Annotated in this window: 52 protein-coding genes (2 of these 52 cut by a window edge); 30 read left to right on the forward strand and 22 right to left on the reverse strand. The window is 33.6% G+C overall.

Going from position 1 to position 57,671, the window contains the following annotated elements:
* The 8 genes from LNP27_RS04295 to LNP27_RS04330 all read left to right on the forward strand — a co-directional run.
* Positions 1–849 carry the 3' portion of an MFS transporter gene (locus tag LNP27_RS04295; RefSeq protein ID WP_229943285.1) on the forward strand. The gene continues 363 nt to the left of window position 1, outside the view, so the window shows 849 of its 1,212 coding nt (coding positions 364–1,212); the start codon falls outside the window, past its left edge; its stop codon occupies positions 847–849.
* A gap of 503 nt (positions 850–1,352) precedes the next feature.
* A complete protein-coding gene (locus LNP27_RS04300) occupies positions 1,353–4,190 on the forward strand; it encodes a carboxypeptidase-like regulatory domain-containing protein (protein ID WP_229943286.1) in 2,838 nt (945 codons plus the stop codon).
* Between the two features lie 10 nt (positions 4,191–4,200).
* On the forward strand, positions 4,201–5,556 hold the full coding sequence (locus LNP27_RS04305) for a DUF5689 domain-containing protein (RefSeq protein ID WP_229943287.1): 1,356 nt from the start codon (positions 4,201–4,203) through the stop codon (positions 5,554–5,556).
* Between the two features lie 39 nt (positions 5,557–5,595).
* Positions 5,596–6,060, forward strand: a complete 465-nt coding sequence (locus LNP27_RS04310; protein WP_229943288.1) for an FKBP-type peptidyl-prolyl cis-trans isomerase — start codon at positions 5,596–5,598, stop codon at positions 6,058–6,060.
* Between the two features lie 251 nt (positions 6,061–6,311).
* A complete protein-coding gene (gene hflX / locus LNP27_RS04315) occupies positions 6,312–7,565 on the forward strand; it encodes a GTPase HflX (protein ID WP_229943289.1) in 1,254 nt (417 codons plus the stop codon).
* A gap of 866 nt (positions 7,566–8,431) precedes the next feature.
* Positions 8,432–9,112 (forward strand): 2'-5' RNA ligase family protein, encoded by a 681-nt coding sequence (locus LNP27_RS04320; RefSeq protein ID WP_229943291.1) that lies wholly within the window; start codon positions 8,432–8,434, stop codon positions 9,110–9,112.
* 404 nt (positions 9,113–9,516) lie between these two features.
* Entirely contained in the window at positions 9,517–10,095 is a 579-nt protein-coding gene (locus LNP27_RS04325; RefSeq protein ID WP_229943292.1) for an MliC family protein, read from the forward strand.
* Positions 10,096–10,353: 258 nt separating this feature from the next.
* On the forward strand, positions 10,354–11,658 hold the full coding sequence (locus LNP27_RS04330) for a DUF819 family protein (RefSeq protein WP_229943294.1): 1,305 nt from the start codon (positions 10,354–10,356) through the stop codon (positions 11,656–11,658).
* A gap of 129 nt (positions 11,659–11,787) precedes the next feature.
* Here LNP27_RS04330 and LNP27_RS04335 read toward each other — a convergent pair whose 3' ends face one another.
* The 6 genes from LNP27_RS04335 to LNP27_RS04360 form a co-directional block, all read right to left on the reverse strand.
* Positions 11,788–12,636, reverse strand: coding sequence for a DUF3078 domain-containing protein (locus LNP27_RS04335; protein WP_229943296.1), 849 nt, complete (start codon positions 12,634–12,636; stop codon positions 11,788–11,790).
* Positions 12,637–12,726: 90 nt separating this feature from the next.
* Positions 12,727–13,239, reverse strand: a complete 513-nt coding sequence (locus tag LNP27_RS04340; RefSeq protein WP_229943297.1) for a DUF2480 family protein — start codon at positions 13,237–13,239, stop codon at positions 12,727–12,729.
* Positions 13,240–13,306: 67 nt separating this feature from the next.
* The gene (locus tag LNP27_RS04345; protein ID WP_121924790.1) at positions 13,307–13,630 is read right to left on the reverse strand and encodes an SUF system Fe-S cluster assembly protein; all 324 of its coding nucleotides are present in this window, start codon (positions 13,628–13,630) and stop codon (positions 13,307–13,309) included.
* Between the two features lie 52 nt (positions 13,631–13,682).
* A complete protein-coding gene (locus tag LNP27_RS04350; RefSeq protein WP_229943299.1) occupies positions 13,683–14,102 on the reverse strand; it encodes a SufE family protein in 420 nt (139 codons plus the stop codon).
* A gap of 18 nt (positions 14,103–14,120) precedes the next feature.
* Positions 14,121–14,561 carry a hypothetical protein gene (locus tag LNP27_RS04355; RefSeq protein WP_229943300.1) on the reverse strand — a complete coding sequence of 147 codons (441 nt, stop codon included), beginning with the start codon at positions 14,559–14,561 and terminating at the stop codon, positions 14,121–14,123.
* A gap of 10 nt (positions 14,562–14,571) precedes the next feature.
* Positions 14,572–15,786 (reverse strand): aminotransferase class V-fold PLP-dependent enzyme, encoded by a 1,215-nt coding sequence (locus LNP27_RS04360; protein WP_229943302.1) that lies wholly within the window; start codon positions 15,784–15,786, stop codon positions 14,572–14,574.
* A gap of 164 nt (positions 15,787–15,950) precedes the next feature.
* On the opposite strand from LNP27_RS04360, the gene LNP27_RS04365 reads away from it, so the two are divergent.
* Entirely contained in the window at positions 15,951–17,297 is a 1,347-nt protein-coding gene (locus LNP27_RS04365; RefSeq protein ID WP_229943303.1) for a serine hydrolase domain-containing protein, read from the forward strand.
* A gap of 203 nt (positions 17,298–17,500) precedes the next feature.
* Here LNP27_RS04365 and sufD read toward each other — a convergent pair whose 3' ends face one another.
* The 4 genes from sufD to LNP27_RS04385 are packed head-to-tail and all read right to left on the reverse strand — an operon-like array spanning position 17,501 to position 21,400.
* Positions 17,501–18,817, reverse strand: a complete 1,317-nt coding sequence (gene sufD, locus LNP27_RS04370) for a Fe-S cluster assembly protein SufD (RefSeq protein WP_229943305.1) — start codon at positions 18,815–18,817, stop codon at positions 17,501–17,503.
* Between the two features lie 2 nt (positions 18,818–18,819).
* Positions 18,820–19,572 carry a Fe-S cluster assembly ATPase SufC gene (sufC, locus tag LNP27_RS04375; RefSeq protein WP_229943307.1) on the reverse strand — a complete coding sequence of 251 codons (753 nt, stop codon included), beginning with the start codon at positions 19,570–19,572 and terminating at the stop codon, positions 18,820–18,822.
* Positions 19,573–19,603: 31 nt separating this feature from the next.
* Positions 19,604–21,052 (reverse strand): Fe-S cluster assembly protein SufB, encoded by a 1,449-nt coding sequence (sufB, locus tag LNP27_RS04380; protein ID WP_229943309.1) that lies wholly within the window; start codon positions 21,050–21,052, stop codon positions 19,604–19,606.
* A gap of 18 nt (positions 21,053–21,070) precedes the next feature.
* Positions 21,071–21,400, reverse strand: coding sequence for a HesB/IscA family protein (locus LNP27_RS04385; protein ID WP_229943311.1), 330 nt, complete (start codon positions 21,398–21,400; stop codon positions 21,071–21,073).
* Positions 21,401–21,649: 249 nt separating this feature from the next.
* On the opposite strand from LNP27_RS04385, the gene LNP27_RS04390 reads away from it, so the two are divergent.
* The 4 genes from LNP27_RS04390 to LNP27_RS04405 all read left to right on the forward strand — a co-directional run bounded on the left by LNP27_RS04390 (position 21,650) and on the right by LNP27_RS04405 (position 26,561).
* The gene (locus LNP27_RS04390; RefSeq protein WP_229943313.1) at positions 21,650–22,510 is read left to right on the forward strand and encodes an MBL fold metallo-hydrolase; all 861 of its coding nucleotides are present in this window, start codon (positions 21,650–21,652) and stop codon (positions 22,508–22,510) included.
* Between the two features lie 73 nt (positions 22,511–22,583).
* Complete coding sequence (locus tag LNP27_RS04395; protein ID WP_229943316.1) at positions 22,584–24,209, forward strand: S8 family peptidase; 1,626 nt, start codon at positions 22,584–22,586, stop codon at positions 24,207–24,209.
* A gap of 61 nt (positions 24,210–24,270) precedes the next feature.
* Positions 24,271–26,142, forward strand: coding sequence for a M1 family metallopeptidase (locus LNP27_RS04400; protein ID WP_229943318.1), 1,872 nt, complete (start codon positions 24,271–24,273; stop codon positions 26,140–26,142).
* A gap of 17 nt (positions 26,143–26,159) precedes the next feature.
* The gene (locus LNP27_RS04405) at positions 26,160–26,561 is read left to right on the forward strand and encodes a hypothetical protein (protein WP_229943319.1); all 402 of its coding nucleotides are present in this window, start codon (positions 26,160–26,162) and stop codon (positions 26,559–26,561) included.
* A gap of 59 nt (positions 26,562–26,620) precedes the next feature.
* Here LNP27_RS04405 and LNP27_RS04410 read toward each other — a convergent pair whose 3' ends face one another.
* Together LNP27_RS04410 and LNP27_RS04415 are read right to left on the reverse strand one after the other, a co-directional pair.
* A complete protein-coding gene (locus tag LNP27_RS04410) occupies positions 26,621–27,826 on the reverse strand; it encodes an NAD(P)/FAD-dependent oxidoreductase (RefSeq protein WP_229943320.1) in 1,206 nt (401 codons plus the stop codon).
* Positions 27,827–27,979: 153 nt separating this feature from the next.
* Positions 27,980–28,930 carry an L-threonine 3-dehydrogenase gene (locus LNP27_RS04415; RefSeq protein WP_229943323.1) on the reverse strand — a complete coding sequence of 317 codons (951 nt, stop codon included), beginning with the start codon at positions 28,928–28,930 and terminating at the stop codon, positions 27,980–27,982.
* A 222-nt stretch (positions 28,931–29,152) separates the two neighbouring features.
* Here LNP27_RS04415 and LNP27_RS04420 point away from each other — a divergent pair, with 222 nt between their 5' ends.
* Together LNP27_RS04420 and mfd are read left to right on the forward strand one after the other, a co-directional pair.
* Positions 29,153–29,755 carry a hypothetical protein gene (locus LNP27_RS04420; protein WP_229943324.1) on the forward strand — a complete coding sequence of 201 codons (603 nt, stop codon included), beginning with the start codon at positions 29,153–29,155 and terminating at the stop codon, positions 29,753–29,755.
* Positions 29,748–33,116: a transcription-repair coupling factor gene (mfd, locus tag LNP27_RS04425; protein ID WP_229944032.1), complete on the forward strand. Its 3,369-nt coding sequence runs from the start codon at positions 29,748–29,750 to the stop codon at positions 33,114–33,116. The genes LNP27_RS04420 and mfd overlap by 8 nt, the downstream gene beginning before the upstream one ends.
* 58 nt (positions 33,117–33,174) lie before the next feature.
* Here the strand turns inward: mfd and LNP27_RS04430 are convergent, their stop codons facing one another.
* The 3 genes from LNP27_RS04430 to LNP27_RS04440 all read right to left on the reverse strand — a co-directional run bounded on the left by LNP27_RS04430 (position 33,175) and on the right by LNP27_RS04440 (position 35,270).
* Entirely contained in the window at positions 33,175–33,831 is a 657-nt protein-coding gene (locus LNP27_RS04430; RefSeq protein ID WP_229943325.1) for an aspartate kinase, read from the reverse strand.
* Between the two features lie 106 nt (positions 33,832–33,937).
* A complete protein-coding gene (locus tag LNP27_RS04435) occupies positions 33,938–34,297 on the reverse strand; it encodes a YraN family protein (protein WP_229943327.1) in 360 nt (119 codons plus the stop codon).
* Positions 34,298–34,373: 76 nt separating this feature from the next.
* Positions 34,374–35,270 (reverse strand): S66 peptidase family protein, encoded by an 897-nt coding sequence (locus LNP27_RS04440; protein ID WP_229944033.1) that lies wholly within the window; start codon positions 35,268–35,270, stop codon positions 34,374–34,376.
* Between the two features lie 268 nt (positions 35,271–35,538).
* On the opposite strand from LNP27_RS04440, the gene LNP27_RS04445 reads away from it, so the two are divergent.
* The 3 genes from LNP27_RS04445 (at position 35,539) to amaB (ending at position 39,072) form a co-directional block, all read left to right on the forward strand.
* A complete protein-coding gene (locus LNP27_RS04445; RefSeq protein ID WP_229943328.1) occupies positions 35,539–36,642 on the forward strand; it encodes an endonuclease/exonuclease/phosphatase family protein in 1,104 nt (367 codons plus the stop codon).
* Between the two features lie 39 nt (positions 36,643–36,681).
* Positions 36,682–37,212 carry a 3-hydroxyanthranilate 3,4-dioxygenase gene (locus LNP27_RS04450; protein WP_229943329.1) on the forward strand — a complete coding sequence of 177 codons (531 nt, stop codon included), beginning with the start codon at positions 36,682–36,684 and terminating at the stop codon, positions 37,210–37,212.
* A 312-nt stretch (positions 37,213–37,524) separates the two neighbouring features.
* Entirely contained in the window at positions 37,525–39,072 is a 1,548-nt protein-coding gene (amaB, locus tag LNP27_RS04455; RefSeq protein WP_229943330.1) for an L-piperidine-6-carboxylate dehydrogenase, read from the forward strand.
* A 79-nt stretch (positions 39,073–39,151) separates the two neighbouring features.
* Here the strand turns inward: amaB and LNP27_RS04460 are convergent, their stop codons facing one another.
* The 5 genes from LNP27_RS04460 to LNP27_RS04480 form a co-directional block, all read right to left on the reverse strand.
* Complete coding sequence (locus LNP27_RS04460) at positions 39,152–39,649, reverse strand: DUF6646 family protein (protein WP_229943331.1); 498 nt, start codon at positions 39,647–39,649, stop codon at positions 39,152–39,154.
* 42 nt (positions 39,650–39,691) lie between these two features.
* The gene (locus tag LNP27_RS04465) at positions 39,692–40,417 is read right to left on the reverse strand and encodes a metallophosphoesterase family protein (RefSeq protein WP_229943332.1); all 726 of its coding nucleotides are present in this window, start codon (positions 40,415–40,417) and stop codon (positions 39,692–39,694) included.
* A gap of 398 nt (positions 40,418–40,815) precedes the next feature.
* Positions 40,816–41,955, reverse strand: coding sequence for an ATP-binding protein (locus tag LNP27_RS04470; RefSeq protein WP_229943333.1), 1,140 nt, complete (start codon positions 41,953–41,955; stop codon positions 40,816–40,818).
* 116 nt (positions 41,956–42,071) lie between these two features.
* Positions 42,072–42,827 (reverse strand): SDR family NAD(P)-dependent oxidoreductase, encoded by a 756-nt coding sequence (locus LNP27_RS04475; protein ID WP_229943334.1) that lies wholly within the window; start codon positions 42,825–42,827, stop codon positions 42,072–42,074.
* A gap of 252 nt (positions 42,828–43,079) precedes the next feature.
* Positions 43,080–43,952 carry an aldo/keto reductase gene (locus tag LNP27_RS04480; RefSeq protein ID WP_229943335.1) on the reverse strand — a complete coding sequence of 291 codons (873 nt, stop codon included), beginning with the start codon at positions 43,950–43,952 and terminating at the stop codon, positions 43,080–43,082.
* A gap of 211 nt (positions 43,953–44,163) precedes the next feature.
* Between LNP27_RS04480 and LNP27_RS04485 the strand changes: the two genes are divergently transcribed.
* The 8 genes from LNP27_RS04485 to LNP27_RS04520 all read left to right on the forward strand — a co-directional run bounded on the left by LNP27_RS04485 (position 44,164) and on the right by LNP27_RS04520 (position 53,391).
* Positions 44,164–45,168, forward strand: coding sequence for an AAA family ATPase (locus tag LNP27_RS04485; protein ID WP_229943336.1), 1,005 nt, complete (start codon positions 44,164–44,166; stop codon positions 45,166–45,168).
* 108 nt (positions 45,169–45,276) lie between these two features.
* Positions 45,277–46,140, forward strand: coding sequence for a DUF58 domain-containing protein (locus LNP27_RS04490; RefSeq protein ID WP_229943337.1), 864 nt, complete (start codon positions 45,277–45,279; stop codon positions 46,138–46,140).
* Between the two features lie 33 nt (positions 46,141–46,173).
* On the forward strand, positions 46,174–47,805 hold the full coding sequence (locus LNP27_RS04495; protein ID WP_229943338.1) for a hypothetical protein: 1,632 nt from the start codon (positions 46,174–46,176) through the stop codon (positions 47,803–47,805).
* On the forward strand, positions 47,805–48,806 hold the full coding sequence (locus LNP27_RS04500; protein WP_229943339.1) for a vWA domain-containing protein: 1,002 nt from the start codon (positions 47,805–47,807) through the stop codon (positions 48,804–48,806). Before LNP27_RS04495 ends, LNP27_RS04500 begins: the two co-directional genes overlap by 1 nt.
* 161 nt (positions 48,807–48,967) lie before the next feature.
* Entirely contained in the window at positions 48,968–50,002 is a 1,035-nt protein-coding gene (locus tag LNP27_RS04505; RefSeq protein ID WP_229943340.1) for a VWA domain-containing protein, read from the forward strand.
* A 48-nt stretch (positions 50,003–50,050) separates the two neighbouring features.
* The gene (locus LNP27_RS04510) at positions 50,051–50,809 is read left to right on the forward strand and encodes a tetratricopeptide repeat protein (RefSeq protein ID WP_428979010.1); all 759 of its coding nucleotides are present in this window, start codon (positions 50,051–50,053) and stop codon (positions 50,807–50,809) included.
* A 20-nt stretch (positions 50,810–50,829) separates the two neighbouring features.
* The gene (locus LNP27_RS04515; protein WP_229943341.1) at positions 50,830–52,572 is read left to right on the forward strand and encodes a BatD family protein; all 1,743 of its coding nucleotides are present in this window, start codon (positions 50,830–50,832) and stop codon (positions 52,570–52,572) included.
* Positions 52,573–52,641: 69 nt separating this feature from the next.
* On the forward strand, positions 52,642–53,391 hold the full coding sequence (locus LNP27_RS04520) for a tetratricopeptide repeat protein (protein WP_229943342.1): 750 nt from the start codon (positions 52,642–52,644) through the stop codon (positions 53,389–53,391).
* Between the two features lie 60 nt (positions 53,392–53,451).
* Here the strand turns inward: LNP27_RS04520 and LNP27_RS04525 are convergent, their stop codons facing one another.
* Positions 53,452–53,958, reverse strand: coding sequence for a CvpA family protein (locus LNP27_RS04525; protein WP_229943343.1), 507 nt, complete (start codon positions 53,956–53,958; stop codon positions 53,452–53,454).
* Positions 53,959–54,128: 170 nt separating this feature from the next.
* Here LNP27_RS04525 and LNP27_RS04530 point away from each other — a divergent pair, with 170 nt between their 5' ends.
* The 4 genes from LNP27_RS04530 (at position 54,129) to LNP27_RS04545 (ending at position 57,191) form a co-directional block, all read left to right on the forward strand.
* The gene (locus LNP27_RS04530; protein ID WP_229943344.1) at positions 54,129–54,485 is read left to right on the forward strand and encodes a hypothetical protein; all 357 of its coding nucleotides are present in this window, start codon (positions 54,129–54,131) and stop codon (positions 54,483–54,485) included.
* Positions 54,486–54,570: 85 nt separating this feature from the next.
* On the forward strand, positions 54,571–55,398 hold the full coding sequence (lgt, locus tag LNP27_RS04535; protein ID WP_229943345.1) for a prolipoprotein diacylglyceryl transferase: 828 nt from the start codon (positions 54,571–54,573) through the stop codon (positions 55,396–55,398).
* A gap of 267 nt (positions 55,399–55,665) precedes the next feature.
* Complete coding sequence (pheS, locus tag LNP27_RS04540; RefSeq protein WP_229943346.1) at positions 55,666–56,685, forward strand: phenylalanine--tRNA ligase subunit alpha; 1,020 nt, start codon at positions 55,666–55,668, stop codon at positions 56,683–56,685.
* 98 nt (positions 56,686–56,783) lie between these two features.
* Complete coding sequence (locus LNP27_RS04545) at positions 56,784–57,191, forward strand: hypothetical protein (protein ID WP_229943347.1); 408 nt, start codon at positions 56,784–56,786, stop codon at positions 57,189–57,191.
* Between the two features lie 97 nt (positions 57,192–57,288).
* Here the strand turns inward: LNP27_RS04545 and LNP27_RS04550 are convergent, their stop codons facing one another.
* On the reverse strand, positions 57,289–57,671 hold the 3' portion of the coding sequence (locus LNP27_RS04550) for an NAD(P)H-dependent glycerol-3-phosphate dehydrogenase (RefSeq protein ID WP_229943348.1). Its footprint extends 613 nt past the window's final position; 383 of the gene's 996 nt are visible here — the last part of the coding sequence; its start codon lies beyond the right edge, outside the window; the stop codon is at positions 57,289–57,291.

The raw sequence follows: 57,671 nt of genomic DNA on the forward strand, positions 1-57,671 counted from the left end.
TCAGCGGGATTATTTGTATTTGGAATTTTTGGGAACCTCTCTAATATTGCTGTAAATACTCAGGGCGTTTATACCGAAGTGCTTTTCAAAAAAACAATCATGTCCTCTTTTCACGGGATGTGGAGTTTTGCCGGATTCATGGGGGCTTTAGTAGGATTAGCAATGCTAGCCTTCGATTTAACACCGTACATTCACTTTCTCATCGTTGGTGGAGTTGTGTTTTTAATGATGGCTTTCAATTTTAAATTTTTAATAAAAGCCAAAGAAACTATCAAAGTCAAGAAGGCAAAAATGTTCTCAAAACCAGATAGCGCACTAATTTGGTTGGGAATAATAGGGTTTTGCAGCATGGCCAGCGAAGGGGTAATGTTTGACTGGAGTGGCGTTTATTTCAAAGATGTTATCAAAGCGCCAGGTCCATTAGTAATTTTAGGATACACTTCATTTATGATCATGATGGCTGGAGGTAGATTCCTTGGAGACGGTCTAATACGTAAATTTGGAAGAAAAAATGTGCTGAAGATCAGCGGAATAATGATTTCTACGGGGCTTTTTATAGCAGTATTTTTCCCGTTTATCATTCCTTCAACTCTTGCCTTTATGCTAGTTGGACTCGGAGTTTCAACGATTGTACCTACCGTTTATAGCCTTGCGGGGAAAAATCCAAATGTTTCTCCAAGTATAGCCTTGACTACAGTTTCGAGCGTCAGTTTTCTAGGTTTCTTAATGGGACCACCTATTATTGGTTACATAGCTGAATTATCCAACCTGCGATTTTCATTCGCATTCATCGGTATTTTTGGAGTTCTAATCGCATTTATGGTTTCTAAAATCGAAACAATAGAATAAAATTTTTGTTTTGGGAGCAGGAATTCTCTTTTTCAAAACACATTTTCTCCCGCTATTCGCTATATCCTTGTTGTCTTTTCTTCGTTCCTCGCAAGGACAACAAGGGATGTCACTATTATCGGGGCTCTACAGTCATTTTTTATTTTCTATAGATAACTTCATGAGAAGCTTACTTAAAATTAATTATTTTATTTACTGAAAATCAATATATTATAAATTATTTAACTACTTTTAATATTACAATTCTGTAAAGGAGTAGTTCGATTTTGTGCTGACTTATAAATACCACTTTTTTCAGCATGTAATTATTTAAAATATATACCACTTTTCCAAAATTCACTTTTTAATCATTTTAAAGTGCTTTTCCTTAGGGAAACGCTTTAATGTTTTTAGTTCAACCTATAAATAAATCTTTATGGGTTAAACTTTTTATTGGAAACAACTTAAAAAGGTTCTTTCCATTACTATTTTAATAAGTGTAACCCTCAGGATTATTTGAATATATGAAAAAATTTTACTTCACAATTTTCTTTATCGTTCAAACAGCAATTGTTACAGCACAAAACAACACCGGTTTTTTTGGTAAAATTATCGAACCCAAAACTCAAAAACCATTAGAATTTGTAGTTGTCAGTATTCAAAATACGACTTTGATGCAAATCACTAAAACTGATGGTCAATTTAGTTTTGATGATGTTCCTTCTGGAAATATATTGCTTCTTGTTCACAGTCAAGGATTCAAAGATGCTTTGTATCCTATAGATATTGAGCAAGGCCAAAGACTAGATTTAGGAACCATATCGCTGGAAGAGGACCAAACCTTAGAACAACAAAGTAGTATCATTACGCTTATAGAGAGCGATTTTAGTGATGAAAATAGCAGTTCCGAAAGTACTTCTGGACTATTACAATCCTCCAGAGATGCTTTTTTACAATCTGCCGCTTTCAATTGGGGACAAGCTCGTTTTAGAGTTCGAGGATTAGATAGCGAATATTCAACTATGATGATCAATGGTGTTTCTATGAATAAAATATATGACGGTAGGCCGCAATGGGGTGAATGGGGCGGATTGAATGACGCATTGCGCAATCAAGAATTTACGCTAGGAACTGCACCTTCTGATTATACTTTTGGAGGGATTTTGGGAACGCAACAAATCAATACACGAGCTTCTATTTACAGGCCCGGTTCCCGAATCACATTTTCAGGAACTAATACTAATTACAGTTGGCGCACCATGGCAACATATGCAAGTGGAATGAATGCTAATGGCTGGGCTTTTGTAGTTTCGGCAGGAAAACGCTGGGCACAAGAAGGTTATTTTGAAGGAACCAACTATGATGCAAATTCCTTTTTCATAAGTCTTGAAAAAAAATTGAGTCAGAATCAGTCGTTGAACTTAACTGGAATCTACACACCCAATTCAAGAGCTAAAAACTCTCCTAATACGGCAGAAGTTACTGAGTTGACTACTGTGAAATACAATTCTTATTGGGGTTTTCAAGACGGAAAAAAACGAAATGCTCGTATGAAAACTATCGAAATGCCTACAATTATGCTCAATCATTATTTTAAAATTAATGATAAAACGAACTTAAACTCAAGTGCGACTTATCAATTTGGGAAAATTACGAACAGCAATATCGATTATCAAAATGCGAATAGTCCTGATCCAACGTATTACAGAAAAATGTCTAGTTATTATAGTTCGTTATATGCAAAAGATAGCGGTGAATTCTCGGGAGCATTTATACCAGATTATGAAAATGCCGAGAAAAGTAAAATTTCGTTTTTAGCTAATTCTCAAATCGATTGGAATGCCATTTATAAGGCGAATCAAACTCCTGTTCTTGATTCGAATGGAATCATTTCGGGCTATGAGCCTAAAAAAAGCAAGTATGTTTTATATGAAGATCAAGTAGAAGATCAAACAGCTGCAATTAATACCAATTTGACTTCGCAACTGTCTGAAAATATATTTTTGAATGCAGGTGCATCGTTCAAAAAATTAAAATCACATTATTCTCAGCATTTACTAGACTTGCTGGGCGGTTTGTATTTTGATGATATTGATCCATTTTATAAAGGAAGACTATCTCAATCTGATCTTAATAATCCAGATCGACAAGTAGTTGTAGGCGATACTTATGGATACAACTACAATTATTTAGCTACTATAATAGAGGCATTTACCCAATTTAAATTCACGTACAATAAAGTTGATTTTTATCTAGGGCAACAGTTTTCGACTAGAGATTATCAGAGAGAGGGTTTGTACAGAAACGGAATTTATGAGAATAATTCTTTTGGAAAAAGTGAGAAAGTAACCTTTGAAAACTTTGGCTTCAAAGCTGGATTAAATTTAAAAATTTCGGGGAAACAGTTGGTTACCTTTAATGCGGCACATTTGACTAAAGCGCCATCATTGCGCAACACTTTTCCTAATTCTAGACTCAATAATTTAATAATAGATGGACTTGAAAGTGAAAACATCAATAGTATAGATCTTAGTTATGTCTATCGATCACCTAAACTGAAAGGCAGATTGACAACTTACTATTCGCTAATAAAAAATGTAACTCAAATTTCGTTTTTTTATGCGGAAGGAATTTTTGATGATGGAGCAGGATATTTGAATACAGATGCTTTTGTAAGCCAAACATTAACGAAGCTAAATAAGAAGAATATTGGAGCAGAATTAAGTTTGGAATACCAATTAAGTTCCACTTTCAAAACTACTTTTTCAGGAGCTTTTGGTGACTATACTTATGCTAGTAATCCACAAGTCTCCTTGACAAATGATGCCAAAGCCTCTGTAGAAAATACTAATCCAGTTTTTGATTTTGGAGCAGCTGCATTAAAGAATTATAAACAAGCGGGAATGCCGCAACGTGCTTATTCAGTGGGTTTAGAATATAGAGATCCTAGTTATTGGTGGATTAGTGCAAATATTAATTATCTCACTAATAATTATATTGATGTTTCAGCAATTTCCAGAACTAAAATATTCTATAAAAATCCAGCTTCTGGATTCAATTTTCCAGAAGCAACAGAGGAAAGAGCAGCTGAGTTGTTAAAACAAGAAAAGTTTGATCCTTTAATGCTTTTAAATCTCGTGGGTGGGAAATCGTGGCGAATTCACGGAAAGAACTTTGGTGTGTTTGCGAGTGTCAATAATGTACTCGATGTTACTTATAAAACGGGTGGTTACGAACAAGCTCGAAATGCCAATTTTAGAAAAATGAATCAAGATTTTTCCAGTGGTACACCCTCATTTGGGAATAAATATTTCTACGGATACGGAAGAACCTATTTTGTGAATCTATATATCAATTTATAAATTAAAAAATATGAAAGCAACATTTCACAAACCCTATTTATTTTTGCTGTTGTTATTTATAATCAATAGTTGTGTAACGGATAATATAAGTGCTCCAAAACTTATATGTACCCAAACGGATTTGGTCGTAAATAAGAGCGTGAGTGATGTTCGCGCTAATGCAAATGCTGTTATAGCACAATATAAATACGATGATATCATTGAAGCGTATGTAGTTTCGAGTGATGAAGCAGGTAATTTTTTCAAAACGATTTCTTTTCAAACTTTGGCAACAGCCACAACACCAGCAATAGGTTTTAGCGTTCCTGTAGATGCTACGAACTTGTATATTGATTATCGGCCAGGCAATAAAGTATATATAAAACTGAAAAACCAGTATACTGATATTTCGTTTGGAGGAATGCGTATTGGGAGTATTTTTGTAAATGCGTACAATGATGGTGGAGTGGGTCGACTTTCGCAAAATGAGTATAAAAATGTTTTGAATGCCTCTTGTACCAATGTAAAAGAAGAAGAACTTGTGAAGATGGTTTCAATGACCGATTTACTAAATGATTCTTATTTAAATACCTTGGTTGAATTATCCGATGTTCAGTTTGCAACAGCAGCGGTGGGTCGTCATTATTTTGAAGAATCGAATAATGTAGGTGGCGCTACTAATTGGGGTTTGATGGATAAATCAGGGAATCAAGTTTATTTTAGAACAAGTAGTTTTGCAAATTTTGCTACTAGCATAGTTCCTAATGGTAGTGGAAAAGTTAGAGGAATTTTAACAAAGTATGGAAATGATTATCAATTATTAGCACGCTCGGAGAAAGATGTAGTCATGACAGGAAATAGATCGGTTGCTTTTTTCTCACAAGATTTTGAAACCGTTGTGGATAAATCTAATTTGAGTCTTCCAGGTTGGGCTAATATTGTTCAAAATGGTTCTCTTTTTTGGAAAGGTGGTGTTTATTCTGGCAATGGTTTTGCTGAATTTAGTATTTCAGGAACAAAAGTAGTTTCAAATATAGCTTGGTTAATTTCGCCAAAAATAGATATGGATGTTTACACTAAAGAAATCTTGACTTTTAGAACTGCGCAACATCATTTGGACGTTGACTCGCCATTAAATTCACTTGAAGTCTATGTTTCCACAAATTTTGATGGATTGAATGTAACTAAAGCAACATGGATTCCATTAGTGACTAATTTGCCGAAGCAAGCTACACCTTGGCGTCAATTTATAGGAAGTGGCGCAGTAGATTTATCTTCGTATAAAGGCAAAATAAACATTGCTTTTAAATATACAGGATCTGGTAAGAACTTAGCGCTGGATGGTGCTTTTCAGGTTGATGACGTACAAGTTTTTGGTGAAAAGTAATTTTGCTATATTTGCGCAATCATAAAATTAAAAGTCATCATGAAATCTACATTATTAGCACTTGTTTCTTCACTCTTTGTTTCTTGCTTTCCAGATTTGAAGTCTGATATTGAAACGCAACCAGTTGATTATACAGTTCAAAATGAAAAGGAAATTGTGGATTATATTGCCAAAAATAATTTGAATGCTCAAAAAAGCGATACAGGTTTGTATTATGTAGTTACTGAGCCGGGTACTGGAAAACAGCCTACTGTAAACTCTTGTGTAACAGTAGCTTACAAAGGGTGTTTTACAAATGGTAAAATTTTTGATCAAAATGCTTCAGGTATTTCGGGGGATTTATATAAATTTATAAAAGGATGGACAGAAGGAATTCAATATTTTAAAGAAGGTGGAAGTGGAGTGCTTTTAGTACCAGCTCATCTTGGTTACGGTAATGGTGTTTCTGGAATACCAGGCGGTTCAGTCCTTGCGTTTGATGTTAAATTAATTGCTGTCAAATAATAAATTAAGTTTACGGTTAGTACTTAACGGAAACATTAAAGGACAAAGAGATTGCCATTATGTGCAGTCTCTTTGTCGTTTTAGCTATTTGTTAGTTGAAACTGTTTTATGAAAATTTGGTTCATTCATGTCCAAATTAAAAGTTAGTTTGCTGTTAGATAATCCTATTATTAAAAGCTTGTGATATTTTTATAAACCCATAACTACATAAGTCCCTTACAAATGATTAAATTTGTAGCTTATTCAAAAATATGTTAGAAAAAGAAGTACTAAATTTCGAAAAAACGGCTATAGTTGGTATTGTAACTCAAAATCAAAGCGAAGAGAAACTAAATGAGTATCTTGACGAATTAGAGTTTTTGACCTTTACTGCTGGAGGCCAAGTGGTAAAACGTTTTTCTCAAAAAATGGAACGCCCTAATCCTAAGACTTTTGTAGGTACTGGAAAAATTGAAGAGATTCATCTTTTTGTAAAAGAAAATGATATTTCTACTTTGATATTTGATGATGAATTATCGCCATCCCAGCAAAAAAATATATCTAAAATTATTACGGAATGTAAAATCCTGGATAGAACGCACCTGATCCTGGATATTTTTGCACAACGTGCTGAAACTTCCTATGCAAGAACCCAAGTAGAACTGGCGCAATGCATCTATATGTTGCCTCGATTATCCGGACTTTGGACACACTTAGAGCGTCAAAAAGGGGGAATTGGGATGCGTGGACCTGGGGAAACGGAGATTGAAACCGACAGACGTATTGTTCGTGACCGAATCGCTTTATTGAAAGATAAAATTAAGGCAATCGACAAACAAATGGGAACGCAACGGGGCAATCGTGGTTCTATGGTGCGTGTCGCTTTGGTTGGATACACCAATGTTGGGAAATCAACTTTGATGAACGCCGTTGGTAAAAGTGACGTTTTTGTAGAGAACAAACTTTTTGCCACCTTAGACACTACCGTTCGTAAAGTAGTCATCAAAAACCTGCCTTTCTTACTTTCTGATACTGTTGGATTCATTAGAAAGTTGCCTACTATGCTAGTAGATTCTTTCAAAAGTACGCTGGATGAAGTTCGCGAAGCCGATTTGTTATTGCACGTAGTTGATATTTCGCATCCGGAATTTGAAGATCATATCGCATCGGTAAACCAAACCTTGTTGGACATCAAAGCCAATGACAAACCGGTAATTATGGTTTTCAACAAAATCGATGCATACAAGCATTTGACCATTGACGAAGATGATTTGATGACCGAAAAAACTACCAGACATTACACGCTGGAAGAATGGAAATCGACTTGGATGAGTAGAGTAGGAGTACAAAATGCCTTGTTTATCTCGGCAACTAATAAAGAAAATTTCGAGGAATTCAGAGAACGCGTTTACGAAGCCGTACGGCACATTCACATTACCCGTTTTCCGTACAATAAGTTTTTATATCCAGATTATAAAGACGCTGTTGAGAAAGAAGATAAAGAAGCGGAAGAAGAAACCGAGTAATTTCCCAAAGCTATATTCCACACCAATCCCTTTTGAAATTTCAAGAGGGATTTTTTTTGGGCGTGCCCGAGCTTCCTCTGTGTTACAGCTTTGTCAGGCTGTACGCTGCAAACAAAGTTGACTGAACTCCTATAAAAATTACTGCTAGGTGAAGTAATCTCCCGAAGAAAAATCAGGAGGATTCTCGTTCCCGATCGCGCAGTAATCCCACAATAGTTGGGCAGTTTTGCAAACTGTGCCCAAAAAAGTGAGCAAACAATACAAATAACACAAAAAATATCATCTCTAAGAAAGCCATAAAACACGCCTTAGCCGATGTAAGGTTGATTTTTGAAGCAAACAACATATGGCGAATTTTCAACCTAATTGACCATAATATATTAAAACAGTGTCTAATAATACTGATTATGTATTTTGGGACCCTAAAAGCGATTTTTAAAGCTTTTTATGCATCGTTTTATTTTTATAACAACAAAGCGACTTTTGTAAAAAGAATTTCAAGTGCCTTTTACATCACATATATTGATTTAATGATTAACCATTTAGTTTTCGGTTATAGATTTTTAGACGTACTGGTTTTAGCGGAAAGCTGCGTGTAAAATCCTGTAAAAAGATTAAACTATTTAAGGTAATTTGTAAATTTTAAAAAATAACTGTTTATTGTCGTTTTATAAAATAATAATTGTTGGCAACGAAATTTAATATATTCATGTCCCAATAGTTGCAAGCAAGTGACTAGTTCTTTACGGAAATATTTTATCTTGTGGAAAGTTTTCGGTTCGCATTAATTGGAAAAGCAATTTAGTGTATGAACATTAGTCGACATAATTAAAAAAAGTCTAAATCACTAAAAAAATCTGCGTTACATGAATCTTGAAAATCATTATAAAAAACTGTATCACGAGTCGATAAATAAAATTTCTTCTGACAATTATCACATTGATACTTTAATTGATTCTAAAAACGATAGAAGGTTTGGATTAACACTTATAATAAGACCTTCAAATGAAATAAAAAAGAAGATTCAGAACTTTCTCAAGAATTTTAAAGAAATAGAGCCGAATCAATATTATTATCCAAATTCTGATATTCACATTACAGTAATGTCGATCATTTCTTGCTACAGTGATTTTGATATGTCAAAAATAGATGTTCAAAAATATATTGATTTGACTGAAAAATGTCTTTTAAAAGGAATAGACTTAAATATTACTTTTAAAGGAATCACAGCTTCACCTTCTGGAGTTATGGTACAAGGATTTATGAATAATAACGAGCTAAATGACATTAGAAATAGGTTGAGAAAAGAATTTAAAAATTCTAATGTAGAGCAAAGTTTAGACAAAAGGTATTTGATACAAACAGCGCATTCAACAATTATTCGATTTAGAAAAGAATTGAGTCAGAAAGAAAAATTTTTGGAACTTTTGGATAACAGTATTAATTATGATTTTGGAACTTTTAAAGTAAATAAATTTGAGCTTGTTTATAATGATTGGTATCAAAGAGAACAGTATGTAAAAAAAATACATGAATTTGTTGTGTGAAATAACGCGTGCTAAATGCTAAGATTTCTTTTCGCGCACAGTATGAAACATGAAATTTGCGTTGATCGGAACTTATTGAAAGTCAGGAGACACTATCGAATTATTGTAAAATTAATTGAGGAGTATTTAGAGGATTTAGTCTCCTCTTTTTTTTTAAAGTAGTTTTTCAGCTGGTTTTAATGTTTTTTTTGACAATTATAGCAAATTTTCAACCCGTACACAAACACTGCATCAATAAAGGAAAACTGCAATTTCAAAATTTAAAAAAAGGATCGTTAAATCCATCGGAATTAATCAATAGAAAGTGCACTAATTGTATATCCGGGAACATAATGGTCTGATTTTTGGTACAAACAGTAATAGTGTATAAACTAGATAAATTTAAACAATAATTAAACAAAAAAATGACAAAGAAATTTTTGACAATCGCAATGCTAACAGCCTTATTTTTGAATTCTTGTAAAGAAGCACCAAAGCAAGAAAACACAGAAACGCCAACTACTGAATCAGTTGAAAAAGCTGCTGATGACATTGTGGTTCTTTCGTCAACTGATAAAGACGGGAAGAAATTAGAAATGTCCTTTAACAATACCAAAGGAACTGCAACGCTCCATTTTATTGGAGAAACGATTGAATTGCTAGATCAAAAACCGGCATCAGGAATTTGGTATAAAAACGATAATTTCGAATTGACAGGAAAGGGAAACGACATAGATTTGAAAAAAGACGGAAAAGTAGTTTTTACACATAAAGACGATATTGTAAAAACAGTGCTAAAAAATAAGGAAGGACAAACGCTGGATATGACTTACAATAACACAACAAATAGTGTAAAAGTGTATTTAGATGGCGGTGAAGAGCTTGAGTTAGCCGGTCAAAAGCCAGCTTCTGGAATTTGGTACAAAAACGACCATTATGAATTACGAGGAAAAGGAGAAAACCTTGAATTAACCAAAGACGGGAAAACGGTATTTAAGAATTAAAACTTTAATGATTATAAAATAATAGGACTGTCCGCATTATGAGCTAATTATTTTTTTGCCACGAATTCACAAATTTTTTTAATTAAAATTTCTAAAGCTTTTGTTTTGGGAGGTTTTAACTAGCTCGATTAGTGAATTCGTGGCTATTTTTTAGTATTGGTACAAGTAAAGCGTAATCACGTAAAATAGTTACTAGTATTTTCTCCGAAATTGTAGTCCTGACAAAAATTATCTTATTTTGCGGGCAAATTGAAAAATATGATAAACCCACCTTTTATTACAGACGACACTATAGTTTTTGGATTATTAATGCTGTTGTTAGCTTTTGTTTTTTACACTTCAGCGATAAAGGATGGTTTTTGGAAAAAGTTCTATATCGTTTTTCCATCGTTGTTGATGTGTTATTTACTTCCTTCTATTTTTAGTTCGTTAAATATTATTTCACCAGAATGGAGCGAAGTGGCTGAAAACGGCGAAACTATTAATAAAAAATCATCTATTTATTTTATAGCCAGTAGGTATTTGCTCCCAGCAGCTTTGGTTTTAATGACGCTTAGTATCGATTTGAAAGCAATGTTCAAATTAGGTCCTAAAGCATTGATAATGTTTTTTACCGGAACAGTCGGTGTTATTATTGGGGCGCCAATAGCTGTTTTGATCATGTCAATTTTTTCTCCGGAAACAGTTGGTGGAGCTGGTTTTGATGCCGTTTGGCGTGGTCTTTCAACCATTGCGGGAAGTTGGATTGGTGGAGGTGCTAATCAAGCTGCTATGCTTGAAGTATTCAAATTCAATCAGGAAAAATACGGAGCCATGGTTTTAGTTGATATTGTAGTTGCTAATATTTGGATGGCTTTTCTATTATTTGGTATCGGAAAAAAAGAAAAAATAGACAAATGGTTAAAAGCTGATAATCGTTCTATTGAAGAACTAAAAGAGAAGGTTACAGCTTATGCTGATAATGTAACTAGAAACCCAAGTTTAACGGATTTGATGGTTATTTTAGGAGTTGCTTTTACAGCAGTGGGCCTTTCCCATTGGGGAAGTAATTCTATCTCCGACTTTTTAAAGGCTAATTTCGAGATTGTCAATGATCCCACTAGTTTTGCATCTACTTTTGGAGATCGATTCTTTTGGATGGTTACGATTGCAACCGTGTTAGGAATTCTATTCTCTTTCACTAAATTAAAGCAGTATGAAGGCGCAGGAGCTAGCAAGATAGGAAGTGTATTTATCTATATTTTGGTGGCTTCAATAGGAATGAAAATGGATTTAGGCTCGGTGATGAGTAATCCTGGATTATTAGTGGTAGGGTTAATTTGGATGGCAATACACGTACTACTTCTTGTTATTGTTGCAAAAATAATTAAAGCACCATTTTTCTTCTTAGCTGTTGGAAGTAAAGCAAATATTGGCGGAGCAGCTTCGGCACCAATTGTCGCTTCTGCTTTTCATCCTTCACTAGCTAGCGTAGGTGTTCTTTTGGCTGTTTTTGGCTATGTTATAGGAACTTATGGAGCTTTGATAGCTGCTTTTTTAATGGAAATTGCTGCTCCAAAATAGGTGATTCAATTCAATTCAAATTATGGAAAACTTAACTTTTAAATAGTAATGTTTGACTATAGCTTAAATCAAAAATCCCTTTTGAAATCATTATTCAAAAGGGATTTTTTGCATGAATATTGTTTTAAGCTAAAAACCGTAATTAACTCCTAAGCCAAAAACTTCTCTTGTTTGAAATGCTTTTATTGAGTTATCGTCATAAATAGTTTGGAAGGCTAAATTCGCAGATAAGTATTTGTTTATTTTCATGATTACATTCATTTGGTAATCAATATCAACGTTTTGCGGATTGTCTAAATAATCTGAATATAAATTCAATCTGTTTTCAACAGAAACATTTGTCATTATGTTGAGTTTATAATATCCTGTAATACTGGCACCAAATTCAAAACGAGAAGAATCGCCTTGAAGTACACCAAAAGAAGGTTCGAATTCAGTAAAATGAGGGTGAACCACAATTAATTTTGCGGCAGCAGGTGAAAAATTTACACTTAAGTTGTCATTTTTCTTCCATAAAAAACCAGGCCCAAATTGGAAATAAGCAGGAGAGAAGAAATGGGAAATTTTTAAGTCATTCTTGTCTGAACCAGTATCCATTTGAGTTTTGAAATTAAAATACATGGAATAGTACCATTGCCCATTTAATTTTTTCCCCCAAAGTGAATTTAGCTCTATTCTATCGTCAGTTTTTGCAGTTTTTGCATCGCCTTTTATTTTACTTAAACCGTACGCAAGGATAAATTTGTTGTCCCAAACCACATCACCGTTTTTATAGTTGAAGTCGTAGTTTACGCCTAGATTCCCTGCAATATTTGAAGTTCCACCGCCTAACCATTGCTTATTATAAGACGATTGGTTAAAAAGTAATGAGATATTTCCTTTTTTAGTCCACAATTTTGTGGTGTCTACTGCCGTTTCTTGCGCGCTAAGAGCAACAATGCTAAAAAGAAAGAGTAAAGTAATGGCTGTTTTTCTCATAAAAAAGTATTTTAAAAGTTTTGTCAAAAATAATTAATTTTAACTTTTCAATTCAAGATAAATCGGTCAGATCCTACTATTATATTAAAATTAAGCTTTCGAACTCGCTTTGTACAATGGAACAGCTGAACATGCTTCTCCATACATAATGCTTCTAGCAAAAGGATGCAAGTATTGTGCGGCTAATACGTATGCTCGCATTGGAACTGGCTTTCTAGAACATCCTTTTATAATTATAGGCTTGTTTGAATAAACTGAATAATCTATTTTAGAAAGTAACTCTTCATATAGCGAAGATTCTAAATCTTCAATGCTTCCGTCGATTATTTTTTTAGCAAATGGTGCTAATTGAATTGCCACAAGTATAGAAGCCCAAGCAGGTACGATTGCATTTGTACTGCAATTAATCGCGACATATTGATCTTGATATTGTGACCAATTATGATTTTTAAGCTGCTCTCTAAAGTCTTTTTCTTTTAATAAAAAGCCTTCTAATAACCACTGTGAAATATCTATTTGGGCTCGAATCCCTTCTGGATAATAGTCTTCAAGATCAAAAACTTCCAAAACACTGTTAGCTACTTTATTTACAATTTCTTCCATTTTGAAAAGTTTAAAAGGTTTAAAGTTTAAAGTTGCTGAAACTTAAACTTTAAACCTTGAACAAATTTTACAACATTCCCAATTCTAGTTTGGCTTCTTCACTCATTAAATCTTTACTCCATGGTGGATCAAATGTAATTTCTACTTCCGCATCTTTTACGTTTTCAATTGATCTTACTTTTTCTTCCACTTCTCTAGGCAAACTTTCTGCTACAGGACAGTTAGGAGAAGTAAGTGTCATTAGTATTTTTACTTCGTAATCAGTATTTACCATTACGTCATATATCAATCCTAATTCATAAATGTCAACAGGAATTTCAGGATCGTAAATTGTTTTTAACATTTTCACTATTGATTCGCCTAATTCAGTTGTGTCTATTTCTTGTTCCATTTTATTTAATTTTTGGCCATCTAACTGGCGTGATTTAATCTACTTTCTCTGTTTAGTTCTGGGTATTGAATGCCAAAGCATACATTTTAATATTTTTTATCATCGAAACCAATCCATTGGCGCGAGTAGGTGATAAATGCTCTTTTAAGCCTATTTGATCAATAAAATCCATATCAGCATTAAGAATGTCAGTAGCGCTTTGATTGGAGAATGTACGAATTAATATTGCTATAATTCCTTTAGTCAATATCGCATCGCTGTCAGCTGTAAAAACAATTTTATCATCATTTTGCTCGCCTTGTAACCATACTTTAGACTGGCAACCTTTTATCAAATTATTGTCTGTTTTGAATTCTTCTTGTATCAAAGGAAGTTTTTTTCCAAGTTCAATGATGTATTCGTAACGCTCCATCCAGTCATCAAACATCGAAAATTCATCAACGATTTCTTCTTGTATTTCTTTAATTTTCATAGTAAGCTGAATTTATTTTCAGTATTGTTCTTTTTTAGCAAATGTGTTTATTTTATCTACTAATTTCTTAATTTCTTTTGGAGGGAAACCATGATCAAAACTAGTCGTTTCATAGCTTTTGTCCTTATAGGTAATTTTTAAATTAGCAATAGCAGCTCCATCATAAAAACGTTTTTCTGTTGGCGCTTTTAAATCCTTTAAAGTTTCTAACTTCAGTTCTTTAAAATCATTAATTAACGCTGCCCAATCTGCATCACTTATTTTCGTGCTAATAGCTTTGTCATTGTTATTTCTATCTTTCGAAACTGAAACCAGCTGGTCTTTAATCGTTATATTTTGATAAAAACCTCTAGTATTTGCTGTGTATTCAATTACCGTATTTTGCATATCCTGAGCTGTTGCGTTATCACAACCTTTCCCAAGTATAATGGTGAGAAATAATAGAGAAAGTAGTTTCATAAGTTTATTTTTAAGAAAGCATCATTTGCGCTTTTTTCACCGCTTCTACCATTAAATCAATTTCTTCTTTGGTATTATAAAAGGCAAATGAAGCCCTTATCGTTCCGGGAATAGTAAAGAAATTCATGATAGGTTGCGCACAGTGATGTCCGGTTCTTACGGCTATTCCTAATTTGTCAATTATCGTACCAATGTCATACGGATGAATCTCTTCAATATTGAATGAAATTACAGAGGTTTTCTCTTTGGCTGTGCCAAAAATTTTCAGTCCTTCAATTTCTAATAATCGTTTGGTTCCGTATTCAAGCAATTCTAATTCTTGTTTTTGAATGTTGTCAAACCCAACGGAATTCATATAATCAACCGCTGTTCCTAGAACAATTCCACCAGCTATGTTTGGTGTTCCAGCTTCAAATTTATGGGGCAGTTCAGCATAAGTAGTTTTCTCGAAAGTTACTTCTTTAATCATTTCGCCACCACCTTGATAGGGTGGTAATTTATTTAACCAAGCTTCTTTGCCATATAAAATCCCTGTTCCTGTAGGTCCACACATTTTATGTCCAGAGAAAACATAGAAATCACAATCTAATTGTTGAACATCAGGTTTTAAATGCGGAACTGCTTGAGCACCGTCAATTAAAACAGCAGCTCCATATTTATGTGCTTCGTCAATCATGTATTTAATAGGATTGACAGTTCCTAAAGCATTCGAAATATGATTTACGGTTACAATTTTCGTTTTATCTGAAAGTAATTTGTCATATTCTGACATAATTAATTCACCACTTTCATTCATTGGAATTACTCTTAAAACTGCACCAGTTTTCTCGCATAGCATTTGCCAAGGCACAATGTTACTATGGTGCTCCAATGCGGAAACTAAAACTTCATCACCGGCTTTTAATAACGAAGCAAATCCATTAGTGACTAAATTAATTCCATGCGTAGTTCCCGAAGTAAAAAGCACTTCATGTGAGAATTCTGCATTGATATGATTTTGAATTTTAACACGTGAAATCTCGTAGGCGTCTGTTGCTAACTGACTTAATGTATGAACACCACGATGAATATTAGCGTTAATTTCCTGATAATATTTTGATATGGCATCAATAACCACTTGTGGTTTCTGCGAAGTAGCACCATTGTCAAAATAAACTAATGGTTTACCGTTTACCTTTTGAGAAAGAATAGGGAAATCTGCTCTAATTTTATTTATATCTAGCATAATTATTTAGAAAAGTTCTAAATACAAAAGTAATGAAAAACCAAACCGTTTGAGCCATGAATTGATTAATTTTTATGATTGTTTCTTATGCATTCATAGAAATATTTTATTGAATTTAGGATAAATTATTTTATTAAATTGCAATACATTAATTCTTTAGAAAAATGAAAAAAATCTTTAAATTCGTCGGTGTTGCCCTTATTATTGCTATTTTATATGTAGGATTTACTACTTATCCTAAACTGGATTTAATTTCTGGCTTTTCAGCCAAAAGTGTTGCTTCAGCTCATTTTATAGATGGTCGTTCTCAAGAAATGATTGAAAATGGAGACAATGATATCGATATGATTGATTTGGCCACGAACAAAATAAACGATGCTGAAAAATTTGCCACTGCTTCCGTTTATGGATTAAAAGAAAGAAAAGCCATTTACCGTGAAGGTCTAGGAGCCACTTTAATCACAGATGATTTTGATGTTAGTAAACCATATTTGGTTCCAAAAAGAACAAAGCTTAACAATAACTTACCTTTTCCATATGGAAATTTAGAACCAAAAGACACTGTTTTTAGCAATGTTGACTATTCCAAATTGAATACAGCGGTCGCGAATGCATTCGATAAAAAAGGTGAAATTAATAAAAGGACGCGTTCCGTTTTAGTAATCTATAAAAACAAAATTATTGCTGAAAAATACGACACTGGATTTACTAAAGAAAGTAAAATTCTGGGTTGGTCAATGACAAAAAGTATTACGGCAACTATGTTTGGAATTCTTCAAAAACAAGGGAAATATGATATTTATAAACCAGCGCCTATATTGGAATGGCAAAACGACGAGCGAAAAATAATTACGACAAATGATTTGTTGCACATGAATTCCGGTCTAGAATGGGTAGAAAATTACAGTACGATTTGCGATGCTACTAATATGCTTTTTCAAGAAAAAGACATGTCACAATCGCAAATAGTAAAACCAGCTGCTTTTACACCCAATACGCATTGGAATTATTCTTCGGGAACTACCAATTTGTTATCTGGAATATTGAGAAAACAGTTTAAAACCCAACAAGAATATCTTGATTTTTGGTACGCTGCACTAATTGATAGAATAGGAATGAACTCGATGGTCATTGAAACGGATATGACTGGAAATTTTGTGGGTTCGTCTTATGGATGGGCTACAACAAGAGATTGGGCTAAGTTTGGCTTGTTGTATTTACACAAAGGAAACTGGAATGGCGATCAAATCTTTGATGAAAGTTGGGCTAAATATGTTGCTACTCCTACAAATGGTTCAAAAGGTGATTATGGGGGGCATTTTTGGCTAAATGCTGGAGGAAGATATCCAGATGCCCCAAGAGATATATATTCTGCGAATGGATTTCAAGGACAGAAAGTATTTATTATTCCATCGCTTGATTTAGTGATTGTGCGAATGGGATTAACTGAAGATGCAAAATTTGATGTTAATGGAATGTTGAAAGGGATAATAGGGAGTTTTAAGAAATAGCTTTTAACCGCAAAGTGTAAAAATAACTGAAAGATTCACAGAGCTTTGGTTGTTTTAGCCCCGATAGAAATGAAAATCCTATTTGAGGTCTTTATCGAAAAAAGATTGAAATGGATAGCGGGAATAGCTACAGAAATATAAAATTAAAAGGGCGCAAAGCTATTTAAAAACTTTGCGCCCTTTGTGTATTTAATAGAATAAAACTATAAATCAAATCCCATTTTAACGCCTAGTTTAGTAGCGATGATTTTGGTAATTCTTTGTTTTAATTCTGGTATTTTAATGTTTTCGATAACTGCATTCGAGAATGCATACATCAATAATGCTTTAGCTTCTTTCTTAGGAATTCCGCGTTGTTGCATATAGAATAAAGCCGTTTCGTCTAATTGGCCAACCGTACAACCGTGAGAACATTTTACATCATCTGCAAAAATCTCTAATTGTGGTTTAGCATTAATAGTTGCTTTGTCACTCAATAATATGTTGTTGCTTTTTTGGAAAGCATTCGTTTTTTGAGCTTCTTTTTCAACATAGACTTTTCCGTTGAAAACCCCTGTTGAACTACCTGCGTAAATTCCTTTATAATCTTGGAAACTTTCACAGTTTGGCGTAGCATGATTCACTAGCGTATAATGATCAACATGTTGCTTTTCGCCAATAATTGTGATACCGTTCAAAGTGCTTGTCAATCTTTCGCCAAAGTGATAGAAATTCAAGTTATTACGTGTCAGATTCCCGCCAAAAGAGAAAGTATGTACATAAACATGACTTTCTTGCTGCTGTGAAACGAAAGTATTATCAATTAGGTTTGCTTCTAGCGTATCATTTTGAATTTTGTAATAGTCAACAATGGCACGTTTTTCAGCAAAAATTTCTGTAACAGAATTGGTTAACACTGGATTTTCGTTTAAACTTTGGTGACGCTCTATAATTTGAACATGCGAATTCTCGCCCACAATCACTAAATTTCTAGGTTGAACCAAAAGCGCTGCTTCATTTCCTGTAGAGAAATACATGATTTCGATAGGTTTTGGCGCTACTTTACTTTTTGGAATATTGATATACGCTCCTTCATTGGCGAATGCCGTATTTAATGAAGTCAAGCTATCGTCTTTATTTGCAATTTGATTGAAATATTTATCAATAACCATTTTGTATTTTGGTTTGTTCAATGCCGAAGCCATCAAGCAAACATCAATTCCTTCATGAGTTGTTGACGATAAATGAGAACTGAAAACACCATCAATAAACACTACTTTGTAAGTATCAACTTCGTTTAAAAAGTATTTACTGACTTGGTTGAATTCAATAGAATTTTCATGTTTTGGAAAAACAGTAAAGTCATTTTTTAAGATGGCATTTAGTGATGTGTATTTCCAAGCTTCTTCTTTTTTGGATGGGAATCCTTTATCTTCAAAGTTTTTTATGGCAGCAGTTCGCACATCGTGAAGTTCTGAGTGAACATCGATACGCTCTTCAAAAGCCATAAAAGACGATAGTAATTTTTCTTTTAAATCCATTTTTATGCTTCTTGTTCTTGTTTGATCCAATCGTATCCTTTTTCTTCTAATTCTAGTGCTAAACTAGCATCACCAGATTTTACAATTTTTCCGTCCATTAGAACGTGAACAAAATCAGGAACGATATAATCTAATAATCTTTGGTAGTGCGTAATTACAACTACAGCGTTTTTATCACTTTTTAACTTGTTAACACCATTTGCAACGATACGCAAGGCATCAATGTCAAGTCCAGAATCAGTTTCGTCAAGAATAGCTAATTTGGGTTCTAGCATTGCCATTTGGAAAATTTCGTTACGCTTTTTCTCTCCACCTGAGAAACCTTCGTTAAGAGAACGAGACAAGAATTTCCTGTCGATTTCTAATAATTCTGATTTTTCGCGAATTACCTTTAGCATTTGGTTTGCTGGCATTTCTTCCAGTCCTTGTGCTTTACGAGTTTCGTTAATAGCCGTTCTCATGAAGTTCGTTACCGAAACTCCTGGAATTTCTACTGGATATTGAAAAGAAAGAAAAACACCTTTATGTGCTCTCTCTTCTGGAGCCAAATCAGCAAGATCTTCTCCGTCTAATGAAATTTCTCCTCCTGTTACTTCGTAGTTTTCGTTTCCAGCAATAATAGATGCTAAAGTACTTTTACCAGCACCGTTTGGTCCCATTATCGCATGAACTTCTCCTGCTTTTACTTCTAGATTAATTCCTTTTAATATTTCTTTGTCGCCAATTGTGGCATGTAAATTTTTTATTGATAACATTTTCGAATGTATTTTATACTTGATTTATTTTCTATCCTACTGAACCTTCTAAACTAATCTCTAGTAATTTTTGAGCTTCTACAGCAAATTCCATTGGTAACTTATTTAGAACATCTTTACTGAAACCATTTACGATTAAAGCAATAGCTTTCTCAGTTGGAATTCCACGTTGGTTACAATAGAAAACTTGGTCTTCACCAATTTTTGAAGTTGTAGCCTCATGTTCTATTTTAGCCGTTGGATTTTTAGTTTCAATATACGGAAATGTATGCGCACCGCAATTATTGCCCATTAGCAACGAGTCGCATTGTGAAAAGTTCCTCGCGTTATCCGCATTGGGTCCAATTTTCACTAATCCACGGTAGCTATTTTGTGATTTACCTGCAGAAATACCTTTAGAAATAATAGTCGATTTAGTGTTTTTACCTAAATGGATCATTTTTGTTCCTGTATCCGCTTGTTGGAAATTATTAGTAACAGCAATCGAATAAAATTCTCCTACTGAATTGTCTCCTTTTAAGATTACCGATGGATATTTCCAGGTAACTGCAGAACCAGTTTCTACTTGTGTCCAAGAAATTTTTGCGTTTTTCTCGCAGATTCCTCTTTTAGTTACAAAATTGAAAACCCCACCTTTTCCTTCTTTGTTTCCAGGGAACCAGTTTTGAACGGTTGAGTATTTTATTTCAGCATCTTCCATTGCGATTAATTCTACAACAGCAGCGTGTAATTGATTTTCGTCACGACTTGGAGCCGTACAACCTTCAAGGTAACTTACATAGCTTCCTTCGTCAGCAATTAAAAGAGTTCTTTCAAATTGCCCTGTTCCAGCTTGATTGATTCTAAAATAAGTCGAAAGTTCCATTGGACAACGAACTCCTTTTGGAATATAACAGAAAGATCCATCAGAGAAAACAGCTGAATTTAGCGCCGCGTAAAAGTTGTCTTTTTGCGGTACAACTGTTCCTAAATATTTACGAACTAATTCTGGATGTTCTTTGATAGCCTCAGAAATACTCATAAAGATAATTCCTTTCTCGCCTAATGTTTTCTTGAATGTTGTTGCTACAGAAACTGAATCGACAACAATATCCATCGCTACATTATTCATCATTTTTTGCTCATCAACTGAGATACCTAACTTTTTATACATTTCTAAAAGTTCAGGATCTACATCGTCTAATGTTTTATTAGGGTCAATAGCTTTTGGAGCTGAATAATAAGAAATAGCCTGAAAATCAGGTTTGGTATAATGCACATTAGCCCATTCTGGTTCAATCATTAACTCCCAAGCACGAAAAGCCTCCAGACGCCAATCAGTCATCCATTGAGGTTCTCCTTTTTTTTGTGATATAGCACGAACAATATCTTCATTTAAACCAATAGGGAAGGTTTCTGATTCTATATCAGTGTAAAATCCGTACTCGTATTCTTTAGTTTCGAGTTCGATTTTTAAATCGTCTTCGGTATATTTTGACATATCTTTTTGTTTAATATTTTACAAAGAGAAACTCTCTCCGCAACCACAAGTTCTATTGGCATTTGGATTGTTGAAAACAAATCCTTTTCCATTTATTCCTCCTGAAAATTCTAGTATTGTTCCGGCTAAGTATAGAAAAGATTTTTTTTCTACAGCAATTGTTATGTCGTTGTCAATGAAAATTTTATCATCTTCATTTTTAGTCTTATCAAATTTTAAATCATAAGACAATCCAGAACATCCGCCGCTTTTAACACCAACTCTTACATAGTCTGTTGCAGCATCAAAACCATCATCTTTCATTAGATCGATGATTTTTTTTCTTGCAGTGTCAGAAACTTTAATCATAAGTTCGTTTTTATTTGTTTAAAAGTTATTAATTGAGTTAAAAATGCTCTTTTGAAAGCAAATTTTAAAAACTCAAATAATTTCTTATATTGATTTTGTCTAAATTAAAGACAAAGATACTATATAAAAAGCTTTTTCCATAATTGATAACATTTTTATAACTAATCATCAAATAGAAAAAAGTTATTTGTAATGCCTAATCGAATTTGAATTACTTAACTTTGAATTCTATCAAAATTTACAAAATACATGAAATTATATCCTATAGAAACTGGAAATTTTAAATTAGACGGTGGTGCTATGTTTGGGGTGGTGCCAAAAACGATTTGGAACAAAACAAATCCAGCCGATGAAAACAACTTAATTGATATTGCCGCACGATGTTTACTGATTGAAGACGGCAATAAATTGATTTTGATTGATACTGGAATGGGTAACAAACAATCAGAGAAATTTTTTGGATATTATTTGCTTTGGGGAAGCCATTCAATGGATAAATCTTTAGCTAAATATGGGTTTCATCGTGATGATGTGACAGATGTATTTATGACCCATTTGCATTTTGATCATTGTGGTGGAAGTGTACAATGGAACAAAGATAAAACTGGATATGAACCTGCTTTTAAGAATGCTAAATTCTGGAGTAACGAAAATCATTGGGAATGGGCAACAAAACCTAATGTTCGCGAGAAAGCATCTTTCTTATCTGAGAACATTTTGCCCATGCAAAAAAGCGGTCAATTACACTTTATAAATAGGCCTGAAGGCGATTACTTGGCGCAATCAGAGCTGGGCTTTGGCATTTTCTTTGCTGATGGCCATACCGAAAAACAAATGTTGCCACAGATCCAATATAAGGATAAAACGATTGTTTTTTGTGCCGACTTATTAGCTACAGCAGGACATATTCCTGTTCCTTATGTAATGGGTTACGATACTAGACCCTTGCTAACCATGCCCGAAAAGGAAAAATTCTTGAATGCCGCTGCCGAAAACAACCACTATTTATTCTTAGAACACGATGCGCATAATGAAATTATAACGGTGCAAAAAACGGAAAAAGGCGTGCGAATGAAAGAGCGATTTACCTGCGATGAAATCTTAACATAGTGTTAAGAATCGTTAGATTTGTAACAAAATAAATTATTTTAGACAAATATTTCAACAACTTAATATAAATTAAATGAATACTATTAAACCTATTTACATCTCTGCATTTGCTCTTTTAGTTCTTGCAGGATGTGGTACTACCAAAGAAGTTATAAATACTACTGGGTTAAGTGCTATAACTGCTCCTTTAAATGTGAAGAAAAAGGCGCCACTAAAGGAAAATGAATTAAAGCGTTGGAGTCATCTTGATATTGTGAAAGATACTATTCCAGGAATGAGCGTTGATAGAGCTTATGCTGAATTATTGAAGGATAAAAAAGGAGTTCCAGTAATCGTAGGAATTGTAGATTCAGGTGTCGATATTGAGCACGAAGATTTGAAATCAGTATTATGGACAAACATCAAAGAGATTCCTGGAAACGGAATTGATGATGATAAAAACGGATATATTGATGACGTTCATGGTTGGAATTTTCTTGGAGATATTACTAAAGAAAATTTAGAATATGAGAGAATTATCAAAGATAAAACTTTAGCTGATGATGCTACTTATCAAGCGGCAAAAGTTTTAAATGATAAAAAAATTGCTGAGGCTGTGGCGGGAAAATCACGTTTAGAAGAAATGCTTGTATCTATCAAAGATGCCGATGCAGTTCTAGTAAAACATTTTGGTAAGCCCGAATATAATATGGAAGATGTAAAAGCGATTACGTCTAAAGATGCTGCTATTGAAAAAAGTAAAATGGTTATGCAAAGAATGCTATCTTTTGGAATGCCTATCGCAGGTTTAAAAGAGGCTATTGAAAAAGATCTTACTGATTTTAAAGCTTTAACTAATGGAGAAAATCTTAAAATGGACTACCGTAAAGTTGTAGGTGATAATCCTAATGACATTACTGATACTAAATACGGGAACAACAATGTAATTGGGCCAGAAAAGAAGGAAGCGCTACACGGAACTCACGTTGCAGGAATTGTTGCTCAATCGAGAAATAATAATTTAGGTGGCGATGGTGTTGCTAATAATGTTCAAATCCTTACCGTTCGTGCCGTACCAGATGGGGATGAGTATGATAAAGATATTGCACTTGGAATACGTTACGCAGTAGATAATGGGGCAAAAGTAATTAACGGAAGTTTTGGAAAAGCTTTTTCTCCCCACAAACAATGGGTTTATGATGCGATTAAGTATGCAGAATCTAAAGATGTATTGTTCGTTCATGCAGCTGGAAATGATGCAAAAGACATCGACTTTGCTGATAACTATCCAACTGATGCAGATGATAAAAAAATAGAATATGCTGATAATGTCATCACTATTGGAGCGCTGAATTATGAATATGGAGATAAAGTAGTAGCACGTTTTTCAAATATTGGAAAGTTAAATGTTGATGTATTTGCGCCAGGAGTTCAAATTTATGCTACTACGCCAAATGATTCATATCAATTTTTACAAGGAACCTCAATGGCTGCGCCTAATGTTGCTGGAGTAGCTGCTTTGATTCGTTCTTATTATCCTAAACTTTCTGCTAAGCAAGTAAAGTATATCTTAATGGATTCAGGAGTAGCAATTACTACTAATGTTATCGTTGGTGGGAAAGCAAGTGACACTCGTCCTTTTTCAACTTTATCTAAATCTGGAAAAATAGTAAATGCGTACAACGCTTTGTTGATGGCAGAAAAGATGTCTAAAAAATAATATTTTAAATATTCACTAAATGGAAGGGCAATTTGTCCTTCCATTTTTATTTTATATTAATATGAAAAAAATACTTTTACTCACAGTTCTTACTTTAAGTTTTGGAAATCTAGTGGCACAAAACAAAGGATATTGGCAACAACATGTTGATTACAAAATGGACGTGACCATGGATGTAAAGAACTACCAATACAAAGGAAAACAAGAATTGGTTTATACCAATAATTCTCAGGATACGCTAAGAAAAGTGTACTATCACCTTTTTAACAATGCTTTTCAGCCGGGAAGCGAGATGGATGCTCGAATTCAAACTATCAAAGATCCAGATGGTAGAATGGTTAACAAAATAAAAGTAGATGGTAAGGACGGTAAAGAGAGCCGAATCAAAACTTTGAAACCGAATGAAATTGGTTATTTGAAAATTTCGAATTTTAAACAAGACGGAATAGTTGCTTCTACTAAGGAAGTAGGTACTATACTTGAAGTTACGTTAGGTAAGCCAATTTTACCCAATTCAAAAACTACTTTTAGTTTAGATTTTGATGGCCAGGTTCCAATTCAGATTAGACGTTCAGGACGAAATAATGCAGAAGGTGTTGCATTGTCAATGTCGCAATGGTATCCTAAAATGGCCGAATTTGATTTTGAAGGGTGGCATGCTGATCCGTACATCGCTAGAGAATTTCATGGTGTTTGGGGGAATTTTGATGTGAATATTACCATTGACAAAGAATACGTTTTAGGCGGAACAGGTTATTTGCAAAACAAAAATGAAATTGGTCACGGATATCAGGATTCAGGTGTTGTTGTAACAATTCCTAAGAAAACTAAAACCTTGACTTGGCATTTTAATGCACCTATGGTTCATGATTTTACTTGGGCAGCTGATAAAGAGTACATTCATGATGTAGTTAAAGGGCCTAATAATGTTGATTTGCATTTCTTATACAAGAACAATCCAAAATACATTCAAAACTGGAAAAACCTACAACCTAAAACGGTTGAGTTAATGAATATTTACAATAATATAGTTGGGGATTATCCATACAAACAATATTCTGTGATTCAAGGTGGCGATGGTGGTATGGAATACGCTATGTGTACTTTGATTTTAGGTCAAGGCACTTTTGAAGGACTATTGGGTGTAACTGCTCATGAATTGGCTCATTCTTGGTTCCAACATGTATTGGCTTCAAACGAATCTAAACATGGATGGATGGACGAAGGTTTTACTTCCTTTATTGAAGATTATGCTTTAAATCAAATGAGTGATAAAAAAGTCGAAAATCCTTTTGCAGGAGCTTACAAAGGATACTATTCGATGGTTAGTTCAGGGAAAGAGTTGCCTCAAGCTACACATGCAGATCGCTTTGATGAGAATAGAGTGTACAGCATTACATCATATAGTAAAGGAGAAATTTTCCTTGCGCAATTGATCTATTTAATAGGAAAGGATAACTTAATGCAAACATTAAAGAAATATTATAGTGATTTTAAATTCAAACATCCTACACCAAATGATATCAAAAGATCAGCAGAAAGAGTTTCTGGAGCAAATCTGGATTGGTATTTAACGGATTGGACAAAAACGACTAATACTATTGATTATGGTATTAAAGATGTAAAAGAAAACGCCAATCAAACAACAGTAACTTTAGAAAGAATAGGTAGAATGCCAATGCCAATAGATCTTTTAGTTGAGTACACAGATGGAACAATGGAAAGTTTTTACATTCCGTTGCGTATGATGAATTTCGAAAAAGAAAATCCAACTCCCGCGATTAAGAGAACAGTTTTAGCTGATTGGGCTTGGGCATTTCCTACAACAGAATTTACGATTGCTAAGCCAAAAAGTACGATTAAGAAAATTACGATTGACCCAAGTGGTTTAATGGCTGATGTGAAACAAGATAATAATGTTTACAAGCAATAAATTTCTAGAATTTACTTATGAAAATTACCTACAATGAAGCTGAAAAATGTGTAGAGATTAAAGATGGATTAAAAAATCATTTTTTGTTAATGAAAGCGCTTATGATATTGAACTTAGCCAATTCAATTTTAAATCTATCTGACGTAAGGATGGATAATTTCAGGTTTATTAATTTGGTTTGGGCAATTTTAGGTGCTATTTCAATACTTGTATTGTACAATTTTATTATAAAAAAAACTGCTGCTGAAAAATTGCCAATTGATCAAATAAAAGGATTGAATGAGCGATCTTTTATGGGCAGAAAGAAATATTTTATAGAACTGAAAAATGGAAAAAGAAGAGACTTGTTAGAAGTTAAATCAGAATCAGAATTTAAGGAGTTGAAAAGAATGTTCATCAAAATTGGAATACAACTTTAAATGTTAAAGGGTGCAAATATTTATTTACACCCTTTTTTTATTCGTTAGAAATACTAAAATTATCTTCTAAATTTAAAATAATCGGAAAGTGGATGTTTCTTATTTTTCAGCATTTCAGAGACTAACTCCATTCCAATTACGGAGAATGTAATTCCATTTCCGCCAAAACCTAAAACAAAGTAGGTGCTTTTAAAATCTGGATGTTCTCCAATATAAGGCAATCCATCCTTGGTCTCGCCAAATGTTCCTGCCCAAACAAAATCCATGCGAAAGTCATAATTTGGTAAATTTTTATTCAAGTACTTCGTCAATTTTGTTGCCTTATCAGTAAGTAATGAATCTCTTTTATTTGCATCTACAAATTCTTCGTCCTCACCGCCAATCAGCAATCTGTTGTCGTCAGTAGTTCGCATATAAATGTAGGGCTCTGCAGTATTCCAAAAAAGAGTATTATTAAGATGAGATTGGTCATCTTCAAATCTCTCACCGACCATTGCATACGTAGATAAAAGCTTAACAAAATCATCTTTAATAATTTCGGTACTTTCAAAACCATTGCAATAAATTAGTTTATTGGCTTTAATTATAGTACCATGTTCTGTTAAAACATGAACTCCAGTTTTTAAATAAGTTACTTTTTTGATATCTGTTTTATCAAATATCTTTAATCCTTTTTTATGATTATAAGCTAGAATATCATGAGCTAATTTAAACCCATCAATGCTTCCTCCTTGTTCAGAAAGGATACCGCCAAATGAATTTTTAATTTGAAATTGACTATCAATCTCATCCGCTTCAAGCCATTTAACCGGCATTCCAATATTTTTTCGTGCCTCAAATTCTTTTTTTAATCCAGCAACATCTTTTTTGAAAGCGGCAAAATAGAGTGATTCTTTTTTATTAAAACCACAATCGGATTTTATGTGTTTAACAATTCGCTCTAAGGTATCAATAGATTTATAACACGCCCAATAACTTTCTTCAGCAGCTTTTTTGCCAATTTGATCCTTAAGTTGATATAACGGAATGTCAATTTCATATTGAAGCATTGATGTCGTAGCCGATGTACTACCATGCCCAATTTCTCTCCGATCTATTAATGTAGTTTTATAGCCGTCTTTTATACATTGATGGGCAATGAGGCTCCCTGTAATTCCACCACCTACAATTAAAATTTCAGTTTCTAATTCTTCTCGCAAGGAAGGGTAGGAATTGATTATTCCATTTTTCACTAACCAAAAAGGTTCACTAGATTTTAGTTTCATACAGCTTCTTTTTTATCAAATTTAGCAAAAAAAATATCCTTTTTGATAAATTACATCATGATAGAATAAGAAATAGAATTAAAAAAAATGAGCTTATAAAAATTAGATTTTCGACTAATTTTTATAAGCTCAACTACAAAAATAGTATAAATATTATTTTTTATCTGCACTAAGGTTTTCTAACATATCCGCTGTCATGGTTCCCAAATCAAATTTGTGTTTCCAGTTCCAGTCTTTTCTAGCCTCAGCATCATCAATACTGGCAGGCCAGCTATCCGCAATTTTTTGACGGAAATCTGGTTCGTACGTAATGGTAAACTCAGGAATGTGTTTCTTGATTTCTGCAGCAATTTCTGTTGGCGTAAAGCTCATTGCAGCTAAATTATAAGAAGAACGGATTTTTATTTCTTCCACTGGCGCTTGCATGATTTGAATCGTTGCAGCGATGGCATCGTCCATATACATCATTGGCATTTTAGTTTCCGAGGATAAAAAACATTCGTATGTTTTATCTGAAAGTGCTTTGTGGAAAATATCCACCGCATAATCAGTAGTTCCACCACCTGGAGGAGATGACCAGCTAATTAAGCCAGGATAACGAATGCTTCGCACATCGACACCAAAAATGTTATGGTAATATTCACACCATCTTTCACCCGCTTGCTTACTGATTCCGTATACAGTTGAAGGTTCCATAACGGTATATTGCGGTGTATTTTCTTTTGGAGTTGTAGGTCCAAAAACGGCGATACTAGACGGCCAGAATATTTTTTTTATTTTTCCGGCTTTCGCCAAATTCAGAACGTGAAATAAAGAGTTCATGTTCAAATCCCAAGCAAAAGCAGGGTTTTTTTCTGCTGTAGCAGAAAGTAATGCTGCCATCAAATAAATTTCATCAATTTGATGCACTTCTACAAGATGTTCAATTTGATTGAAATCCAAAGCATTTATTACTTCGAAAGGACCTGAATTAACTACATCAGTATTCAGTTTTCTAATGTCAGAAGCAATTACGTTTTCGGTTCCATATATCTCACGTAATTTATGGGTAAGTTCTGTCCCAATTTGTCCGCAAGCGCCGATAATCAATATTTTAGTACTCATTTTGTCTATTTTGAATTACAAATATACTATTTTCGTTAATAACATGATACTGATTAAAAAATCGATAAATACATTTAAAAATTAATAATAACGAGGTTCTGACTCTTAATTTTTCTTTTTTTAATCATTAAAAAAGCTTCATGGATATTAGATTGTTATTCCTATACTTGAATTCGTATTTATAAATTTACTTTGTAACTTTGTACTTTAATTAAAATCACAATGATATACAAAATAGTGGTATTCGTTTCCATGTTTTTTATTTTGGCTTCTTGCCAAGATAATGACCAAAAACGTACTGCAGAAAATAAGAAAGAGTTAGAGAAAAGAGAAGTCATATTTAAAAACATACAAAAAGGATGGGTTTTTTATGACTCACCGCTCACAGAAGCTTCAGAAAACACTAGGGTTTCCTGGAACGAATGGCGTTTATTTTTAGAAGAATTAGCACAAAAACCAAAAAGAAACATAGGTGCTTTTCAACAAAAATCGAAAGCAATTACTAAAAAAGCTTTAGCCTTAAACGATAATATTCCTTCTGATTATAGTATTCCGCCAATTAAGAGTAGAATTTCAGCTTTGATTGCTAAAGTTCAAATGCTAGATTTATACATCAACCTAGATGTTGTTCCTGACAAAAAAGTAACAAAGTTAGTTGCAGAAATCAATTTAGAACTGGTTTCCCTACAAAGACAAATGGAAAAAACGGTTGATAAAAGTAAAATTCCAGTTGAAGAAGGAGAATCTGATTTGTTGAAAATGATGGATGCTACACGAGCTATTCCTAATGTATTAATTGACGAAAATAAACCTAGAGTTGAGTAAAAAAGTTTTATACAATACCTACGATAATTCTCCAAAAACAGAGCAAATTGCCGCTCGGTTATTAGAAAATAATCAAGTGAAAATGCATCTTTCGGGATTAATGGGATCGGCGCTTTCATTTGTAATTCGGTCAGTCTTCAAAAAATCTGAACTTCCTTTTTTAGTTGTTTTAAATAATAAAGAGGAGGCTGCTTACTATTTGAACGATTTAGAACAAATGATTGGCGATCAAGATGTGCTGTTTTATCCGGGTTCATTTCGTCGTCCTTACCAAATTGAAGAAACAGATAATGCTAATGTTTTGCTTCGCGCTGAAGTGTTAAATCGAATCAATTCCAGAAAAAAACCAGCAATTATTGTTACCTATCCCGAAGCGCTTTTTGAAAAAGTGGTAACTCGAAAAGAATTGGATAAAAACACTTTGAAAGTAGCTGTTGGTGATAAAATTTCTATCGATTTTATCAATGAAGTTTTGTTTGAATATGAATTCAAAAGAGTTGACTTTATCACAGAACCTGGTGAATTCTCCGTTCGTGGAGGAATAGTTGATGTGTTTTCTTTTTCGAATGATAATCCATACCGAATCGAGTTTTTTGGCGATGAGGTAGAAAGTATTCGGAGTTTTGATGTTGCAACGCAGTTATCCATTGAAATACAAAAAAAGATTACAATAATTCCTAATGTTGAAAATAAAGTTTTTCAGGAAAACAGAGAGAGTTTCTTAGATTATATTTCTGAAAAAACAGTTATTTTTATTCAAAACACCGAAGATTTTTTATCGCAATTAGATAAACAATTTGGAAAAGCAGAAGAAGCTTTTGCTAAATTATCCCAAGAAATAAAACGTTCAACACCAGAGCAATTGTTTTTAAATCAAGCTTCTTTTATTAAAAGAGCTTTGGATTTCTCTATTGTTGAGGTGGGTTCAAAACCTATTTTTAGAACCACTAAAAAATTCGAATACCACATTCATCCTCAACCGTCGTTCAACAAACAATTTGATTTGTTGTTGAATAATTTAAGTGAAAATCATTTTAATAGCTATAAGAATTATTTATTTTGTTCCAATGAAGCGCAGGCGAAACGATTTCACGATATTTTTGAAACTTTAGACGAAGCCAATTCTGAAAATATCAGAAAGCAATACAATACTATTGTTTTGCCTTTGTACCAAGGTTTCATTGATGAAGAAAACCAAATTACGTGCTATACAGACCATCAAATTTTTGAGCGCTACCATAAATTCAACATTAAAAGCGGTTATTCAAAAAAACAAAATATCACTTTAAAAGAACTCACGACTTTATCTGTGGGTGATTATGTTACTCATATTGACCACGGAATAGGACGTTTTGGTGGATTACAAAAAATACAAGTTGAAGGTAAAACACAAGAAGCCATTAAGCTCGTTTATGCTGATAATGATATTGTGTATGTGAGTATTCATTCGCTACACAAAATTTCGAAATACAACGGAAAAGACGGAGCGCCACCTAAGATTTACAAATTGGGTTCGAATGCTTGGAAGATTTTAAAGCAAAAAACCAAGGCTCGTGTAAAGCATGTTGCATTCAATTTGATTCAGTTGTATGCTAAAAGACGCTTGGATAAAGGTTTTCAATTTGCTCCAGACAGTTATTTACAAAACGAATTAGAAAGTTCGTTTATTTATGAAGACACACCAGATCAGACCAAATCAACGCAAGAGGTAAAAGCGGATATGGAAAGTGATCGCCCAATGGACCGTTTGGTTTGTGGTGATGTAGGATTTGGAAAAACCGAAGTTGCTATTCGCGCTGCTTTTAAGGCAGTTGATAATAGTAAACAAGTTGCGATTTTAGTACCAACAACTATTTTGGCGTACCAGCATTATAGAACTTTCAGCGAAAGGTTGAAAGACATGCCGGTTTCAATTGGTTACTTAAACCGATTTAGAACTGCGAAACAAAAAGCAGAAACTTTAAAAGATTTAGCCGATGGAAAACTGGATATCGTAATTGGAACACACCAATTAGTAAACAAAAATGTAGTCTTCAAAGATTTAGGTTTGTTGATTGTCGATGAGGAACAGAAATTTGGTGTTAATGTAAAAGATAAACTCAAAACTATTGCTGCAAATGTTGATACGCTGACGTTGACTGCAACACCAATTCCTAGAACCTTACAGTTTTCATTGATGGCAGCGCGTGACTTATCCGTAATTACAACGCCACCGCCCAATAGATATCCTATCGAAACGAATGTGGTCGGTTTTAGCGAAGAGTTGATTCGGGATGCAATTTCTTATGAAATTCAGCGTAACGGTCAGGTTTTCTTTATCAATAACAGAATCGAAAACATTAAAGAAGTAGCCGGAATGATTCAACGTTTGGTACCTAATGCCCGAGTGGGAATAGGCCATGGTCAAATGGATGGAAAAAAACTGGAAGAGTTAATGTTGGCTTTTATGAATGGCGAATTTGATGTTTTAGTCGCTACCACAATCATTGAAAGTGGATTGGACGTTCCTAATGCAAACACGATTTTTATTAATAATGCCAATAATTTTGGATTATCAGATTTGCATCAAATGCGAGGTAGAGTAGGACGTAGCAATAAGAAAGCATTTTGTTATTTTATCTGTCCGCCGTATTCAGCGATGACTGATGATGCTAGGAAGAGAATTCAAGCTTTAGAACAATTTAGTGAATTGGGAAGTGGTTTTAATATTGCTATGAAAGATCTTGAGATTCGTGGTGCAGGAGATTTGTTAGGTGGGGAACAAAGTGGTTTCATCAATGAAATTGGTTTTGATACCTATCAAAAAATCCTCAATGAAGCCATTGATGAATTAAAGGAAAATGAATTCAAGGACTTATATCCGGAGGAAAATGATATTGAAACTAAAGAGTATGTAAAAGACTTGCAAATCGATACGGATTTCGAGTTGTTGTTCTCTGACGAATATATCAATAATGTTTCGGAGCGATTGAGTTTATACAATGAATTGGGTACAGTGAAAAACGAAGAGGAATTGATTGTTTTCCAAAATAAATTGATTGACCGTTTTGGGCCTATGCCGCCACGAGCGAAAGCTTTGATGAATAGTATCCGCATAAAATGGATTGCAACTAGATTAGGTATCGAGAAATTGGTGATGAAAAAAGGAAAAATGATTGGCTATTTTGTGTCAGACCAACAATCCGATTATTACCAATCGAAGCGATTTACTAATATGCTGCAATTTGTTCAAAAGAATAGTGCGATCTGTAAAATAAAAGAAAAAGAAACGCCAGCTGGATTGCGATTGCTATTGACTTTTGAAAATGTGAAGAATACAAGAACGGCTTTAGAATATATGGAAATGCTGGGAGGGAAGTAATTTAAATAACAAAGCTTCCAGCCTTCTGAAGGCTGGAAGCTTTGTTATTTATAATTTTTTAATTCTTCAAATCTTTAATCACTTTAAAAGCAACATCTACTTGCTCTTCACTTACTAAAATTGTAAACTCATTCGAAGTTGAAATTACTTCGTTGATAATAATTCCTTCCCAGGCCAAACGTTGGAAAATGAAATAGTAAATCCCGGGAACGACAATGTTTTCTTTCGGTAATTTTACAGTTATGGAAGCAAGATTATCTAGTTTTTGAATCAATTTTTCATTGGCAAAATGCTTATCTACCAAATGGTTAATACTGTTACTTACTACAATGTTAGTTTCGTTTACTCCTCTAGATGAGGTATAAAAAATATCAGGAAAAGAGTTGATATCAGTAATTAGATCAGCTTGTTTGTTTAAAACAGTGTCAGATGCTGCGAAGGTATAATCAGTCAAAGCAGAACGAACGGTGATTTCTCCAATGTTTTTGATGACTTTATTGATTTTATGATTTAGTCTGAAATCTAGTTCTTCTGTTAGTCTTTTTAAAGCCATTACAATAGCACCTTGTTTCACTTCCTTGCCAAATTCACTTTCTAATTCAGTCATTATATTTCGGGATAATGAAGTCAAATTAATTATGCCTAATGATAATGCATTTAACAAAAAGGGCTTTGTTTTAATGTAGTTTTCTACAATGGAAGATACCGTTTTCATAAATAAATATTTTTGATTATATAGATGTGTGTTTTTAATGTGTAAGCAAGATGCAAATGTATATAAAAAAACAATTTGTTACAAATATAACATCTATAAAAAGCAACTAAAAATGATAGAAAGCGTCGATAAGATGCTCAATTACAAAAGATTTCCCTTCTTTATGAATAGCAATTATATCAAAGCGCACTTCTATATCTAAATTCCTTTCGTTTACGAAAGCATCAACCGCTTTAATAAGCAGCTGAATTTTTTTTGGTTTTACAAAATCCTGGGGTAAGCCAAAATCTAACGAAGACCTAGTTTTGACTTCAATTATTGCTAGAATATCTCCCTTTTTAGCTATAATATCAATCTCTGCTTTTTGAAAAGTCCAATTGGCCTCTAAAATAGTATAGCCTTCTTTCTGAAGAAATTCGACTGCCATTTCTTCACCTAGTTTTCCAAGTTCATTGTGTTCAGCCATTTCATTTAGGTTTGCAATATTTAGTTTTTTGATATCTAGTCTCCCGCTCCTTTGGGTAGGCTCAAGGGTAGGATTCTTATTCGAAAACTACAGTACTCAACTTGTCATTTACGTCAATGCTAACTTTATTCCCTAAAATTAAGGCTCTATTGTCCTGAATATGCCCTGCTGGAAAATTATACATAACAGGTATATTGTATTTTTTGGTAACATCTTGAATGATTTCAATAGCGTTTTTCCCCCAAGGAATATCGTTGTCTTTCATTTTAGTCATAGATCCTACTAAAATTCCTCTGATACTTTCCAAACAACCATTTCGTTTCAAATTCATCATCATGCGATCGATATGATATAAATATTCATCTAAATCTTCTATAAATAAGATTTTATCAGTACAATCAATAGCTGATGGTGAACCAAATAAGCTGTATAAAATAGATAAATTCCCTCCTACTAATTCTCCAGAAGCTTTACCCGGTCTGTTCATTGCGAAAGGTTCGACTTCGTATTTTAACTTTTCTCCAAATAAGGCAATTCGCAGTGTTTCTATCGCTTGAGGAGTTGCTCTCGCTACAGTTACAGGCATGATTCCGTGTATGGATTTGAAACCCATCGTGTTCAAATGATTGTGTAATGCGGTAACATCACTAAAACCAACTAGCCATTTTGGGTGCTTCTTAAATTTAGTGAAATCTAATAAATCAATTATTCTTACTGTACCGTAACCTCCTTTTACACACCAAATCATTTTTATATTTGGATTGTCCATTTGTTGCTGAAAATCAGCTGCACGTTGTTCATCGGTTCCTGCTAATTGATTATTATCTAAGCCAATTGTAGTACCAATAACTACGTTAAGTCCCCAGCTTTTTAATAAATCAATAGCAGGTTTCAAGTTGTCATCTAGATTTTTTCTGGCTGTTGCCAAAATAGCTACAGTATCTCCTTTTTGTAATTTTGGTGGTGTTATCATTTGGATTTGGGCTTGACTATTGAAAGATTGTAAAATTAATATAATGAATAAGAATTGATATAAAAGTGGAATACGAATGTGAAAAAAGAATCGGTTATGATGCATGTTTTATAGTTTTTCTTTAAAAAATAGAATAATGAAGTCATTAGCTGACAAAAACAAAGATAGACAATTCCAAAATAATTTTAAGTTGCAATTCCAAATGACTATTTTTACAAGTAACAGAGTCGAAAGGGTATCAAATTAATGATTAGAAAAAATTGAACTTATGAAAATATCGCACGTGATTCCTTTTCTTTTTATATGTTTTTCAATTGTTAATGTCGCTGCACAACCTAAGAAATACGTCATTCATACTGTGGCATTTTATAATTTTGAAAACCTTTTTGACACTATTGATGATCCAGCTACATATGATGAAGAGTGGACTCCAACAGGTTTGCAGCGATGGACAATATATAAATACCAAAAGAAATTAAGTAATCTTGCTCGAGTTTTAGTAGAAATTGGTTCAGCTGAAAATTCGGATTCTCCCACATTTATTGGCGGTTGCGAAATTGAGAACAGAGGCGTTCTCGAGGATTTAGTAAAACAACCCAAGTTAATCGAGAAAGATTACGGAATTATTCATTTTGATTCTCCAGACAAAAGAGGAATCGATGTAGCGTTGCTTTATCAAAAAAAGAAATTTCAACCCACAAGTTATACCAGTATCCCTTTGTATATATACAAGAAGAATGCAATTTTAAGAGAGAATACTAATCTGGAGGAAAAAACCGATGATGATTTACAAATAAGTCCTAAAAATTATCGAGTTTATACACGGGATCAGCTGTTAGTTACTGGATTTCTGGATGGAGAAGAAATCAGTATCATTGTCAATCACTGGCCTTCTCGTTCTGGTGGCGAAAAAAAATCAAGCCCGTTTAGGGAAGCTGCGGGAGCATTAAATCGAAAAATAATCGATTCACTACAGCGCATAAATCCAAATGCAAAAGTGATTACGATGGGCGATTTAAATGATGGCCCGTATAACAAAAGTGTCAAAATAGCTCTGGGTGCTAAAGCCAAGAAATTAGAAGTACCCCAATTTGGTATTTATAATCCGTTTGAAGAAATGGCTAAAAACGGAATGGGAACTATTGCTTATCGCGATGCTTGGGATATTTTTGATCAAATAATGGTTTCTGAGAGCTTAATTCAAACCGATTATTCTAGTTTTCGATATTGGAAAGCAGGAATTTTTAACAAACCATTTTTGATACAAAATAGCGGACAATACAAAGGATATCCTTTGCGACATTCGACCACCGAAATTGGATTTAGTGATCATTTTCCCGTTTATATTTATTTGATCAAAGAAAAAAAATAGTATTTATTATTTCATAACTTTACGTTTAAAACAAAAAAAATGGCAATAGCGAAACCTTTCAATCTCAATAAATGGATCAATGAAAACCGTGATCTACTTAAACCGCCTGTTGGAAATAAAAATTTATATACCGATTCAGGAGATTATATAGTGATGGTAGTTGCGGGTCCAAATGCTCGTAAAGATTATCATTATAACGAAACCGAAGAGTTATTTTACCAATTGGAAGGATCTATTAAAGTAATAATTCAAGATAATGGAGAACGCAAAGAAATGGAACTTAACGAAGGAGATATGTATTTGCATCCAGCCAAAACGCCACATTCACCAGTCCGTTCCGAAGGTTCAATAGGACTAGTAATCGAGCGCAAAAGAGCGGGTCAGGGTTATACAGATGGATTGTTATGGTTTTGTGATAATTGCAATCATAAGTTACACGAAGTTTATTTTGAATTGCACGATATTGAAAAAGATTTTCTACCGCACTTCAGACATTTTTACGGCTCCGAAAAGTTACGTACTTGTACAAAATGCGGCACTGTAATGCAAGCTGATCCTAAATTTGTTTAATATCGTTTGAAATTCTAATTCTTGTTTAGGAGCTATTCCTGCTATCTGCTTTATCTTTTATCTCTAAAGAACGAGATAAAAGGATGCCGCTGCTATCAGGGCTAAAAACGAATCCGTTGCGAAAGGCATTTTTCTTATCGGAATACAAAATCAATGCTTTAAATCACCTTTATAGTATTGGAAAAATTCAAAAGAAAGTATTTTGAATTTCCTCAGTTAAATGAGCAAAAATAAAAACAATACTGATTATTATTTCACGTTAAATCGGTATGTTTGTATAAAAATATAACAATTTTTAATAAAAAAGTTACAATGATAACAATAGCAGATCAATTCGGAATCAAAGAAGCCCTTAAGCAATTAGGGATTGAAGCCATAAATGAAGGAACATCTACCGGTGAATCTAATTTTGCCAACGGAAAAATCATCGAAAGTTATTCACCAGCAGATGGCGCTTTGATTGGAAAAGTAAAAACATCTTCAAAAGAGGATTATGAAAAAGCAATGCAAAAAGCATCAGAAGCATTCTTAGAATGGCGTATGGTTCCAGCTCCAAAAAGAGGGGATATCGTTCGTCAAATGGGAGATGAATTAAGAAAATTTAAAGAACCTTTAGGGAAACTAGTTTCGTATGAAATGGGAAAAAGCCTTCAAGAAGGATATGGTGAAGTACAGGAAATGATTGATATCTGTGATTTTGCGGTAGGATTATCCCGTCAGCTTTACGGGTTGACCATGCACTCTGAACGACCTTTGCACAGAATGTATGAGCAATACCATCCAATAGGAACTGTCGGAATAATTTCAGCGTTCAACTTTCCGGTGGCAGTTTGGAGTTGGAACGCAATGATTGCTTGGGTTTGTGGTGACGTTGCGATTTGGAAACCAAGTTCAAAAGTACCATTGTGTGGAGTGGCTTGTCAAAATATAATCAAAACAGTTTTAAAAAGAAATAATGTGCCAGAAGGAGTTAGCTGTTTAGTTACAGGAAACGAATCAGGTGATTTAATCAATAATGACAAGAGAATTTCTTTAGTTTCTTTTACAGGATCTACAAGAATTGGTCGTCACGTATCTAAAACTGTTGCGGAACGTTTTGGAAACACCATTCTTGAACTAGGAGGTAACAATGCAATTATTGTTTCTGAGCATGCTGATATTAGTATGGTATTAGTTGGAGCTGTTTTTGGAGCTGTAGGAACTGCAGGGCAACGTTGTACATCAACAAGACGTTTAATCATTCACGAAAGTGTGTATGACAAAACCATTAGTGTTTTGAAAAATGCTTACGGTCAGCTGCAAATAGGAAATCCATTAGACGAAAACAATCACGTTGGGCCACTTATTGATAAAGGTGCGGTTAAAGATTATTTAGATGCTATTGAAGCAGCTAAAAAAGAAGGTGGAAAAATCATCGTGGAAGGCGGATTAGTTGAAGGTGCAGGTTACGAAAGTGGTTGTTATGTAAAACCATGTATCATTGAAGCTGCCAATCATTTTGACATTGTGCAAACAGAAACTTTTGCTCCTATTTTATATGTAATGAAATACAGCACGATTGAAGAAGCAATTGCGATGCAAAACGGAGTTCCACAAGGGCTTTCTTCTTCTATTTTTACAAATAGCATGAGAGAAATGGAATTATTCCTTTCTCAATCAGGTTCTGATTGCGGAATTGCCAATGTGAACATTGGAACTTCTGGAGCAGAAATTGGTGGTGCTTTTGGTGGAGAAAAAGAAACTGGTGGTGGTCGTGAGTCGGGTTCTGATGCTTGGAAAGCGTATATGAGAAGACAAACGAATACGATTAATTATGGTACTCAATTGCCATTGGCACAAGGAATAAAATTTGATTTGTAGAACCAAAATAGAATAAACCAAAAAAGGCAATTTGAAAATTTCAAATTGCCTTTTTTTATAAAGTATTTTGTAAAATCAGTTACAAATTGAAAGATGCGCCAATGTTAAATACAAATTGGTTGTTTAATCTATCAAAACCAACTGGATCTGTTTTGTAGCTAGCTATAGGAATTCCCGCTTCAGAGAATATTCCAAAACCTTCTGTGAAGAAATAACGGAATCCTAAATGGGCACCAAAATTTCTTAAACCTAAATCTAATCCTGGGTAAATATCCATTTTTGGATCTAATTTGAAAACATTTCCTAAATTGGCGTTAAAGCGACCTTTAATATCTATTCTATCTCCAAAATCAGGTTTTACACCTAAATCGTCTTTAGAAACTGATAGTAAATAAGAAGTTACAAATCCAAAAGACATGTTTTCTCCAAGACCAAAATCAGACGAAACTCTAATTCCCGATCCTCCGTTTTGAATGTTTGCTCCAATATCAAATTTTACGTCACCATCTCCTTTGAAAGCTTGAGCGTTTATAAATCCGATAGTTAATAGTAATGCTAATGTAATAGTCTTTTTCATGCTCTTTATTTTTAAAATTGTGGCAAAAATAGTGCATTAAATTTAATTACGCCCTTTCTCGTCAAAATATAACTGATTCAAAGGTTCACTTTGCCAGAATTCCTTAGTGTCAACGTCCATTATAGTCAAAGGTCCTTTGAACGCTGCGCCAGTATCAACATTCCAAATATTTGCCTTTTGAACAGGAGTTGTTTGTCCTATTCTTGTAACAGGCGTGTGACCAATATAAACTTCATTGTAAAGTGTAAAACGCTTTGGATAAAAAGGATGGTCAGTTTTCATATTTACATCTAGTGACAGAGCCGTTTCCCATAAGGTTCTATCCCAATAAAAAAGTCCCGGAAAATATTCAAAATCTACTCCATTCATATTGGTAAAACCAGCATGAACAAAAAGACGATGCTCGTCATCAAGATGATAATTTTGAAGAGATTTAAGGAATTCGATATGCTTTTTCTTAGTTTCTAAACTTACAGATTGGTAAGCCGTAACGGTTGCTTCACCACCGTGCTGGTACCATAATGCATTATCTTTATTTTCATCCATCCATTCGAGCAATAAATCATCGTGATTGCCGCGAATACAGATACAGTTTTGTTCTTTTTGTAAATTGATAAGAAAATCAATAACTTGAGGAGATTGGCTCCAACCATCGACATAATCTCCCAGAAAGATAAGGGTGTCATTTTTAGTGACTTTGGCTCTTTCCATAATTTGGTGCAGCGCTCGCAAACCACCATGGATATCGCCTATAACAAGTGTTCTCATTTATTATTTGTTCTTGATAGTATCAAATAGCGAAAAAAAAGTATGCTATTTTTCAATTTATAAAATTAAGTAAAAGTGCTGTGAAGTTCACTTATTTTATCTTGTTTTTTTTAATTTTTTGAAACATTTACTTTTTAAATCAGACAGTTTTATTATGATTCAATGTGATTTCACCTCATAAATTGCTTAAACCGCAAAATGTCACTAATTTAGGTGATTGTTTTTATGTCTTTTTTAAACTAGATTTACAGCAATTACAATTAAATCTTTCGCAATAATGTGCTCACTTCCTTACTTGACTTTACTAATAGCTAAAATGATTTATACATTTTTAAAGGAAATTTTGAATTTATTTTAAGCAGTAAGTAATCCTATATTATAACTTTATACAGTAAATTTTACTGTGCATCATATTTCATTTTTCTTAAAATTCGTAAAGCTTCCTTAAACGATAAATAAACAGAAACAAATGGTTTTAAAAGTGTTTTTGCGCTAATCAGTTTTTGTTTGGCATCTTCAAATCCATTTAGATAACAAATCATAAAAGTGGAAGGTAAATTCTCTAAATCTTTTTGCTCTCTAGTACTTAATACAATTCCTTTTTCTAATTTTTTCAACAGCGAAATATTCGAATTATAAATGTGAAACAACATTTTTTTATTGAATTTTGGAGGCTGAAAAAGCATCTCATTATCAATTTTGTAATAACCATTGTCTTGAAAATGTATTGTTTTTTTCTCTAATGGATAATAACTTGTTTTATCGTTTAATCCTAGCGGAACATATTCAATAATGGTAAATGTATCATCGTCAAAAGTAATTTCCACGACATCTTGAGCGGAATAAAATAACTTAATTTGTTCATTTATCAGTTCAATATCCACGCGAGATAAATAGGTTCTGTCGCGAGATTTCTTAGGAATTCCTGCCCAGCAAATCACAAATAATTCTTTGAAAACTCTATATTTAGGAGACATGTCCTTATGTCGGAAATTCAGAAAATCAATCACGCCATCAAGAGTGTCTTCAATGCTATTTCTAGAATTATTTTCAATCGCTAGCACCGTTTCTGCATTCAGGTAGTTTTTTTCGATTTTCCCTAGTACAGGCATGGTGTTGCTTCCTTGTCGAATGTAAATACTGTTAATTGGAATAGTATAAATCCCTTTTTTAAAATGCGAAGTTTCGCTTTTAGGATTTATAGTTACCAATCCAATAACTTTGTCCTTGGGTAAATTAGGGAAAGGAATGTTTTCGTACTGTATGTTTGGTGGATTTTCTAAATAAGCATTCACTAAATTCTGAATCCGACTATCATCAAAGAAATCATCTCCTACAATCGTATTGTCTTGATCCTCGACACCTACAATTATATAGGAATTGTTAGTTGGATTTGAGTTTGATAGGGCGCAAATGTGTTTTAAAAATTTGGCTTTTCCTTCCTGTGAATGCAAATTCAACTGCCGCTTTTTATCAAAAAAACTGCTCTCGTCATTATGAGCGAGTAGATTTTTAATAAGAATACGTTTGTTGATCATTGAATTGATTCTTTTTATTACTAAAGTTTTATGTTTTTAGTCTTAGAAATAAAGTATCACGGATTAGCAGATTTTCTTCACTTTATAATTTGCGAATCCGCGGTTTACTTTGATAATTACTGTCCTTTATTAATAATCGTTGCCGATGCTTGAGCGGTAGGAAGTACCAATAGGTCGGCAATATTTACATGATACGGTCTAGAAACCACAAAATGAATAATATCAGCAATATCTTCCGCACGTAACGGCTCAAAACCTTTGTAAACATTAGCTGCTTTTTCAGAATCTCCCTTAAAGCGAACTTCACTAAATTCTGTTTCCACCGCTCCTGGATGAATGGCGCCCACGCGAATTCCGTATGGATTCAAGTCCATACGCATGGCTTGATTTAGTGCATCAACTGCATGTTTAGAGGCACAATACACATTTCCGTTTGGATACACTTCTTTTCCTGCAATAGAACCAATGTTGATAATATGTCCTGATTTTAACTCAATCATTCTCGGAATTACAGCTTTCGAAACATATAAAAGACCTTTTATATTAATATCGATCATCGCGTCCCAATCGTCTAAATTTCCGTTTTGAATGGGATCTAAACCATGCGCATTTCCAGCATTATTAATCAAAACATCAATTTTAGAAAAATCTTCTGGTAAAGAATTAATGCTATCAAAAACCGCTTTTTTATCCCGTACATCAAATGATAAAGTATGTACTTCCGTATAGGCTGAAAGTTCATTTTTCAGCTCTAATAAGCGATCCTCACGGCGGCCGCAAAGGATAATTTTATAATTATTTTTGGCTAAAATTTGCGCTGTTGCTTTCCCAATTCCGCTAGTGGCGCCCGTTACTAAAGCTATTTTATTCATTTTTTTGTTTTTTTACTTCATGCTAAAACTAGCGCTTTTTTTTATTTGGGCGTGACCCTTCAAATTGCTTCGTCGTTCCTCCTCGCAACTTCGGGTCGGGCTTTCCGTTCCCGCTTTTATTTATTTGTTCTCGTCTAAAAACGAGAACAAATAAAGAAAGAGCTCCACTGCAATCCCTCACGCAAACCTCAATTAATTAACATAAATTCGTTGAAAATAAAGGTGTGAAAATTGGTGGTAAATAAAAACAAATTACGCTACATCTTCGCCCATGCTTGCTGTCCATATAGCAAACCAGTCTTCTTTGTCTAATTTTAATTCTACTGCTTTTTTCAATGACTGAATTCGAGCCACGTTAACTGTTCCCGCAATTGGGATTATTTTTGCAGGATGTTGCAAAATCCACGAAATCAAAATAGAATCAGAACCCAAATGGTATTTTTCCATTAGCGAAACTAATAGTTTCTTCAATCTTCGAGTTTGAGAATTATCTTCTCTAAACACTGATCCTAAGGGATTTCCTGAAAGTGGTTGGATATTATTCATTTCCATATAATCAAAACTACCATCTACCATTGGTTTGTAATTGGTTGCTGAAAATTGAACTTGATTGTAGCTAATTTCCGTTTTTTTACGTATCAATTCTGTTTGCGAAGCAGTGAAACTGGCAACACCAAAATCGATAATTTTCCCATCTGATTTTAGTTTCATAACGGCTTCAGCAATTTCATCAGCTTCCATCAATGGACTTGGTCTGTGTAATAAAAGCACATCTAGATAATCGGTTTGTAAATTCTTCAACGAATTCTCAGCAGAGGATATGATATATTCCTTTGAATAATCATAATGTCTAATTGTATTTTGTCGGCTTTCTGTTACTAATTGGACCCCACATTTAGAAACTAACTGCATTTTTTCTCTTGCTATTTTGCTTGCAGCAAATGCTTTTCCAAAATCAGATTCGGTCGTATAATCACCATAAGTATCTGCATGATCAAAGGTGGTTATTTTGTTTTCTAAACATACATGTATCATATGCTCCATTTCTTTGGTGCTCAGTTTTTTATCCCAAATCCCCCAATTCATCACGCCAGCAATAATAGGCGATAAGTTTGTTTTGCTCATGTTTTTTATTTTTTATTGAATGCGTAAATTCTCTGATTCAAAGTTTATTTTTCAAAGTTCTTAAAAATATAAAAATTGTATCATAATTCGTCCTTAAAATTAAGGCATATATTGAAGTTTTAACCATTTATTAACATCTTACCTCTAAAAAAAAATTCAATTTGCACCTTCAAAACAAAGACATTAAATTCAAGGTTTTAAAAATAATAAAATGGAACAAAATACGGCTACTTTAGACATCAGAGCGATCAATGAAAAAATTGAAAGAGAAAGTGCTTTTATAGACCTTCTTACTATGGAAATGAACAAAGTCATTGTGGGTCAAAAGCACATGGTGGAGCGTTTGTTAATTGGACTTTTAGGTCAAGGACATATTTTATTAGAGGGAGTTCCTGGTTTAGCAAAGACCTTAGCGATCAATACGCTTTCGCAAGCGATTCAGGGATCGTTCAGCAGAATCCAGTTTACGCCAGATTTACTTCCAGCAGATGTTGTTGGAACAATGATTTACAACATTAAATCAAATGAATTTTCGATTAAAAAAGGACCAATTTTTGCCAATTTCGTGCTTGCCGATGAAATTAACCGTGCGCCTGCTAAAGTGCAATCAGCATTATTAGAGGCGATGCAAGAAAAACAAGTAACTATTGGCGATACTACTTTCAAATTAGATCGACCATTTTTAGTTCTTGCAACTCAAAACCCAGTGGAACAAGAGGGAACGTATCAGTTGCCTGAAGCGCAAGTCGATCGTTTCATGTTGAAAACGGTTATTGACTATCCAAAAATGGAAGATGAGCGTTTAGTAATTCGCCAAAATCTAAAAGGAAGTTACGAAAAAGTAAATCCAGTAGTATCTGTAGAACAGATTTTGCGTGCGCAAGAAGCAGTTCGTGAAGTGTATATGGATGAAAAAATTGAAAAATATATTCTGGACATTGTATTTGCAACACGTTTTCCAGAGCAATATAAATTAGCTGAACTAAAACCATTGATCAGCTTTGGAGCTTCACCACGTGGAAGTATCAATTTGGCTACAGCCGCAAAATGTTACGCTTTTATCAAACGCCGTGGCTATGTAATTCCTGAAGATGTTCGTGCTGTAGTTCACGATGTATTGCGCCACAGAATTGGAATTACTTATGAAGCTGAAGCCGAAAATATTACTTCAGTAGATATCATAAACAAAATCGTAAACGAAGTAGAAGTACCCTAGGAATAGTATTCACTGCTCAGTTTTTTAGTTCCCAGTTTCTGAGAATCTAAATAGCTGAAAACTAAAATACTGAACACTGATCATTGAACACTGATCACTAAATAAAAAATGGATACAAAAGAGCTTTTAAAAAAAGTACGTAAAATAGAAATCAAAACCCGAAGATTGAGCGATCATATCTTTTCTGGGGAATATCATACTTCATTCAAAGGGCGTGGAATGACGTTTAGCGAAGTGCGCCAATACCAGTACGGGGATGATATTCGTGCGATTGATTGGAATGTTACCGCGCGTTATAATGAAGCCCATGTAAAAGTTTTTGAAGAGGAGCGTGAATTGACCATGATGTTGATGGTAGATATTTCAGGCTCTGAAAGTTTTGGTTCTAAAAACCAATTCAAAAAAGATATCGTTACTGAAATTGCTGCAACCATGGCGTTTTCGGCAACTCAAAACAATGATAAAATAGGTTTAATTTTGTTTTCAGATGTTATTGAATTGTACATTCCCCCTAAAAAAGGCAGATCACATGTGTTACGTATCATTCGAGAATTAATCGAATTCCAACCTAAAAGTCACAAAACGGATATAGCACAAGCTTTAAAATTTTTATCGGGAACTCAAAAAAAGAAAGCGATTGTATTCGTAATTTCTGATTTCATGTCGGAGGATTATGAGCATACTTTAAAGATTGCTGCTAAAAAACACGATATAACTGGAATTCGCGTGTACGATATTCGAGAAGAAAAAATGCCTGATTTAGGAATGGTTTCTATGCTTGATGCTGAAACTGGAGAAATTCAATTGGTTAACACAGGTTCGAAATCAGTTCGAATGAATTACGAAAAATTATATCATGAAAAGCTGAACTATTTTAAGGACACTTTTAGTAAATCAGGTTCGGGTGTTGTAAATACAAGAGTTGACGAAAGTTATGTGACGAAATTATTAAGCTATTTTAAATCGAGATAGAAATTTTAAATCAGAAGCTTGCAATAATACAAGATGAAAAAACAAATATATTTATTATTTCTACTGCTTTCCACAGCTGTTTTTGCACAACAAAAACAAGTGGTTACAAGTATAGATACACTTAAAAATAAAATTGGTGCCGAATTTAAACTGTCGATAAAAACAACTGTTGATGCATCGTCGAAAGTTATTTTTCCAAATTTAAAAAACGTTGGTGCTTTAGAGGTAATTCGATCCTATCCTGTTGATACCGCTAAGATAGACGGACGGTATGAATTAATCAAAAAATACGGATTGACTCAATTTGATTCGGGTCGCTATGTTGTTCCAAGTATTAAAATCTTCATCAATAGTAAGCCGTTTATGACGGATTCGCTTTTGGTTGAAGTTGCTAATGTTCAAGTGGATACTTTAAAACAAAAAATGTTTGACATTAAGGATGTTGCTCCCGCTGAAAACCCTATTGGCAACTGGTGGAAATATCTTTTGGTTATTGCGTTAATCATTGGAATTGGCGCTTTTATTTATTGGTTCCTTAAAAAACGTCAAGAGAAAAAATTACAAGAAGCTATTTTAAAAACTCCAATTGAGAAAGCGACCACTTTGCTAGATACGTTGGAGAAAAAAGAATTGTGGCAAAAAGGAGAAGTCAAAGCCTATTATAGTGAATTGACAGATATTGCTAGAAATTATATCGAAGAAGCAATCGAAATTCCAGCAATGGAAAGCACAACATCTGAGTTGATTCAAGGGCTTAGAGCAGCTTCTGTCAAAAAGAAAATGACCCTTTCGCAGGAAATTATCGAAAATCTAGAACGTGTGTTGAAACAAGCGGATTTAGTAAAGTTTGCAAAGTCTAAACCATTGGATTTTGAAATCACTGAGGATAGAAATAAAATTCAAAAAGTAATTTTAACATTAGATAATTCGATTCCAGTAGAAGTGGAAGCCGAGGCAGATATGTTGCTTAATGAAGCACAAAGACAAAAGCAAATCCAAATTCAATTGCAAAAACAGCGTAAAAAACGAATTGTTACTGCAGTGGCTTCTGTTGCATTATTGCTTTTTGCGGTTACTACTTTTTTAATTATTACCAAAGGGTTTGATTATGTAAAAGATAATGTGCTTGGACATCCTACTAAAGAATTGTTGGAGGGCGAATGGATAAAAAGTCAATACGGAAATCCAGGTGTCCTGATCGAAACTCCAAAAGTGCTTAAAAGAGTAGACTTGACTAAAACGCTGCCTAAAGATGGTATGGCGCTAATTAAGGAAATGCAATCTTTTGCTTATGGAAGTGTTTTAGATCAATTTTATTTAATGGTTTCTACTTTGAAATTTAAACAAGAAACAGAAATTGATTTGACTAAATCGATGGATGGTGTTTTGCAATCTTTAGAGGTACAAGGTGCTCAAAACATGATTGTGAAACAGGAGGAATTTGAAACTAAAGAGGGTGTGAAAGGAGTTCATGCATATGGAACTTTTTCACAAATGAATGCTTTGACAAAATCGAGTGCAAAATTATATTATGAAGTCTTACTGTTTAGTCAAGAAGGCGGATTGCAACAAATTTTACTTTTGCATGAGGAAGGCGATACGTACGGTAATGAAATATCAGAACGAGTTTTGAACTCTGTCGAATTAAAACAAGCAACTAAATAATGGATAAAATAACTTTTTTAAACCCAGGATTTTTTTGGTTATTTCTGCTGATTCCAATTGCAGTTTTTTGGTTGTTTTGGAAAAAAAACCAACAATCAGCAACTTTAAAAATGAGTTCATTACAAGGTTTTAAGGGTGCTGACTCCACTTTAACAAAGTTAAAACCGCTTTTAGATGTATTACGAATAGTAGCTTTGTGTTGTTTAATTATTGCATTGGCAAGACCAAGAACAGTAGATATTAGCAATAAAACTAAAACAACAAAAGGAATTGATATTGTTATGGCAATAGACGTTTCTGGAAGTATGCTTGCCAAAGATTTGAAACCAAACCGATTAGAAGCGCTTAAAAAAGTTGCGGCTGACTTTGTTGAAGAGCGACCAAATGATAGAATTGGATTAGTGATTTATGCTTCGGAAGCCTATACTAAAACACCGGTAACAAGTGACAAGCCAATTATTCTTGAAGCTATCAAAACCATAAAATACGATAATGTTTTACAAGATGGAACTGGAATAGGAATGGGATTAGCAACTGCTGTAAACCGATTGAAAGATAGTAAAGCTAAAAGTAAAGTTATTATTCTGTTGACAGACGGTGTAAATAATGCCGGATTTATTGAGCCAGAAACAGCCGCTGATATTGCGAAACAATACGGAATTAAAGTGTATACTGTAGGAATTGGAACTAACGGAATGGCCATGTCTCCTTATGCTATAGCGCCTAATGGACAATTTTTATTTCAAAACATGAAAGTAGAAATTGACGAACAATTAATGAAAAATATTGCCGCTAAAACCGATGGGAAATACTTTAGAGCAACCAGTAATACTAAGTTAGCAGAAATTTATGCTTCTATCAATAAACTAGAAACCACTGAAATCGAAGAGTTGAAATTCTATGATTACGATGAAAAATATAGGGTGTTTGTATGGTTTGCTGGGTTTTTATTATTAGCAGAAATTGGATTAAGGAAAACTGTTTTCAGAAGTTTTATATAGTATCCCCACCGCGACCCTCGTCGAAGGGAAGGGAAATCGGAACTAACAATAAGGATTTGTAGAGATTCTTTTAAAGTAGAATATTAGAATTGAAATCATAAGTTTAGAATTAAGGTCGGGAGTAAAATCTATAATCTTAATTCAAAAATCTAAAATTATAAATGGAATTAGACGAAAAAAAATATTTGTATCTCCTTTTTATACTATCGCTTATAGTGTTAGTTTTTCTTGCAAATTTATATTGGAAGAGAAAAAAACAACGTGAGTTTGGAGATTTAGAGATGGTGAAGAAATTGAGTCCAGAAAGCTCCGTTTTTAAACCTGTTTTGAAATTAGTAGTGTTACTTCTTGCTTTTCTAGGGCTGATTATTGCCTTGGTAAACCCAAAGATTGGTACTAAAATGGAAACCGTAAAGCGAGAAGGAATCGACATTGTTTTTGCAATGGATGTGTCCAAAAGTATGCTTGCTGAAGATGTTGCGCCTAATAGATTGGATAAGAGTAAACAAATTGTTTCGCAGATTATCAATCAATTAGGAAGCGATAGAATAGGAATTGTAGCTTACGCAGGAAGTGCCTTCCCAGTTTTGCCGATTACAAGTGATTATGGAGTAGCCAAAATGTTTTTGCAAAGTATGAATACTGAAATGGTTTCCTCGCAAGGAACATCTTTGGATGAAGCAATACGATTAGCAATAACCTATTTTGATGAAAAAAGTAAAACTAGCAAATTATTAGTTTTAATTTCTGATGGTGAAGATCATTCTGAAGATGCACAAGCAGCAGCTGATGAAGCGAGTAAAGCAGGATTGAAAATTATCACAATAAGTCTTGGAACCGAAAAAGGAGCTACAATCCCTTTAAAGAGGAATGGAGTAGTGGAGAGTTTTCAAAAAGACAACAACAATCAGGTTGTCATCACTAAAATGAATAAAGAGAGTTTAGAAGCTATTGCAAAAGCGACTAAAGGCGGTTACGTAAACGGAAATAATACTAAAAATGTACTGGAATACATCAAAGCTACTTTAGATAATATTCAAAAAACTGAATTTGAATCTACAGAAATGGCTGATTTTCAATCGCAATTTCAGTGGTTTTTAGGCTTTGCATTTTTGCTCTTATTTGCAGATGTCTTTTTATTGGAAAGAAAAACAAAATGGGTTAAAAAGTTGGATTTATTTAACGAGAATAAATAATTATTTCTAAAAGATGTCAATTTTCTTTTAGGCATAAAGACACAATAAATGAAAAGATTTAAAATTATAATAATGACTTTTTTTATGTTCGCCTTTTCAGCAATGGCTGGACTTTATGCGCAACAGAAGGATAGAGTTTTACCCAAAGCAAACGAGGAATATGCCGAAAGTAAATTTGCAGATGCGGAAGCGAATTATAGGATTTCGGATTCTAAATTTCCTAATAAAGCAACGGCTCCTTACAATCTTGGGAATAGTATTTATAAGCAGAAACAATCTTCAGAAGCTAAGTTTGCCTATGCAAAAGCTTTAAAAAATTCAAAATCTAGGGAAGACAAGCACCGCGCCTTCCATAATCTAGGTAATGTTTTCATGAATGAGAAAGATTATACGCAAGCAGTGGAGGCATACAAGAACGCTTTAAGAAACGGTCCTACAGATGAACAAACTCGTTATAATTATGCTTTGGCCAAAAAAATGTTGAAGGACAATCCTCCAAAGGATGATAAGAAAAAAGACGACAAGAAGGATAAAGATAAGAAAGACGATAAAAAGGACGGCGAAAAAGACAAAAAAGACCAAGATAAGGACAAAGATAAAAAAGATGATAAAGGGGATCAGGATAAAAAGAAAAATGATCCGAAACAAGATGATAAAGGAGAGCCGAAGCCACAACCAGGTGGGATTTCAAAAGAACGTTTAGAGAATCTTTTAGATGCTGTAAATAAAGAAGAAAAGAAAGTTCAAGATAAAGTGAACGCTCAAAAAGTTAAAGGAAAACCCGTTAAAACAGAAAAGGATTGGTAATGCAATCTCATACTTTGAAAATGAAAAAATATTTAGCAGTAATTGTCTTATTATTATGCACCTCACTTAGCGCACAAGTTCAGTTTGAGGCGCGAGTAAGTAAAACTACACTTGCTTTAAATGAAAGATTGCGTATTGACTTTATGATGAATGTTGATGGTGATAACTTTGTTCAGCCTTCTTTTGAGGGATTCCGAATCATTGCTGGACCAAGTCAACAAGTGAGTCAGTCATGGGTAAATGGAAGAAGTTCTTTCGAAAAAGCCTATTCTTATTTTCTTATGCCAAATCAAAAAGGGACTTTAGTAATTAAGTCGGCAGCTATTGAATATAATGGACAAATCTACAGAACTGCTCCAATAAAAATCAATGTTACCGCAGCTCAAGAACAGCCAAGAGATCCTAATGATCAGCAAATAACTACAGATGAGAATTTATATCTTGTTGCTGAAGTCTCTAAAGATAATGTGTATGTTAATGAGCCTACTACGGTGGTTTATAAACTCTATTTTGCTAATATCGGAATCTCTAATTTAGGAGAAGCAAGCAAGCCGAAATACAATGATTTTTGGAGTCAAAACATAGAAATTAAACAACTTGTAGCAGAAGAAGGTTTGTTTAAAGGACAAAATTACCGTTATATAGTGCTTAAAAAAGTAGTACTGTATCCGCAGAAATCAGGAAAACTTAAAATTGAACCACTCTCGTTGACTGTAGATGTGGAATTACCTACCAATCGTAGGGACATGTTTGGACGTATGTTGCTTACTCAAACTAGCAAAAGAGTTTCGGCAGGTAGTAAAACCATAACTGTCAAACCACTTCCCGAAGCTGGTAAACCAGATAATTTTAGCGGCGCTGTAGGAAACTTTGATTTTAAAGTAACCCCTTCTAAAAACAACTTAAAAAATGGTGAAAGTCTAGATTTAGTAGTGAGTGTAACTGGAAAAGGAAACCTAAAATTATTTAGTTTGCCAAAGCCAGAAGTGCCTAATGCGTTAGAAATGTACGATGCTGTTCATAGCGAAGACATTAGCACACCGCTTTCTGGTATGGCAGGAAAAGCATCAGATAGTTACACAATTGTTCCACAGTATAAAGGGAATTATCCGGTAAAACCAATGCAATTTTCGTATTTTGATTTGGGATCAGGAACTTATAAAACAATCACTTCTCCTGAGATAATGATTAATGTTTTAGAAGGTGCTACGCCTATAGATACAACAGCTAATGAAAATAAAAATAAAATTGCTGATATAGAGCATTTCAAAACGATTAAACTAAAAACGGAACTTACTGACATTGATAAAAATGATTTCTTTGGATCTAATTTATTTCTTGGATTACTCTTTGCGCCATTTTTGTTATTGCCTTTAATCGTCTTATTCAAAAGCAAAAAAGAAGCTAGAGCTGGTGACATTTCTGGAAATAGAATACGTATGAACAATAGATTGGCTAAGAAATATTTATCAGAAGCTAAGAAACAAATCAAAAACAAAGAGCTTTTTTATATTGCTCTTGAGAAAGCCATGCACAATTTCTTGAAAGCGAAGCTGCATATTGAGACTTCAGAAATGACTAAAGATAATATTCAAGAGCTGCTGTTGTCTAGATATGCCAATCAAGAAACTGTAAATGAGTTTATTGCGTTGACTGAAAACTGTGAAGTTGCCCGTTATGCTCCTTCGTCAAGCGTAACGATACAACAGGATTTTGATAAAGCTGTATTTATAATCTCTGAATTAGAAAAACAGATTGCATAACAGATCTGTTAAGAATATTTTTAAGTAAATAAACTTTGCGCCTTTGTGCCTTTACGGTAAAACATAAATATGAAAAACATACTATACATATTCTTACTTTCAACCCAAATTTTCTTCGCCCAAACAGGCTTCGAGAAAGGGAACGCATTCTATGAAAAAGGAAATTACAAGGAAGCTGTGACTGCCTATGAAAGCGTTTTGAATGACAATAGACATTCTGCGGAACTGTATTTTAACTTAGGAAACGCTTATTACAAGCTGAATAAAGTAGCGCCATCAATTTATTATTATGAGAAAGCATTAGTACTAAATCCAAAGGACAAGGAAAGTATAAATAATTTAAAGTTTGCTAATAAAAGAACCATTGATGAGATTAAAGTAATTCCTAAAGTGGGCTTTGCTAAGATGCTTCGGGATTTCACGGGGATTTATCATTACAACATTTGGGGATGGGCAACTATAGGTTTAGCCACATTATTTTTATTGTTTTTTGTTGCTTATTATTTTTCCCAAATAACAGTCTGGAAACGAGTTTTCTTCATTGGAATGTTTCTGTCAATTTTAATTATGCTAGTAACTGTTTCATCTGCTATTTTTGAAAAAAGATTTTTTGACACAGAAAAGCCTGCAATAGTTTTTGCTGAAATGACTAACATGAAAAGCGAGCCTAGAGATGGCGGTAAGCCTCTTTTTCTGCTACATGAAGGGACAAAAGTATATGTTGAAGGAATTATAATTATAGGGAAATGGAAAAAAATACAACTTACAGACGGAACTGAAGGTTGGATAGAGAGTAGTGCGATTAAAGAAGTGAAATAAATAATAAATATTTTTCAAGGCTTCCAGCCTTTGAAAGGCTGGAAGCTTTAATTAATTTCCCTAAGCTTTCTTCTTTATCTCCTCATATCCTTTTTTAATCGAAGGGAAAATATACCCAGCTATTTTTTGGATTGGATTAAAAAATATAGATTTATCCAGCGTTTCCTGTTTGGCTAAATAATTATTGTAATTTATTTTTTCGAAAAGAGAAAAAACAATACTCACTATTAAGACTGTTTTTAATACTCTAAAAAAGCCGCCACCAAGCTTATTTAACCATCCTAAAAAAGCAAAATTAGCGATTCCGGTCAGGAATTTCCCTAAAAGGTGTGTCGCAATAACCACTACAATAAAAGTAAGTATAAAAGCAACAATCTGAATAGAATTAGGATTCCATTTTACAAAACCCATTAAAAGTTCTTTCACAAAAGAAGAAAATTTCACTGCAAAATAGATCCCAAGAACTAATGAAATTAACGAAGCGAGTTCAACAAAAAGGCCGTTAACGACTCCTTTATAAAAAGCAAAAACCAATAATGCACAAACAATAATATCTAGAAAACTCATTGTAATTTTATAATAATTAGAGATCGCAAATATAAAAGAATAGTTCTATATCAATTGCCAATTTTCAACTTCTTATATTTGCAAAAATAATAGGATTATCAGCTTTAGTTAATACTCTTTTTAAGACAAATCATAAAACTAAAATCGTTTTTCTACAATAAAAAATAAACATGTCAAGAGACACACAACTTAAAGAACGCTGGGAACAGCTTGTAAACATACTTTCTAATCAATTTTCACAAGGAGAAGACCTAGATTTAGACGCTATCATTTATCTAATTGGAGTACAAGAACTTGGGAAAGTTCATAGGGAATACAAAAAAGACGAGAAATTAAACCTGATGCACATCGCTATTTGTAGGTTGTTAGAACCTTATGGTTTCTATGAATTTGAATTTTTCGATGAGGAAGGCTGGCCACATTATAAAGTAAAAGAGGAATTGCCACCACTAAAAGCTGGAGAACAATCTGTTTTGATGAAAGAAGCAATTGTTAATTATTTTCTGGAAAGAGAAGTTATACAATAGTTTAGTGTTCATAATAAAGACTTAGCCTGAAGTTGGTGGTAAGTTTACCGATAAAACGCATAAAAACAGAATTTAGAACAAAAATATGATTGCATTATACATCAGTTGGGATTTTAATCCAGAAATAATTAATACTTTAGGATTTCCACTAAAATACTATGGACTTTTATTTGTTAGTGGTTTGCTCTTATCTATGTGGATTCTTAAAGGAATTTTTAAAGCCGAAAACTTAAAAGATAGCGCTCACGAAGCATTATTTATTTATGGAATACTTGGAATTTTTATTGGAGCAAGATTAGGACATTGCTTATTTTATGACTTTGAATATTATTCAAAAAATTTATTAGAAATTATTTTGCCCATTAAAAAAACTTTAAATGGAGAATATAAATTCATCGGTTATGCAGGTTTAGCAAGTCATGGAGGAACAATTGGTTTGATAATTTCACTTTATCTATATTCAAAAAAATATAAAATAAAATATCTCAAAATACTTGATTTAATTGCAATAGTTGCACCACTTGGAGCTACATTTATAAGACTTGCAAACTTGATGAACTCTGAAATGATTGGCAATCCTACAAATATGCCTTGGGCTTTTGTATTTAAACAAGTTGATAATATACCAAGACATCCAGCTCAACTTTATGAAGCAATTTCATATTTTATAATTTTTCTAATCATATTCAATACATATAAAACCAAAAACATAAAATTAGGAAATGGTTTTTATTTTGGTTTAGCAATAACTTTAATTTTTATAATGAGAATTTTAATTGAGTTTGTAAAAATAAATCAAGTAGAATTTGAAGAAGGAATGAAATTAAATATGGGACAAATATTGAGTATTCCATTTATAATAATTGGAATATATTTTATTGCAAAAAATTTAAAGCCTAAAGAAACTGAATAAAAAAACCAGCCGCCAAAAGCTTTGCATGATTGGGGTTTCAGGCTTAATTTAAACATGGTTTTGTACTTGGTAAATTCGTGTATAATGGAAAATTATCGATTCTTTATTCCCCAACCACGCAAACCGCCAAGACATAATGTATGTAGATTGTATTGAAACTAAACTAAGCAAAAAAGCAATCTCACAATTTAGAACGGAAACTTTAAACTTTACACGGTAAACTTGAAACAAATTACTTATTTTTGCACTCTCAATTATGGAATGAAAATGATAGATAAGATAAAAGAATATATTGGTGAAGCACAAGCTTTCTCAACGCAGAACACAACCGAATTAGAAGCTTTTCGTATTAAATTCTTAGGAAGTAAAGGACTTTTAAAAGAGCTTTTTGCTGAATTTAAGAATGTTCCTAACGACCAGAAAAAAGAATTTGGACAAGTGATTAATTTGCTAAAAACTTCTGCTGAAGATAAAGTAAAAGCCATACAAGAATCTTTAGAAAGTAAAGAAGAAAGTAAAGGATTTTATGGTGATTTAACTCGTTCTGCTGAACCAGCAATTATCGGTTCTCGTCACCCAATTTCATTGGTAAAAAACCAAATCGTAGATATCTTTTCTAACATAGGTTTCAATGTTTCTGAAGGACCAGAAATTGAAGACGATTGGCATAATTTTACTGCTTTAAACTTGCCAGAATACCATCCGGCACGTGATATGCAGGATACTTTTTTTATACAAACAAATCCAGATATTTTGCTACGTACCCACACTTCATCGGTGCAAGTACGTTACATGGAAAACAATAAACCGCCTATTAGAACGATTTCTCCAGGAAGAGTTTTCCGTAATGAAGCCGTTTCTTCGCGTTCGCATTGTATTTTCCATCAAGTTGAAGGATTGTACATCGATAAAGACGTTTCTTTTGCTGACTTAAAGCAAACACTTTTATATTTTACTAAGGAAATGTTCGGGAAATCAAAAATCCGTTTACGTCCTTCGTATTTTCCATTTACAGAACCTAGCGCTGAGGTTGATATTTATTGGGGTCTGAAAACAGAAACTGATTATAGAATTACTAAAGGTACAGGTTGGTTAGAAATCATGGGTTGCGGAATGGTTGACCCTAATGTGCTAAAAAACTGCGGAATCAATCCTGACGAATACAACGGTTTTGCCTTTGGAATGGGAATCGAAAGAATCGCAATGTTGTTATATCAAATTGGTGATATTCGTATGTTTTACGAAAATGACGTTCGTTTCTTAGAGCAATTTAAATCTTCAATTTAGTCAAAATTTATACTGCCAAAAGTCGAATGAAATATCCCTTTTTTAGAATTTTTCATTCGGCTTTAATATTTATCAACTTTAGACGTAACGACTAACTTATGAAAAAAGACATCATTATCCCCGAGGTAGAAAATGTTTTCCTTGCTGTAGTTCAAGAATGGAGTGATGACTTCATGGAAAAAGTGTGGTATGCCTATTTGGTAAATGACAGTGATTTTCTCATAGAAAGTGTAATGGTCGTTTCTAAAGCTTTTGGAACTATTGATGGTGAAATGAAGAAAACATCGCTCTTACGTCACGCTTTTGTTGAAGTTCCTGCTGTTACTGTAGTGAAAATTGAAATGATGGAAAAAAGTGTTTTGGTGCTCAATAATGAGTTCATGCTTACCTTTTTTATGGACAATAAATTGTACGATAAAAAATTCATTTTCAAGGCTAATTCGATCAATGAGACAGATGTGGAAGAAGTGCCTATATTATTCGTTGATGGGGTTATTGTGAGATAAATTACATTTGTAAAAAATACAAACCGCAGATTCGCAGATTTAAAAACATAATCTGTGAATCTGCGGTTTTTTTTATTTCCTTTTGAAATGAATTTTTTTAATCTAACTGATCTGTCAGTTTCTTAAAAATAGCTTTAGCGTCCTTTCCTTCGTATAGAATAGAGTACACAGCATCAATAATAGGTGTTTTAGCTCCGTAAGCTTGATTTAGTTTATATGCACTATTTGTGGCGTAATAACCTTCTGCAATCATGCTCATTTCCATCATCGCTGATTTAACGGTGTACCCTTTACCAATCATGTTTCCAAACATTCTATTTCGAGAGAAAATAGAATATCCTGTTACCAATAAATCACCTAAATAAGCGGAATCATTGATGTTTCGTTTCATTTTATGAACTTTTTTGATAAATTTCTTCATCTCCCGAATTCCATTGCTCATCAAAACCGACTGGAAGTTATCTCCATATCCTAAACCGT

The sequence above is a fragment of the Flavobacterium galactosidilyticum genome (genome assembly GCF_020911945.1).
In the GTDB taxonomy this organism is placed as follows: Bacteria; Bacteroidota; Bacteroidia; order Flavobacteriales; family Flavobacteriaceae; genus Flavobacterium; species Flavobacterium galactosidilyticum.

What these genes read in the sequence shown, in the direction of transcription:
- LNP27_RS04365 (WP_229943303.1), top strand. Translation starts at nt 15,951, where the DNA reads ATGAAAAAAATCTTTAAATTCGTCGGTGTTGCCCTTATTATTGCTATT.
- LNP27_RS04500 (WP_229943339.1), top strand. Translation starts at nt 47,805, where the DNA reads ATGGATAAAATAACTTTTTTAAACCCAGGATTTTTTTGGTTATTTCTG.
- LNP27_RS04510 (WP_428979010.1), top strand. Translation starts at nt 50,051, where the DNA reads ATGAAAAGATTTAAAATTATAATAATGACTTTTTTTATGTTCGCCTTT.
- LNP27_RS04490 (WP_229943337.1), top strand. Translation starts at nt 45,277, where the DNA reads ATGGATACAAAAGAGCTTTTAAAAAAAGTACGTAAAATAGAAATCAAA.
- sufC (WP_229943307.1), bottom strand. Translation starts at nt 19,572, where the DNA reads ATGTTATCAATAAAAAATTTACATGCCACAATTGGCGACAAAGAAATA.
- amaB (WP_229943330.1), top strand. Translation starts at nt 37,525, where the DNA reads ATGATAACAATAGCAGATCAATTCGGAATCAAAGAAGCCCTTAAGCAA.
- LNP27_RS04355 (WP_229943300.1), bottom strand. Translation starts at nt 14,561, where the DNA reads ATGAAACTACTTTCTCTATTATTTCTCACCATTATACTTGGGAAAGGT.
- LNP27_RS04545 (WP_229943347.1), top strand. Translation starts at nt 56,784, where the DNA reads ATGAAAAAAGACATCATTATCCCCGAGGTAGAAAATGTTTTCCTTGCT.
- LNP27_RS04465 (WP_229943332.1), bottom strand. Translation starts at nt 40,417, where the DNA reads ATGAGAACACTTGTTATAGGCGATATCCATGGTGGTTTGCGAGCGCTG.
- LNP27_RS04530 (WP_229943344.1), top strand. Translation starts at nt 54,129, where the DNA reads ATGTCAAGAGACACACAACTTAAAGAACGCTGGGAACAGCTTGTAAAC.
- LNP27_RS04385 (WP_229943311.1), bottom strand. Translation starts at nt 21,400, where the DNA reads ATGATTAAAGTTTCTGACACTGCAAGAAAAAAAATCATCGATCTAATG.
- LNP27_RS04505 (WP_229943340.1), top strand. Translation starts at nt 48,968, where the DNA reads ATGGAATTAGACGAAAAAAAATATTTGTATCTCCTTTTTATACTATCG.
- LNP27_RS04435 (WP_229943327.1), bottom strand. Translation starts at nt 34,297, where the DNA reads ATGGCTGAACACAATGAACTTGGAAAACTAGGTGAAGAAATGGCAGTC.
- lgt (WP_229943345.1), top strand. Translation starts at nt 54,571, where the DNA reads ATGATTGCATTATACATCAGTTGGGATTTTAATCCAGAAATAATTAAT.
- LNP27_RS04525 (WP_229943343.1), bottom strand. Translation starts at nt 53,958, where the DNA reads ATGAGTTTTCTAGATATTATTGTTTGTGCATTATTGGTTTTTGCTTTT.
- LNP27_RS04430 (WP_229943325.1), bottom strand. Translation starts at nt 33,831, where the DNA reads ATGAAAACGGTATCTTCCATTGTAGAAAACTACATTAAAACAAAGCCC.
- LNP27_RS04360 (WP_229943302.1), bottom strand. Translation starts at nt 15,786, where the DNA reads ATGCTAGATATAAATAAAATTAGAGCAGATTTCCCTATTCTTTCTCAA.
- LNP27_RS04300 (WP_229943286.1), top strand. Translation starts at nt 1,353, where the DNA reads ATGAAAAAATTTTACTTCACAATTTTCTTTATCGTTCAAACAGCAATT.
- LNP27_RS04420 (WP_229943324.1), top strand. Translation starts at nt 29,153, where the DNA reads ATGATATACAAAATAGTGGTATTCGTTTCCATGTTTTTTATTTTGGCT.
- LNP27_RS04485 (WP_229943336.1), top strand. Translation starts at nt 44,164, where the DNA reads ATGGAACAAAATACGGCTACTTTAGACATCAGAGCGATCAATGAAAAA.
- sufB (WP_229943309.1), bottom strand. Translation starts at nt 21,052, where the DNA reads ATGTCAAAATATACCGAAGACGATTTAAAAATCGAACTCGAAACTAAA.
- LNP27_RS04480 (WP_229943335.1), bottom strand. Translation starts at nt 43,952, where the DNA reads ATGAGCAAAACAAACTTATCGCCTATTATTGCTGGCGTGATGAATTGG.
- LNP27_RS04440 (WP_229944033.1), bottom strand. Translation starts at nt 35,270, where the DNA reads ATGATAACACCACCAAAATTACAAAAAGGAGATACTGTAGCTATTTTG.
- LNP27_RS04520 (WP_229943342.1), top strand. Translation starts at nt 52,642, where the DNA reads ATGAAAAACATACTATACATATTCTTACTTTCAACCCAAATTTTCTTC.
- LNP27_RS04350 (WP_229943299.1), bottom strand. Translation starts at nt 14,102, where the DNA reads ATGAAAATTAAAGAAATACAAGAAGAAATCGTTGATGAATTTTCGATG.
- LNP27_RS04320 (WP_229943291.1), top strand. Translation starts at nt 8,432, where the DNA reads ATGAATCTTGAAAATCATTATAAAAAACTGTATCACGAGTCGATAAAT.
- LNP27_RS04475 (WP_229943334.1), bottom strand. Translation starts at nt 42,827, where the DNA reads ATGAATAAAATAGCTTTAGTAACGGGCGCCACTAGCGGAATTGGGAAA.
- LNP27_RS04330 (WP_229943294.1), top strand. Translation starts at nt 10,354, where the DNA reads ATGATAAACCCACCTTTTATTACAGACGACACTATAGTTTTTGGATTA.
- LNP27_RS04405 (WP_229943319.1), top strand. Translation starts at nt 26,160, where the DNA reads ATGAAAATTACCTACAATGAAGCTGAAAAATGTGTAGAGATTAAAGAT.
- LNP27_RS04335 (WP_229943296.1), bottom strand. Translation starts at nt 12,636, where the DNA reads ATGAGAAAAACAGCCATTACTTTACTCTTTCTTTTTAGCATTGTTGCT.
- LNP27_RS04495 (WP_229943338.1), top strand. Translation starts at nt 46,174, where the DNA reads ATGAAAAAACAAATATATTTATTATTTCTACTGCTTTCCACAGCTGTT.
- pheS (WP_229943346.1), top strand. Translation starts at nt 55,666, where the DNA reads ATGATAGATAAGATAAAAGAATATATTGGTGAAGCACAAGCTTTCTCA.
- LNP27_RS04515 (WP_229943341.1), top strand. Translation starts at nt 50,830, where the DNA reads ATGAAAAAATATTTAGCAGTAATTGTCTTATTATTATGCACCTCACTT.
- LNP27_RS04460 (WP_229943331.1), bottom strand. Translation starts at nt 39,649, where the DNA reads ATGAAAAAGACTATTACATTAGCATTACTATTAACTATCGGATTTATA.
- LNP27_RS04395 (WP_229943316.1), top strand. Translation starts at nt 22,584, where the DNA reads ATGAATACTATTAAACCTATTTACATCTCTGCATTTGCTCTTTTAGTT.
- LNP27_RS04470 (WP_229943333.1), bottom strand. Translation starts at nt 41,955, where the DNA reads ATGATCAACAAACGTATTCTTATTAAAAATCTACTCGCTCATAATGAC.
- LNP27_RS04325 (WP_229943292.1), top strand. Translation starts at nt 9,517, where the DNA reads ATGACAAAGAAATTTTTGACAATCGCAATGCTAACAGCCTTATTTTTG.
- LNP27_RS04345 (WP_121924790.1), bottom strand. Translation starts at nt 13,630, where the DNA reads ATGGAACAAGAAATAGACACAACTGAATTAGGCGAATCAATAGTGAAA.
- LNP27_RS04410 (WP_229943320.1), bottom strand. Translation starts at nt 27,826, where the DNA reads ATGAAACTAAAATCTAGTGAACCTTTTTGGTTAGTGAAAAATGGAATA.
- LNP27_RS04305 (WP_229943287.1), top strand. Translation starts at nt 4,201, where the DNA reads ATGAAAGCAACATTTCACAAACCCTATTTATTTTTGCTGTTGTTATTT.
- LNP27_RS04390 (WP_229943313.1), top strand. Translation starts at nt 21,650, where the DNA reads ATGAAATTATATCCTATAGAAACTGGAAATTTTAAATTAGACGGTGGT.
- LNP27_RS04450 (WP_229943329.1), top strand. Translation starts at nt 36,682, where the DNA reads ATGGCAATAGCGAAACCTTTCAATCTCAATAAATGGATCAATGAAAAC.
- LNP27_RS04415 (WP_229943323.1), bottom strand. Translation starts at nt 28,930, where the DNA reads ATGAGTACTAAAATATTGATTATCGGCGCTTGCGGACAAATTGGGACA.
- sufD (WP_229943305.1), bottom strand. Translation starts at nt 18,817, where the DNA reads ATGGATTTAAAAGAAAAATTACTATCGTCTTTTATGGCTTTTGAAGAG.
- LNP27_RS04400 (WP_229943318.1), top strand. Translation starts at nt 24,271, where the DNA reads ATGAAAAAAATACTTTTACTCACAGTTCTTACTTTAAGTTTTGGAAAT.
- LNP27_RS04445 (WP_229943328.1), top strand. Translation starts at nt 35,539, where the DNA reads ATGAAAATATCGCACGTGATTCCTTTTCTTTTTATATGTTTTTCAATT.
- hflX (WP_229943289.1), top strand. Translation starts at nt 6,312, where the DNA reads ATGTTAGAAAAAGAAGTACTAAATTTCGAAAAAACGGCTATAGTTGGT.
- LNP27_RS04340 (WP_229943297.1), bottom strand. Translation starts at nt 13,239, where the DNA reads ATGGAAGAAATTGTAAATAAAGTAGCTAACAGTGTTTTGGAAGTTTTT.
- LNP27_RS04310 (WP_229943288.1), top strand. Translation starts at nt 5,596, where the DNA reads ATGAAATCTACATTATTAGCACTTGTTTCTTCACTCTTTGTTTCTTGC.